This is a genomic window from Corynebacterium sp. MSK008 (assembly GCF_030232585.1).
In the GTDB taxonomy this organism is placed as follows: Bacteria; Actinomycetota; Actinomycetes; order Mycobacteriales; family Mycobacteriaceae; genus Corynebacterium.
Genome location: NZ_JASPJX010000005.1, coordinates 1 through 56,827 on the forward strand (window position 1 = coordinate 1; position 56,827 = coordinate 56,827).

Below are 56,827 nucleotides of genomic sequence, written 5' to 3' on the forward strand. Positions count from 1 at the left end.
TACGACACCGAGCGTTTCGCCAACCAGAAACAGCGCGACATGGCCTGCATGGTCTCACCCGTGTGCGCCTTCCCAGGTTGTAGGCACGGGGCGTACGGTGCGGAGATTCACCATGTGGAGGCGTGGAAACACGGCGGGCAGACCAACATGGACAACCTGGTGCCGCTATGCCGCTACCACAACCGGGTCAACGACGACGACCCCTGGCGAAAGTCCCGCGGCCGCATCGCCATGATCAGGGGCGCACCCTGGTGGATCTCACCGCGGGGATATCACCTGAGAAACACCGACCGCGGAGCACTCGACCAACTCTTCGGACCACGAAGAGCTGGCCCCTAACAACGCGAATTAACGCAGGCGCTCCTCGCGCAGCTTGGTCACTGCGTCGAGCTGAAGCGGCTCCAGATCCGCGAGCGGGATGTCCAGTGCGCGGGCGATGAGCAGGTCCGCGAGCTGCGGGTTGCGGGCCAGCGCTGGACCGTGCATGTAGGTGGCGATCACGCTGCCCTGCACAACGCCGTCGACCTTCTCGCCGTCGGCGCCGTTGCCCACGCCGCGGGTCACCCGCCCCAACGCCGAGGCGTCCGGGCCGAGCACGGTCGCGCCCATGTGGTTTTCGAAGCCGGTCAGCGGCTCGGAAAGTGAGGCGGTGATGCCGGCGCCAGTGGGTTCGGAGGCGAGTTCGCCGGTGGCGCGGCGGGGAAGCGGGGCGGTGGTGACGTCGAGAAGTCCGACGCCCTCGGCCTCCTCGCCGTGCGCGCGGAACGTGTGGCCGAGCACCTGCAGGCCCGCGCACACCGCGAAGATGGGACGGCCGTCGGCGGCTGCGGCCTGCAGCCCGGGCGACGCGCTCAGCCGCGCCGCGGCGAGCAGTTGGGCGGAGTCTTCGCCGCCGCCCAGGGTGTAGAGGTCGTAGGAGGGCGGGACGTCGTCGTGAAGCAAAATGCGCTCGATGGACGCCTCGATGCCGCGGCGGCGCGCACGCTCGCGCAGCACGAGCGCGTTGCCGTCGTCGCCGTACGTGCCCAGCACGTCGGGCAGGACGAGGCCGATGGTGAGTTTAGGCACGGTAGTCCTCCTCCTTGGTCAGCGCGCGGCGCAGGTTCAGCAGCGCGGTGTAGTTGGCCAGCACCTCGACGCGCCCGGGCGGGCAAGCGCGGATCGCGGCGATCGCGTCGTGGACGACGTCGTGGTCGATGCCGCCGTAGGTGAGGCGTACGGCGAGGTCGGTGGCGCGCTCGCCAGCGGCGACGACGTGAGTGTCACCGAAGTCCTCGAACTTGACGTCCCAGAGCCAGGAGACGTCCTCGCCGTCGCCTTGTTGGGCGTTGACGGCGATGACAACGCCGTCGGCGTCGCGGTCGACCATGGACAGCGCTTCTTGCCAGCCGGCGGGGTTTTTCGCCAGGAGGAGGTGGACGTCGTGGTCGCCGAGGTGGACGGTGGTGTAACGGCCGGCGACGTTGTCCACGTCGGCGGCGGCGCGCACGGCGGCGTCGAGGGGGATGTGGAACGCTTCGACGGCTGCGGCGATGGCTTGGGCGGCGTTGCCGCGGTTCGCGCGGCCGGGGAGTTTGAGCTCAAGCTTTGCGACGCCCTCCGGTCCCACCAACGTCTCCCCCTCCACCCTGTACTTGGGGGTGGGGCGGCGGAATTCGCGGCCGTCGGGGAGCGGTTCGACGGCGTACCAGTCGTTTTGCTCATTGTCCGCGACGGAGGAGCGCACGACGTGCCCGCCGGAGCGGGGGTTGGTCACGGAGTCGCCGGTCCAGCCGGCGCCGGCGGACACCCACACGACGTTCGGGTGGTCGTAGGCGATGGAGGTGATCAGCACGTCGTCGCAGTTGGCGACGACGGTGGCGTCCGGGTGTGCCATGACCGCGTCGCGCAGGGCGCGCTCGATGCTGTTGATTTCGCCGACGCGGTCGAGTTGGTCGCGGGTGAGGTTGAGCAGCACGAACGCTGTCGGCTGCAGGCGCTCGGCGACTTTGGGCACGTGCAGCTCGTCGACCTCTAAGACGATGGTGTCGGCGTCTTTGCCGGCGAGGAGGGCGGAGATGATGCCGGCGTCCATGTTGTCGCCGCCGTCGTTGGTGGCCACGGTGTGCTTGGCGCCGACGGCTCCGGCGAGCATGCGGGTGGTGGTGGATTTGCCGTTGGTGCCGGTGACCAGGACGGCGGGGCGGCCGCCGCCGAGGGAGGCCATGATGTTGGGGTCGATCGCCGCGGCGACGAGGCCGCCGATCATGCCGCCGGCGCCGCGGCCGGTGGCGCGCGAGGCGGCCGTGGCCAGGTTGGCGGCGGTGGCGGCTACCGCGGTGCGGATGCGGGAGATGGGTCCTTGCATGCGGACAAGGCTACTCCGCGGATGACATCTGGCCGACTAGCCGCGCGAATTCTTCGCCGGAGACGACGGGGATGTCTTTGCGGTGGGCGTGCATGGCTTTGCCGCGCAGTTCCGCGTCGCGCTGCATGGCGTCGGAGACAGCGACGGAGGTTTCGCGGGTGAGTTTTTCGCGGTAGGTCAGCCCGGCGCGCACGCCGGCGTCGATGAGCTCGTCGGGGTCGAGGGCGATGTCGTCGGAGACGACGAATTCCATGCCGCGCAGCAGCCCGCCTTTGCCGAGGTGGCCGGGGTTCGCGCTGACGGCGGGGGCTTTTTCCGCATCCACGCGTATCGACGAGCGCTGCAACCCGAACGCGTCCGGCGTCAAATCCTCGGGGTTGAGCTCGACCAATCCGCCGGGGGTGAGCTGGAGGTACATGGCCACCAGTTTCAGGGTTTGCCCGCGCGAGAACTCGGCCTCGGGCTCGCCGATGCGCTCGGTGGAGGCGGTCGGTGGGGTGGACGCGACGCCGACGAGGTTGGCCACGGCGTTGATGCGGGTGTCCACCGGGATGTGACCCTGCCTGCGGGCACTAGCCAAAAGGTCCACGATCGCAGTTGGCTTAGGGACGTGGCCGACACGCTGGCGGCGCCTATTGCCGCGGCCGCGGCGCGAACGGTTCGCCCGGGCCGCGGCGTTCATGGCCCGGCGCGCCTCGGAGACGACGAAACCCCAGGTGGTGGGGGAGTCGTGGGTGACGAGCACGCGGCCGTCGAGAAGCTTGTCCAGCGTGCGCAGAAAGCGGGAAAAGCGCGGGGCTTGGGCGAAGTCGTGCGGGGTCAGGCCGTGGGTGTGGGCGGGGCCGGGGTCGGTGCCGGGGTTGACCACGGCGTGGAACTCCTCGCCCACGCGCCCGGCGGCGTCGAACGTGACCGCGTCGATGGTGAGCAGGCGCCCCGTCGACGGGTGAATCCCCGTGGCCTGGGTAAACAGCGCCACGTAGGGGTAGTCGTTCTCAGTCATCGTTCCAACGTAGCTTACGGCTCGGCCACCTCGTACAGCGGCTGATCCAGCCTGGTGTTCGAGCGCACCTTCAGCCCGCCGATGTTGTACTCGTACGGCTGCTGCTGCGGCGCGGGTGCCGGGGCTGGTGCGGGAGCCGGTGCCGGCGCGGGAGCCGGTGCGGGGGCTGGGGCCGGCGCTGGGGCTGGGGCAGGTGCCGGTGCGGGGGCTGGGGCCTGTTGCTGCGGCGCGGGTGCCGGGGCCGGCGCTGGCGCTGGTGCGCGCTGCACCGGGGCCTGCTGCGGCTGCTGCGGCGCCGGGGCCTGCTCCGGAAGCTCGGTGCTGAACTGCGAAGGGGACTCGGAAGGCTCGGAGGGCTCGGTCGGCTCCGAGGATTGCGTGGAGCTGCTCGGCTGCGAGATCTCCGTGGTTTCCTGGTACGCCGAGGTGGAGTCGCGCTGCAGGCTGGTCGGCGAACTCATCACCACGGTGCCCACACCCGCGAGCACGAGCGCTGCGACCGCCGCCGCGGCGGCGATGAGCGGGCCGCGTGCTTTATTGGACTCGCGGGCGGCGACCGTCGGGCGCTCCTGCGTGTCCGCGGCAAGTGCTGCGGCCTCCGCATCCACCGTGGCGAAGAAGTTCGTGGCCGGGTGCGCAACCTCGACCTCGCGCACGATCGGCGGCAGCGGGGAGATCGCGATGTCGTCGCCCTCGATCGGGCCTGCGATCACGGCCAACGAGGCGCCGCCCTCCACCGCGGTGGTGTAGCCGCGTGCCACCGCGATGAGACCTCGGTCCTCCAAGCGCCGCAGCGTCGGGGTCAACGCCTCGCCGGCGGCCGGGTCCAGCTCGCCGATGACGTCGCCGTCGACGCACAGCACGATGTCGCCGGCGTCGTCGAAGCCCATCGACACCAGCACCTGCGCCGGCGACTCCATCGGCAACTTTTCGTGCAGATCCGCCACGTAGCGCTCGCCGGCGGGCAGCAGCGCCCACGGCTCGCGCGGCGGGGTGTTCACCGGCAGGACCTGGCCCGCCGGCGGCAGCACGACCGCGCCGCCGTCGGCGGCCAACACCGGGGTCACGCCGGCGGCGGCCAGCTGGGCCAGCTCCGCGTCCTCAACCGAGCCGACAACCTCGCCGTCCACCACGACGTCGAGTTCCGGGGTGAGGGTGGCCGAAGGAACGTCGATAGGCAAACGCTCCACGGGGAGGCGACGGGTGCCCGCAGGCACCTCGTACATAGCCATCACGCAACCTCCCGCTGAAATGTGTGGTTAAGTCACGCAAGTATAGCGCGCGGGCGCTAATTCGCGGCAGTCGAGCGGTTGACCGCCGAGACGATCGCCTCCAGCGACGCGCGCGTGGTGGACCCGGCGATACCCACACCCCACGCCGACGTGCCGTCGACGTCCGCGTGGATGTAGCAGACTGCGTCCGCGTCGTCGCCGGCCGTGCGGGCGCGCTGCGAGTAGTCCTGCACCTCAAAGTCGATGCCGACCTGCTCCAGCGCGTTCGCGAACGCCGCGATCGGGCCGTTGCCCGTGCCCGCGACGTCGCGGGACGCGCCCTCGTAGACCACCGTCGCCTCCACGCGGGTGTCCTGGCCCTCCTCCTCGGCGGCGTCAATGCGGTAGTGCGCCAGCTCCAGCGGCGAATCCAGGTCCAGGTAGGTGGTGGCGAAGACGTCCCACATGTTCTTGGAGTTGACCTCGCCGCCCTCCGAGTCGGTGATGTTTTGCACGATGGCGGAAAACTCCGGCTGCATGGCACGCGGCATGTTGATGCCGTGGTCCGTCTTCATGATGTAGGCAACCCCGCCCTTGCCGGACTGCGAGTTCACGCGGATCACAGCCTCATAGGTGCGGCCGACGTCCTTCGGGTCGATGGGCAGGTACGGCACCTCCCAGGTGGTCTCGCGCAGCTCCTCCCAGGTGACCTCGGAGCTCGTTGCTTCAGGACGGACAGTCTGCGCCAGCGCGTCCAGACCCTTATTAATCGCGTCTTGGTGCGAGCCGGAGAACGCGGTGAAGACCAGGTCGCCGCCGTAGGGGTGGCGCTCCGGCACGCGCAGCTGGTTGCAGTACTCGACGACTTCGCGGATGCGGTTGATGTCGGAGAAGTCGATTTGCGGGTCCACGCCCTGGGTGAGCATGTTCAGCCCGAGGGTGACCAGGTCGACGTTGCCGGTGCGCTCGCCGTTGCCGAAAAGGCAGCCCTCGATGCGGTCGCCGCCGGCCATGTAGCCCAGTTCGGCTGCGGCGACGCCGGTGCCGCGGTCGTTGTGCGGGTGCAGGGAGATGATGATGGACTCGCGGTTGTTTAAGTTGCGGTGCATCCACTCGATGGAGTCGGCGTACACGTTGGGGGTGATCATCTCGACTGTGGACGGCAGGTTGATGATCATCGGGTTCTCCGGCGTCGGCGCCATGACGTCCACGACCGCGTCGCAGACTTCCTTGGCAAAGTCCAGCTCGGTGCCGGTGAAGGACTCGGGCGAGTATTCCCAGCGCCAGTTGGTGTCCGGGTAGTCGGCGGCGATGGTTTTGATCAGCTCCGCGGCGTCGGTGGCCAGCTTTTTAATCGCGTCGCGGTCCTTGCGGAAGACCACGCGGCGCTGCAGCTTCGAGGTGGAGTTGTAGAAGTGCACGATGACGTTCTTCGCGCCCGCGCACGCCTCAAAGGTGCGGCGGATCAGGTGCTCACGCGCCTGCACGAGGACCTGGATGGTCACGTCGTCGGGGATCATGTCCTTTTCGATGATCTCGCGCACGAAGTCGAAGTCGGTCTGGGAGGCGGACGGGAAGCCGACCTCGATCTCCTTGAAGCCCATCTCTACCAGCAGGTTGAACATGCGGCGCTTGCGCTCGGGGCTCATCGGGTCGATCAGCGCCTGGTTGCCGTCGCGCAGGTCCACGGCGCACCACTGCGGCGCGCGGGTGATTTTCTTGTCGGGCCAGGTGCGGTCCGGCAGCTGGATGTCTTCGACCTCTTCGGCGAAGGTGAGGTAGCGGTCTACCGGCATCTGCGAGCCGCGCTGCTTGTTCCACGCCGGTTGGCCTTCGTTACGCGGGCCGGAAGGGGTCTGGATCTCGCGGGGTGTAAAAAAGTCGGTCATTGGAGTTCTCCTTTGTTGGGGGTGTGTTCCACGGCCGGCCAACAGAAACTCCGCGACGGGGTGCCGGCCGTGTTAGTTGGCCTGATTCCCGCCGCGGCGTAGAAGGAGAAGCGCCCTGTGCGACATGTGGCACACCTTACATCAGGTCGAGTCGGGTGTGCACAATTTCAGCGAACCCTGGGCAGTCCGCAGCGCGGAGCTGGGCGGCGAGGTCGAACGGTTCACCAATACGTTGCCGGAATTCAAGCTGCTGGGAGATCGTCCGATCAACAACGCGCGGTGCGGTGTAGGTTGCCCCAACTAGCCAGCGGTCGGCGGTGACGACGTCGTAGGGCAGGCGCTCGGCCACTTGGAAATCGGCCACATTTTGTGTCACTAGCACGTCGAGGTCACCGTGAACGGCCGCGGAGTGGACGTGCGCATCCAGCGGGTCCGGCAGTGCAGTGCTGTCGTCGAAAGGGAAGTCGCGGATTTGGTTGTCGCCCATCACTGTCATGAGTCGTTCCCGGAGTTGCTCCATCTGTGTGCTCGATGCGTGCGGGAATCGGCGCCGCCGCGCATGCACCGCTTCGGCGAGGATGTCCTCGGTCCAGTGAAATTTCCACACTCCGGGAGAAACCGCAGCGATCAGGCCGAACCATGAATGCAAGGTCGCGGAGGCCCAAATGTTTGCGTCGGGCAGCACGTTGCGAACCATGTCAGTGGCTGTTGCCCATCGTGTGTTCTAGCTGCATGACGTCGAAGACTGCGTCCAACCTTTTGCGCTTGATCTCGTCGCGTAGGACAAGCACTTCACGTGCAGGAATCCGGTGGTGGCTGCCCACCTTCGTGGCGTGAAGGCGTCCTTCGTCGACGTATTTCATCACCGTGGTGCGGGACAGGCCCAACATCGAGGCGGCGGTGTTGGGGGTGACTTCTTCCGGCAGTGAGGAGACGGAAAGTGGTTCGCCTTCCGCAATTGCTTGCAGGACTGCGTGGAGTACTTCGTTGATGTCGTCGGGCAGCGGGTGGCCTGTTTCGTCGTGCAGCACGCTTAGACGGTCTATCGAATGGGCGACGCGCCGCTGCGTGTCGCGGGTGAAGTGCAGGTTTCCGCTTGCGGGTATCAGCGTCATCGCAACCCCCTTAGGTTGACAGTTATATCTGACACTCTACCGGATGCTCACCCGCGTGAGCATTGCGGCGGAGACGAGCATTACGCCTATCGACGTCCCAACGGCCGCCCACCCCAGCACCGAATCCACGCGGAAGGATTCGCCGAGCAAAAACAGGCCCAGAGAAAACGCGACGAGCGGCTCGATGATCTTCGACGCCGGAAGCGAGGTGGCCAGGTTGCCCGCGGCGAAGGCGTACTGCTGCACGACCGTGCCGGCCGTGGCCGCCAGCAGCATGGCCCACAGCTGCCACGTGGCCAGCAGGCCGAGAACGCCGCCGTGGACGAAGCCGTCGACCGCAACCTTGGAGAACACGGCCTGGTAGCCGTACATGGCGCCGCAGGCGGTGCCGAAGATGAGGGCTTTGCCGGCGGGGGGACGTCGAGAAGCAATGGCGTACGAGGCCGCAATGATCGCCACCGCGGTGCCCACGACAACCCACCACTCCCAGGCGGCGGGGTCGCGCTGGCCGGGCAGCGGGCGGCCGAGCACGACCACCCCGCCCACAGACGCGGTGAGCAGCACCGCCCAAAACGCCTCCGTGGTGTGCATATGTCGCTTGTCCGCCCACGCCGAAAACAGCAGCGTCAGCATCAGCGACAGCGCCAGAATCGGCTGCACCACCAGCAGCGACCCGAACGCCAGCGCCGCCGCCTGGAAGCCGTACGCCACAAACGCGATGCCCATCGACGCCCACCACGCCGGCCGCTTCAACGACCGCAACGGCGAGTCGTTGTTCTCCCCCTCAGGCGCGCCCGCGCGCATGATGCGGTGGCGCCACACAGTCCCCGCCGCCATGGTCGCGGCCGAGATCAGCGCGAACGCAACGGCGAGAAAATTGTTGTGCACGGTGAATGATATTAACGCGGGTGGCTGAATCGGCAGTTTTGGGACGCTATTCTTGTCCGTTGGAATGCACCCAGATCCGCGGAGGTACGAATGGCACTGATCGTTCAGAAATACGGGGGCTCCTCCCTGGAAAGCGCGGAGCGGATCAAGGCCGTCGCCAAGCGGATCGTGGACACGCGCCGCGCCGGCAACGACGTCGTGGTGGTCTGCTCCGCCATGGGCGACACCACCGACGAACTGCTCGACCTCGCCAACGAGGTCAACCCCACCCCGCCCGCGCGCGAGATGGACATGCTGCTCACCGCCGGCGAGCGCATCTCCAACTCGCTGGTGGCCATGGCGGTGCACGCGCTGGGGGAGAAGGTGCAGTCGTTCACCGGCTCACAGGCCGGCGTGATCACCACCGAACGCCACGGCAACGCCCGCATCCTGGAAGTCACGCCGGGGCGCGTGCAGGAGGCCGTGGACGAAGGCAACATCGCCATCGTCGCCGGCTTCCAGGGCGTGAACCGTGAAACCAAGGACGTGACCACACTCGGCCGCGGCGGCTCCGACACCACCGCCGTGGCCCTGGCCGCCGCGATGGGCGCCGACGAATGCGAGATCTACTCCGACGTCGACGGCGTCTACACCGCCGACCCGCGCATCGTGCCCGACGCGCGCAAGCTGGACAAGCTCTGCTTCGAGGAAATGCTCGAGCTTGCCGCATCCGGGTCCAAAATCCTGGTGTTGCGCAGCGTGGAGTACGCCCGCGCATTCAACGTGCCCATGCGGGTGCGCTCGTCTTACAGCACAGATACCGGCACCCTGGTCGCCGGAGCATTGGAGGATATCCCCATGGAAGAAGCAGTACTTTCCGGCGTAGCCACCGACGACTCGGAGGCCAAGATCACCATCCTGGGCATCAAGGACGAGGTCGGCGAGGCCGCCAAGGTCTTCCGCGAGCTCGCCGACAGTGAAGTCAACATCGACATGGTGATCCAGAACATCTCCAACTCGCACGACAACAAGACCGACATCACCTTCACCTTGCCCAAGGCCGACGGTGCGCGAACCATGGAGAAGCTGCGCGCCCTGCAGTCCGCCGAGGGCTGGGACGACCTAAGCTACGACGACCAGATCGGCAAGGTCTCGCTCGTCGGCGCCGGCATGAAGTCCCACCCGGGTGTCACCGCCGACTTCTGCGACGCGCTGCGCGACGCCGGCATCAACATCGAGATGATCACCACCTCCGAAATCCGCATCACCGCCGTGGTGCGCCAGGCGGACGTGGCAGAGGCCGCGCGCGCGATCCACACCAAGTTCGACCTCGGCGGCGACGAGCCGGCCGTGGTCTACGCAGGCACCGGACGTTAGAAGGAGTTTTTTCAATGACCACGCTTGCAGTCGTCGGCGCCACCGGCCAGGTCGGCCGCGTGATGCGCGACATCCTCACCGAGCGCAACTTCCCAGCCGACACGGTGCGTTTCTTCGCCTCCCCGCGCTCCGCCGGCACGACCCTTGAGTTCCGCGGCGAGGACATCACCGTCGAGGACCTCACCCAGATCACCGAGGAATCTGTGGCAGACGTCGACATCGCGTTGTTCTCCGCCGGCGGGTCCGCCTCGCGCGAGTGGGCGCCGGTCTTCGCCGCCGCGGGCGCGACCGTGGTGGACAACTCCTCGGCGTGGCGCAAGGACGACGAGGTCCCGCTGATCGTCTCCGAGGTCAACCCGGAGGCCGCACGCGAGCTGCCCAAGGGCATCATCGCCAACCCGAACTGCACCACCATGGCGGCGATGCCGGTGCTCAAGCCGCTTCATAACGCCTTCGGTCTCACCACCCTCCGCGTCGCCTCCTACCAGGCCGTCTCCGGCTCTGGCCTGGCCGGTGTGGAGGCGCTGGCCACCCAGGTTGAGGCGTTGGGGGATCCGCGTGGGTTGGTCCGGGAGGACGTCGAGAAGCCTAGCGACCTCGGCCCCTACGTCGAGCCCATCGCGTTCAACGCGCTGCCGCTTGCGGGCTCGCTTGTCGACGATGGCTCCGCCGAAACCGACGAAGAGCAGAAACTACGCAACGAATCGCGCAAGATCCTGGGTATCCCGGAGCTGAAGGTGGCGGGCACATGCGTGCGCGTGCCGGTGTTCACCGGCCACACGATGGTCGTGCACGCCGAGTTCGACCAGGCAGTCACCCCGCAGCAGGCGGAGGAGATCCTGGCTGCCGCGCCGGGCGTGAAAGTGGTGGACGTGCCGACGCCGCGCGCCGCCACCGGCATCGACGAGTCCCTGGTGGGCCGCATCCGCCAGGACCAGTCCGTCGACGGCGGCCGTGGGCTCGTGCTCGTCGTCGCTGGCGACAACCTGCGCAAGGGCGCGGCGCTGAACACGATCCAGATCGCCGAGCTTTTGGTCTAGCGCGGCGGCGCTTCGCGTGGCGCTGACAAATCCCGCCGCCCGTTTGCGTCGACCAGGCACTATAAAGCCCCACTGACAGATTCCGCCGGGAAACGTCAGTGGGGCTTTAAGCGTTGGGGCGCTACAGCTTGGTCGAGCCTGCATCCTTCGCGGAAACAGCGGTGGAGCCGCCGGTTTCCTCCGCGGCGTCCTCTTCGTCCGCGTTGGTGTCGCCGCCCAGGCTGTTGTCCGGGCCGGCTGCCGCCTCCTCGGCTTCTTCGGCGGCGATCATGTCGTCGACGGTGTGGTCGTTCCACGGCTCGTCGGGGTTGGCCGCGTACTCGTCGGCGCTGACGGGGTCGGTGTAGGAGACGTAGACGACGTCGGAGGGGTTCTCGCGGTCTTCCTCCTCGAACTCGCTCTCCTCGTCGTCGAGCAGCTCCTGGGCGACCTCTTCCTCGAGGGCCTCGGACAGCTCCTCGGCGTCCACGTTGGATTTAGCCGTGATGTACTCGAGCTCGCGCTCGTCGTTTTTGGTGAAGCGCTCGGCCGGGTCCATCTTCTTGCGGGTCAGCTCAAGCGCGCGGCGGCGACGGTCGCCTTCCTTGCGCAGCTTCGGAATGCCGCGGATCCACGCGATCGTCATCACCACGATGAGCAGCAGGCCCAGGTAGCCCAGGATCGGGTAGACGGTAGAGACGAGCTGCTGGAAGCCCACGAACGACAGCACGAAGCCGATCAGACAGGCGGAGATGAAGATGATGCGGAACTTGTCTTCGCGCCCGCGGGCGAGGCGCTTGCCCAGAGCGAAGAACATGCCCAGGCAGGTGGCGAAGATCATGCCGAAAATCACCAGGGACATGACCAAGCCCATGGTCGGGTTGATGTCGGTGATCAGGGTCAGAAGCGGCATGTCCTGGCCCTCGACGGTCTCAATCTTGACCAGCAGTGCGAGCGCCAGCAGCATGAGCATGACTAGGTAGCCGATGCCGCCGAACAGGCCGCCGAGGCCGGCTGCGCGGGTGTCCAGCTGGTTGCCGCCGATGACCAGCGCCATGGACACGACGCACATGACGTTCAGGCCGGTGTAGTTCAGCGCGGCGATCCACCAGTTGGGCAGGGAGGAGTCCACCTGCGCGGCTGCGGCGTTGAGCGCACTCCAGTCCGGGTGGGCGTTGATCAGGGTCCAGCCGCAGCCGACGATGACGAAGATCAGCAAAAACGGGGTGAGTGCGCCGATGGCGCCGGTGACTTTGTCCACGTCGAGCATGCCGAAGCCGATGGTGGCGGCGAGCATGAGCACCGCGCCGACCCACACGGGCAGGCCGAACTGCTGGTTGAGGTTGGCGCCGGCGCCGGCGAACATGACGAACCCGATGGAGAACAGGGTGACGATGGTGGCGATGTCCAGGATCCAGCCCATCACCTTGGAGGAGATGGAGCCGAGGACTTCCATGTGCTCCTTGGCTTGGAAGAAGGAGCCGAGCTGGAGGATGGTCACGCCGGCGATGAGCATCAGCGCGGAGCCTAGGACTGCGCCCCAGAGGCCCTGGGTGCCGAAGGCGGAGAAGTACAGCATCGCTTCCTGGCCGGAGGCGAAGCCGGCGCCGACGACGGTGCCGATGAAGGCGAATGAAATTAAGAGTGCGTTTTTCAACATAGTGTGATCAGTCTATTCGAAGGTTCTACGTGGGCTGGATTTCGCTTTCGACGACCCACTTGTGCCGCTTCATGGTCATTTCCGGCGAATCGATGTCCACCATGTAGACCGTCTCGTCGGTGGCGGAGTCGATGGTCGCCTCCGCGCCCTGCATGCCGGACATGTGCTCGGCGGTGATCGTGGCCGTGTCGCCCGCGCCAAGCTTCTCGCTGCCAACACCGTCGAGCTCTTCCTGCACGACCCACTTGTGGTTGGTCACCGGGTCGCCGCCGTCCGTGGGGGTGTAGGACACGGCGTAGGCGGTGGTGTCGAAGGCACCGGAGATGGTTGCGGTGGCGCCGTCCATGCCGGGCATGTGGTCGGCGTTGAGCGTGACTTCGGTGCCCACGGGGTAGGTCGGGTCAGCCGCCTCGGCGATGCCGGCCGGGGCAGGCCCGCCGTCCGCCGGGTGGTCGTGCCCACCGTGCCCACCGTGGTCAGCTTGTTCAGCGTGGTCAGCGTGCTCTGCGGGGGCGTCGTCGCTTTCCGACGCACACCCAGCCACCGACAGAGCCGTCACCGCCGCAAGGGAGGTCAGTGCAATTGATCGAGAGATACGCATGTCTTCAACTCTAGCTCTACCCGCCTAGTTACTCCCGGCAACCAGATCCCGTCGGGCGCGCGCCACTCGGGAGCGGATGGTGCCGACGCGCACGCCGGCGATGCGGGCGGCTTCCTCGTAGGTGTAGCCCATCACTTGCGTCAGGACGAGGGCTTCGCGGCGTTCGGGCGGTAGCTCGTCGAGAAGCGAGCGTGCGTCGATGACGTCGCCCCAGGTGTTGGGGTTGTCGGGGCTAGGGTTGGCGGCGGCGACGTCTTCGTATTCGGCCGCCGATTTGCGGGGTCTGGCCATGTCGTGGCGCACGGAGTCCACCCAGGCGCGGCGTGCGAGCGAGAGCAGCCAGGTGCGCGCGGTGGAGCGGGCTTGAAAGCGCGGAAGCGACCCGAGGACGCGCAGGTAGGTCTCTTGCGTCAGGTCGTCGGCGTGCTGGGGGCCGGCGAGGTGGGCCAGAAGGCGCCACACGTCGTTTTGGGTGAGCCGGATGAATTCGGTGAGCGCGTGTTTGTCGCCACGGCCGGCGCGCAGTGCCAGGTCCGTGACGTACGCGTCGTCGCTAGTGCTCACAAGCTCATTACGTTAGTTCTTTTTGTCGGAGACCGTGACGCCGTAGAGGGAGCGGCCCATGATGAACGACGCCACGGAGCCGACGATCCACACCGCGGCGATGGCCAGCACGGCGCGGATGAAGTCGTTGAGGTCGAAGCCGGTGGTGGTCCAGGAGTGGATGAGTTTGGCCACGATGAGGATGGGGAAGGTCACGACCACAAGGGGGCCGAGCAGGTTTACGCGCGTCAGGGCGTCGGGGGCGCGCAGCTGCAGGATGGTGGTGGCGACCACGCAGATGGTGGCCAGGACAACCAGCACGGCGACGATGATTTCGGCGATGGTCATTAGCGGCGTCCTCTCGAGATGATGCGGGCCATGGAGATCGTCGGGATCACGCCGCACACCAGGCCGGCGAGCAGCGGGATTTCGTAGGCGATGGCGGAGGAGTTGAACAGGGTCCACACCAGGAAGATGGCGATCATGGAGTAGAAGATCACATCGGCCATCACGGCGCGGGAGAGCTCGTCTTTGGTCAGGATCACGGCGCCGAGTGCGATGAGCAGACTGACGGCCATGACGATCAGGCAGATCTGCATGATTGTGGTGAACATGGCTTAATCCATCCTTTCGGCCGGCGGCACGTGGTCGCCGTGGTGGTCTGGGCCGTGGTCGACGTAGGGTTCCCAGGCCACGGTTTTCGGGTCGATGGGGCTCTTGCTTAGCGACGGCCGAAGGTGCTCCTCCATATCCACCAAGCCAGCGATGACCTCTTCCGGGTCCGAGCCGAACGCTGCCTGCACCAGCAGGGTGATCGGCCCGTCGGGGGTAACGGGGTGGCGCAGCCCCATGGACAGCGTGCCTGGCGTTGCGGTGATGGAGGTGGAGAACCAGAACACGTCCCAGTCCGTGTTCAGGCGCAGCGGGTAGTAGATGACGATGGGGTCGAACGTCGTCGCCGGGTTGAACGCCTTGGCGACGGCGTCGAAGCCGGCCACGAAGATCTCTTTAGCAATCCAGATGGCGTATCCCACGCCGTGGAAGAAGCCTCGCATTAGTTCTCGCCTCCATTGGTTTCGGCGCCGAAGGTGTCGCCGGGTGCGGGGACGCCGATGGGGTCCTCGCCGAGCACGGCGGTGGTGTAGGCGTCAACGTCGAGCAGGTCGTCGACGGCGTTGGTGGTGATGTCCCACATGTGGCCGGCGAAGATGAACATGCACAGCGATATGACCATCAGCACTGCGGACGGCAGCATGAAGCTGGCGCGGACGTTGAGCGCCTCGGGGTAGTTCTGCATCGGCCGGCCCCAGAACACGCGCTGCCACATGCGCATCATGGACAAAAGCGCGCCGAAGGAGGCGACGATGATGGCGGTGATGGCCACCCAGGAGCGCCAGTCCCCGGCGGAGGCTGCCGCAAGCACGACGGTGACCTTGCCGAAGATGCCGGAAAACGGCGGGAAGCCCACGATGGAAAACGCGCCGGCGACGAACACGGCGGACGTCCACGGGTCGCGCCGGGCGATGCCGGAGAGTTTCGCCATGGTGCCGGTGCCGTAGGTCTCCTCGATCGCGCCGGAGTTCAGCACAAGTGCCGCGATGGTGATCATGTGGTGCAGGGTGTAGAGCAGGCCGGCGGCGAGGGCGTAGCGTGCGTCGTCGTTAGTAAAGGCCAGCATGATCAGGATGAACGGCATGCCGTTGACCATTTGGTAGGCCAGCACGCGGCGCATGGTGGCCTCGGCCAGGCCGGCGAAGCCGCCGATGATCATGGAAATGACCATGACCACGATGAGCAGCGTGTTCCAACGCGGGTCCATGTCGAACATGACCACCCAGATGCGGAAGAGCATGTACACGGCCACCTTGGTGTGCAGGCCGGAGAACAGGCCCATCACGGCCGCGGAGGTGGACGGGTAGGTGCGCGGCAGCCAGGTGTAGACGGGGAACACGCCGGCCTTCGCGGCGATGGCGATGACGACGATGCCGGTGGCCACCGTCGCCGGGCCGCCGCCCGCGGCCACGCCCTGCAGCGACGCCAGGTTCACGGCGCCGGTGACGGCGTAGAGGTAGCCCACGCCGAGCACCAGCATTGTCGACGCCGCCAGGTTCACCAGCACGAACATGCGCGCAGACAACAGGCGGTGGCGGGTGCCCGTCATGGCGATCAGGCCGTAGGACGGCAGCAGGCACACCTCGATCATGACGAAGAAGTTGAACAGGTCGGCTGTGAGTAGCGCGCCGGAGACGCCGGTGACCAGCACGAGCGAGAGCGGCACGTAGAACCGGGACTGGGTTTCGCCGACGACGATGGCGAACCAGTTGGACATCAGCGCCACGATCATGGTGGTCACGATCATCACGGCAGAGAATGTGTCGGCGGCGAAGGAGATGCCCACGCCGCCCTGGTACAGGCCGATGACGTGGCTGATCGTGCCGTGGTCGCGGGTGTAGCCGTAGAGCCACACGCCGAGGCCTAAGTTGATGGCGGGGATGAGGATCGCCAGCGCGTCGTTGAGCCACTTCCAGGGGCTGAGCGCCGTGACCGCGGAGACGATCAGCGGCAGCGCGACAAATACGGGCAGGATTGCGTCTACGGCCATTAGTCGGTCACCCTCAGGCTTTCGTTGTCAACGTGGCTGATCTCGCGTGCGCGGATCTCCTCCAGCTTCTTCTGGTTCAGCCGGGCGTTGCGGCCGGCGGTGGACAGGGCCGACGGGCTCAGCCGCATCTTGGAGTAGCCGGCGTCGGTGCCGGTGGGCTGCTCCGCGGTGTCGTCGTTACGCCCCAGTGCGGAGAGCATGAGCAGGATCGTGGTGGTGGCCATGGCGATCACGATGGCGGTGAGCACGAACGCCTGGGGCAGGGGGTCGCCCATGTCCTCGAATGCCACACGCGAAGGGAAGGCTTCCCCGCGCCACGCGCCGACGCCTGCTGCGAGCAGGGTGAGGTTGGTGGCGTGGCCGAACAGGGACATGCCGAAGATCACCCGCACGAGGCCGCGCTGGAGAACCAGGTACACGGATCCCGCGACCAGGACTGCGATGGTAAGTGCCATGACCATGGGTTAGTGCTCCTTCGTGGTAACCGGTCGCGGGTCGTGCGCCGGGTTGATCGGCTCCGGGTGCGCGTCCACGGGGTTTTCGGGCTCCAGCGGGGCCGGGATGCTCGGCAGCGGGTTGTCCTCCTCGTCGCGCGAGTAGTCCAGGTCCGACAGGTCCATGCCGGGGCGCAGGTAGCCGCCGAGCGCGTTGATCGCGGCGGTGACCATGCCCAGCACGGCGAGGTAGATGCCGAAGTCGAAGATCAGCGAGGTGGTCATGTGTTCGCCGGCGATCTCGCCGTGGATGGCGTACATGAACCCGCCCTCGATGAAGCCGAGGAAGCCTGAGCCGATGGCGATGATGATGCCCCAGCCGGTCAGGCGGATCGGGGTGAAGTTTTGCACCACGTCCGCGTCCGCGCCGCGCGAAAGGTAGTTGATGGCGAACGCCGTGGCCATCACAAGCGCTGCGACGAAGCCGCCGCCGGGGGCGGTGTGGCCGCGGAAGAAGATCAGCACGGACAGCACCACCAGCACCGGCGCCACCAGGGCTGCGGCTTTGCGCAGCGGGATGGAGTTGAGCTGGGACTGGCCGAACGGGCGCGGGCGGGTGCCGGCCTCGAACAGGTGGCGCGGCATGGAGCTGACCACCGCGGCGATGACCACGGCGGCCATGCCCAGGACGGACAGCTCGCCCAACGTATCGAAGCCACGGAACTCGACGATGATCACGGCGACGATGTTGTCGGCGCCGGTGACGTCGCCGCCTTCGGTGAGGTACCACTCGGCGAGCTCGGAACGGCCGCGGCGGCCGGTCAGGCCGTAGACGCCGAAGAAGGTGACCACGCCCGCGATCAGGGCGAAGATGGAAGCGAGTGCCTTGCGACGAGCCTTCGTCTCCGGGAACATGCGCGGCTGGTAGCGAAGCACCACCAGGATGACCACCACGGTCAGCGACTCGACCAGGAACTGCGTCATGGCCACGTCCGGGGCGCCCAGCAGGAACATCTGCAGGGTCATGCCCACGCCGACGGTGCCCAGCAGCACGGCGGAGGCGAGACGGGAGCGGGTGAACACCATGCCCAGGACGGACATCGCGATGATGGCGAATGGGATGAGGTCCCACCACACGTCCAGGCCCTCAGCGCGCGGGGCCGGGGTGACGCCGTCGATGCCGTCGGTCAGGCCGATCACGCACAGGCCCATCGCGGTGACGGACGCCAGCAGCGGGAAGAGGTGGCGCGACGGGTTGAAGCCGTCGGCCAGCGAGCCGAGCTGCTTGCCCAGGTTGGACAGGCTGCGGGTGAGCCAGGCCAGCACCTCGGTGCCGTCCGCGGGCAGAAGGTCCTTGTTCTCCAGTGCGGCGAAGACGGGCTTGCGGAAGAACACCACGAACACCACGCCGGCGACCAGCACTGCCATAGACACCAGGAATGGCGGGGTCACGCCGTGCCAGAGTGCGAGGTGGGTGGCGAAGCTGTCGTCGCCCGTCACGGCGCGCACGCCTGCGGAGACGGGGTTGTCCACCCAGAACAGCAGGAAGGGCAGCACCGCGGAGGTCAGACCCGGCAGCGCGGCGGGCAGCCAGAGGGCGGCGGGGGCTTCGTGGACGTCGGGGAGGTCCTTTGGTCCGTCGATAAATGCGCCGAAGACGATCTTCGCCGAGTACACGAAGGTGAGGAACGCGGCGATGCCGGCCACCGTGAGCAAAAGCGCCCCGTAGGAGGATTCGTGGAAGGCATCCAGGATGGATTCCTTGGACACGAAGCCGAACAGCGGCGGGATCGCGGCCATGGATGCGGCGGCGACGACGGTGGAGGCGAATGTGAACGGCATCTTGTTGTAGAGCGGGCCCAAACGGCGCATGTCGCGCGAGCCGGCTTCGTGGTCCACCACGCCGATGAGCATGAACAGCGAGGACTTAAACAGCGCGTGCGCCAGCGTGTGCGTCAGCGCCGCGGCCAGGGCGATCGGGGTGCCGATGCCGATCGCGGCGACGATCCAACCCAGGTGGGACACGGTGGAGTACGCAGTGAGGTGCTTCAGGTCCGTCTTGGTAATGGCGAACAGCGCGGACATCAGCGCGGTGAACAGGCCTGCGGTGACCAGCAGGTAGTTCCACGCGGCGACGTCCGAGAAGATGGTGGAAAAGCGCAGCAGCACGTAGATGCCGGCCTTGACCACGGCCGCGGCGTGCAGGAACGCGGACACCGGGGTGGCGGCGGCCATGGCCTCGGGCAGCCAGAAGTGGAAGGGGAACTGCGCGGCCTTGGTGAACGCGGAAAACGCGATGAGCAGCGCGACTACGACGGTGACGCGGTTGTCGCCCCAGATGTCGGCAGCGAGGATGTCCTGCAGGCGCGTCGTGCCGGTCTGCGCGGAGGCCACGGCCAGGCCAGCCAGCAGCGTCAGGCCGCCGAAGAAGGTGAGGATCAGGGTGCGGTAGGACCCGGCCTCACCGGAGGAGCCGGAGCGTGCGATGAGCAGGAACGACGCGATGGAGACGAGCTCCCAGGCGATGAACAGCAGCACGGCATCGTCCGCAAGCACAAGCAGCAGCACCGACAGGGTAAACGCCGTCATGATGGTGTAGAAGCTGGTGTTGCCGTCGCGCTCGGGCAGGTACGCGGCGGAGTACAAAAAGACCACGCCGCCGATGACCAGCGCCAGCAGCGCGAAGAAGATGCCCAGCCCGTCTGCGCGCAGCGCGAAGTCCACGGAGGTGCCCGTGCCCATCACGTCGTGCGCCCACTCCTTGGACCATTCGAGGTCCGTTCCGCGGGAGACTTCTGTGAACTTGGAGCCGAGCACGGCCGCGGCGGCGAAGAGTATCGCCGCGAGCGGGTACCCGGCCTTCTTGTCCATGACTCGCACGAGGATCGGTGAGAGCACCACCGTCGCTGCGACGAGCCCGATGACAAGGGGAAGTGTCATGGTGAACCCATTTCATTCCATGGTTTTGGCAAGAACCCTTACGACAGTATCAAGGCTGCCGACACGGTTCTAACGGTGCGCAGTTCGGGCGATGGGCTGGCGGTGCGCCTCCCGCAGCAAGTTGGGCGCGAGTGCTAAGAACAATGCCATGAAATCGGGCAACGCGTGGCGGTTGGTGTGTGCGCTTCTGGCGCTGGTTGTCGGGGTGTTTTTGCCCATGAATCCGGCCGACACATGGGCGAACGCGGGGCGCGATGCTGAGGTTTCGGGCGCCCCGCAGGTCGGCCCCGACAACTTGGGGGATGCGCGCCGCGCGGCCGGTGAGGCCGGGCAGCAGGCGAAGGTGCTCAAGGAGGGCGCCGGCCAGCTTGCTGCGGGCATCGGGGAGGCGCAGGGGCAAACTCAGCAGCTTATCGACGCCCTCGCCGCCGCCCAGTCCGGCTCCCAGCAACTCGCCGACGGCATGGTCGAGCTCCAGGCCGGCACCGGCCAGTTGGGTGCGGGCGCGACGCAGCTGGCGGATTCCATCGGCGAGGTGGTCGGCCAGGTGTCCGGGTTTGAGGCGGTGCGCGGCCAGGTGGTCAGCGCGATCGACCGTTCCCTGGAGGAACTTAAGGACGCGAAAGACCCGGAGGCGGTCAAGGCCCGCGAGTCGCTGAAGGACCTGCGGGCCCAGGCGGAGACCGCCCAGCTGCCGCCGGACGTGGTGGCGAAGATGAACCAGCTTCGCGACGGCTCCCGCGACCTTGCCAATCAACTCGCCGTGCCGGGCTACGGCTACCACGACGGTATATATACAGCCACCAACGGATCCGCCGAGCTGGCCGCGGGCTTGCGTGAGCTGCAGGCGCAGACCGGGCAGGCCACCGGCGGCATCGACGAGTTAGTCGCCGGTGTGGAAAAGATCAACCAGATGGCGGGCATGAACGCCGACAAGGTAGGCGCGGTGCGCGCAGCCCTGCCGGTGCCGGCGGCCACGCCGGGTGCTGCCGAGGCTGAGCCGGCCGGCTCCACGCTCGCCCCGGTGGCAGCGATGCTGCTCGCCGCGATGGCCGTGCTGGGCGGCACCGCGCTCGCGGCGGCGGCGTGGTTCGCATCCCGCGGGCGCTGGTGGATCCTGGGCGCCGGTTCCGTGGTTTTGGCCGCCGCGGGCACCATCTTGGCCGGGGTGATCGGATCCGGGTTTGGCGCGCAGGAATACGGGATTGCGTTTGCGGGTCTGCTGCTGGGCACACTCGCCAGCGCGGGCCTGGCTTCCGTGTTAAGTCGAGCGTTCGGCGCTGGGGCTGGTCTTGGCGTGTCAGGCGTGCTCGCCTTGGTACAAACCGGACTTGTCGGCTGGGTGTGGCGCACCGCGACCACCGCGCAAGTCGACTCGGTGTGGGTTGCGTTGTCGCAAGCAGCGCCGATGCACTGGGCGTCGACAGCGGTGTCCGCTGCGGGTAACAGCGGCGACTACCGCGGTATCGTCTCGGCGGTGCTGCTGTCCGCCCTGCTTGCGGTGGCGGGCCTGGTTGGGGCACGGGGTCGTCGTTAAGCAAAAGCTTAGGTAGACAGCCGTTTCTATGATCCCTAAAATGTGATGTTATCTGTCACCTCTCCGTTGGGACGTGGTGACCCTTCACTTCAAAGAGGAGCATAAATGGCTGAATCAACCCGCCGTTTCCGTAATTCAACCTCGCGCAGCATCGCGGCAACATCTGCGATTGCGCTCGCGCTCGGTGGCGTGAGCGTCATCGCCCCGGGCCCGCTGGCACCGTACGCCGCGGCCGCCACATTGTCCGGCGGAGTCCGCGACAAGTCCGGCGCGGTAGAGCAGGACGCCCAGAAGGCCTCCGACCTGCCGGCGGGGTCGTGTGTTGTTTCAGAGGCCAACACCGCTGATCACAGCCAGGCTGGTTTCAGCTGGAACACCCGGGAGCCGGGTACAGACAGCACCGACAAGACCCTGTGGGGCTTAAGCGTCTCTTTTGATAACTCGAAGGACCGCACATTTGCCGATTGGTCCTTCACCAATGGGGGGAACCTTGGCAAGGTCTTAGGTACCGACAATGTGCCTTCCATGGAGGCCGGCCAGACCTTCCTTGACGAGAGCGTCACGCACAAGGCTGACGAAAGCATCGAAATTACTGGTTCTCGCGACCAACGAAACCTAAATCTCTACGCAGATCTCACTGCTGAGGAGGTCAAGCAGTTCGCTTCGGCCACTGCCGAGAATCCCGTGCGCTACGCCTGGCAGGGCAATTACACGAAGGATCACACTTCGGGCTTGAGAGCCACGCAAGGTCCCAGCTCGACATTCCGCGCTGTTGTAAACCCGTGGCCGAGCGAGAACATTGAATGTAACCCGATCACGGTGTCGTGGGAGTCTTTCGAGAAGCACGTCATCGTCCCCGATGACGAGACCAAGGTCGGCACGATCAACGTTCCTCCCGTGGAGGGCGACGGTGGCGGCAAGGACGATTCCATGGCCCGCATGGTCGTAGAGGCCTACGACGGCAACGGCAAGTTCATCGGCACCACCGACCCGGAAGCCTCCGGTGGTACGCAGAACCTGCGTATCGACGAAGATGGCAATATCTTCTTCACCTGGCCGGAGTACCGCGGTACTGACCTGGCGACCGACAAGAACGTGAACTTCTCCGTTCTGGCGAAGCCGCGTACCGTTAACCAGCTCCAGGCTGCTGTTGAGCACAACAACGGCGGCGAAGGCAAGGCCTTCGACAGCTCCAACTCGCTGGATCGCTACAGCAAGGCGAACGTCATCGACTCCAAGGCGTTCTCGCTGGATGACACCGAGTACCACGACCCGAAGTACGACAAGACGGACGCTTCGATCATCTCCGGCGTGGATAGCGAGACTGGGAAGGCTTTCCCCAAGATAGAAGGTGAGAATCCTCCGCAGCAGACGGTCACCTTCACCCAAATCCCTGACCTGATCAAGGACTTGGCGAAGAAGAAGGATCAGCAGGGGTTCGAAGCCAAGGTCGCCCTGGATGAGAAGTACGTCTACGAGGGCTGGACCGTGGAGATGGACGAGGACTACAACGTCACCGTCACAGCTCCGGAGGAGCCACGCCCGGGCACCTTCGCGCGCCCTGTCGTAACAGTGGAGTACTCCAACGGTTCCACGGACAAGCTGGAACTCCTCGTGGTTGTCGATCCGAACAACACTCAGGTCACCGACCTGGTGCGTCCGGGCCTGACGAAGGGCACCATCGGTGACGATCTCACTGCCCAGGTGGGCACCAAGTCCATCATGAAGGGCCACAAGCCGGTCCACCCGGCTAAGTTCGAGATCGATGAGTCCACCGTGCCTGAAGGTTGGACCGTGACGGTCGATGAGACCGGCAAGGTCACCGCGAAGGCGGACGACACCGTGGCGCCGGGCACCATCATCACCCCGACGGTGAAGGCGACCTACCCGGATGACACCACCGATGAGATCGAGACCCAGTTCCAGGCGATCGTCGACATCAAGATCCCCGACTACGACACGGTGACCAATAAGCCGAACGCGAAGGTCACTCTCAAGCCCGAGGTTCCGGAGCGCGGCCTGAGCGGCAACACGACCGACGAAGCGCCGAAGCGCTACACCTTCGCGGACGGCAAGACGGAGTACACCCACACTGACGACAGCGGTACGTGGACGGTCAAGATCGACGAGAACACGGGTGCGATCACCACGACCATCCCGAAGACCGCACCTGAGGGCTACGTCTTGGATGTGCCAGTGCTCGCCTACTACGAGAATGCTGACGAGCCGCAGGAAGTAAAGGGCACCGTCGTCGTGCTGAAGGGCGACGTCGCTCCGGTGTACGACGTGCAGGTCACCGGCCCGAACAAGGCTGTGAACCACCCGGTGACGGGCGCGCCGGAAGGATCGACTTACTCCCTCAACTTGGAACCCAACGAAGAGGGCAAGTTTATTACCGAGGATGGTTGGGAGTACACCATCGATCCGGACACCGGTGTTGTCTCGGCAACCCCGCCGAAAACTGCTAAGCCGGGTGACAAGAAGACCATCACCGTGACGGTCCAGACCCCGGACGGCTCCCGCCCAGAGGTCCCCGTCACCACCGTGGTCAAGCTGACCAACAGCTGGGAGTCTGAGCCGGTGATCCCGTCGCAGACGGTGTACCCGGGTGGTACGGCGACGTCGCCGATTGGCGTCGAGAAGCCGGAGGGTATCAACCTTGCTGCCGACAAGCCGTTCGCTATCGACCCGGAGGGGCTCGAGGCCACCGGCGAGAACAACGAGTTCGGCAACCCGACTTACAAGGTGAGCACGGCGAATGGCGACTGGATCGTTGGACTGGATGACAAGGGCAACGTCATCTCCACCGCACCGGAGACCGCCAAGCCGGGCGACAAGATCGACGTTCCGGTCATCGTGACCTACGAGGACGGCTCGAAGGACAACACCACCGCAACCGTGAACGTCATCGACGTTCCGGAGCGCGAGATTCCGTTCAAGGTCGAGTATAAGTACGATGACACCATCCCTGCCGGCACCTACGAGGTTAAAACCAAGGGTGTGCCAGGCAAAGAGCAGATGAAGAAGGACGGTACTTGGGAACAGACCGAGGCGCCGAAGAACGAGGTCGTTGGCATCGGCACCAAGCCTGCCGAGAGTGCCAAGGACGTCACCTGGAAGTTCCCGATTCCGTACCCGACTGAGGTTCGCGAGAACCCGGAGCTCAAGCCTGGCGAGATGAAGACCGTCCAGGAAGGTGAAAACGGCGAGAAGACCTACACCGCTAAGTTCACCTCCAAGGGCGCTGAGGCACAGGTTGCTGAGGAAGAGACCACCAAGGACGCCAAGCCGCGCATCATCGAGGTTGGCCCGGGCATCCCGGATCAGGAACTGACCAGCAAGAAGACTCAAGAGGTCCCGTTCGAGATCGAGTACGTTTACGACAACACCCTCGAGTCCGGCAAGCAAGTTGTCGACGAAGAGGGCGTCCCGGGTGAGCAGACGATTACCTCGAGCCAGAAGATCAAGGACGGCAAGCCGGACGGTGAGCCGGCAATCAACATCGAGCAGACGAGGGCCCCGAAGAAGGCCAAGATCCGCATCGGTACCAAGACCACCGGTGAGACCACAAAGACCGTCGAGTCTGAGGTTCCGTTCGGTGTGAAGGTCGAGTTTGACCCGAACCTGCCTGCTGGCGAGTCCAAGGTGACGACGCCGGGCAAGCCGGGTAAGAAGACCACCACGGTGACCCAGAAGGTGACCAACTCCCAACCGGATGGCGAGGCCACCGTTGAAGAGAAAATCACCGAAGATCCGGTGGATCAGGTGATCAAGGTCGGCACCAAACCGTCCGAGACCTCCGAGAAGGTCGAGTGGAAGGCGCCGGTTCCGTTTGAGGTTGAGACCCGTCCGAACCCTGAGTTGAAGCCGGGCGAGGTGAAGGTTGTCCAGAAGGGCGAACCGGGTGAGAAGACCTACACGGCCAACTTCGCCTCCAAGGGCGACGACTCTTCGGTGACCCCCGAAGAGAAGCAGACCAAGGACCCAGTCAAGGAGATCATCGAATACGGCCCGATCATCGCCGACCAGACGCTGACCTCCACCAAGACCCGCGAGCTCGCCTTCGAGACCGAGATCGTCTTCGACGACACGCTGCCGGCAGGCGAGCAGGTTGTCGACCAGCAGGGCGAAAAGGGCGAAGAGCTGATCACCTCGACGCAGGAGATTAAGGACGGCAAGCCTTCCGGCGAGCCGACCATCTCCACCGAGGAGACCAAGGCTCCGAAGAAGGCCATCATCCGCGTTGGCACGAAGCAGGTGGAGCCGGAAGAGCCAGCCCCGGCGCCGTCGCCAAGCGTTGAGCCCCTGACCGTCGAGCTGCCGTACCCGGTGGAGTACACCTTCGACCCGAACCTGCCCGCAGGCGAAGAGGTCGTTGACCAGGAGGGCACTCCGGGCGCTAAGACGCTTCGCCCGAAGCTGGAAATGGTGGACGGCAAGCCGGTGTGGACGATCGAAGAGGTTGAAACCCAAAAGCCGGTCCAGCGCGTTGTTCGCGTAGGCACCAAGCAGGCGGAAACCAACCCGTTCACCTGGACTTCCGAGGTTCCGTTCAACACCATCGTTCGCCCCAGCAACGACCCCAATCTCGCACCTGGTGAGACGAAGGTCATCCAGCTTGGCGAGAACGGCTCCACGAAGTACTCCGCCAACCCGGAAACTGGCGAGGTGACCAAGCTCGAGGACAAGAAGCCGGTCGAGCGCATCGTTGAGTACCGCCCGGATGTCAACGACGATGCGCTGGTGACCCGACTGACCCGCCCGGTTCCGTTCGAGACCGAGGTGGTCTACGACCCGAACTTGCCGGAGGGCGCGCAGCGGATCGAGCAGGGCGAGTTCGGCGAAGAGGTCGAGACTACGACCCAGCAGATCAAGGACGGCAAGCCGTTCGGCGATCCGGCCAAGAACACCGAGCGGACCCGTGAGCCGAAGAACGCCGTGATCCGCATCGGCACCAAGAAGACGCCGGAGAACGCCTCCGTGACCGAGCTGGAGGTCCCGCCGACAACGCAGCTGATCTTCGACCCGTCGCTCGAGCCGGGCGAGCAGGTTGTTGTCCGCGAGGGCACGCCGGGCACCGTCCGCGTGACCACCGTCGATGGTGAGACCACCGTGGAAAACACCCTGGACGCCATCCCGCGCCTCGTCCGCGTCGGCGCGAAGCAGCCGGACCAGCTGAACTGGCTCGAGCCGCTGCCATTCAAGGTGATTGCGACGGAGAACCCGGACCTGCCAGCTGGCGAGCACAAGGTGATCCAGGAAGGTAAGCCGGGTCTGGTGCAGCACGTGGGCGACACCGCCACCACTGTCACCGAGCCGCAGGACTACATCCTGGAGATTGGCACCGCGAAGGATCTCCAGGAAAAGCGCGAGGTCATCACCGAGCCGATCCCGTTCGAGACCATCTTCGTCGAGGATGACACCCTGGCCGCTGGCGTGGTCAAGGTGGACACCCACGGCGAGAATGGTGCGAAGCGCACCACCAAGGTCTGGGAGATGAAGGACGGCCAGGAACTCGGCGACCCGACGGTGACCGACGAGACGCTGCGCGAGCCGCAGAACCTGATCATCCGAGTGGGCACTGGCAAGCCGGCCGAGGAAAAACCGGAGGATCCGAAGCCGGAGCAGCCGAAGCCGGAGACCCCACCGGAGGACCAGCAGGGCTCCTCCGCGGAGCGCTGCGTCGCCAACGCGTTCGCCGCGAACAGCCCGCTGCTGTGGCTGCTGCCGATCGGCCTGCTCGGCGCAATCGGCTACGGCGTCAACGAGATGTACGGCCCGCAGATCAACCAGGCATCCGGCGCGCTGAACGCCCGCTGGGAGGCATTCGTCCGCGAGAACACCCCGGACTTCGGCCGCGGCCGCCGCGGCACTGAGAAGCCGGAGTGGGTCCGCCAGGCGGAGGCTCAGGCAAACGCGCTGAACCAGCAGTTCAACCAGCGCTTCGCCGGCTACGGCGAGCAGCTGCGCCCGGTGGGCATCGCCCTCGGCGCCCTTGCTGCCGTCGCACTGACGGGCACGCTGATCGCCCAGGCTTGTAGCGAGGAGGGCTTCGACAACGGCATGACCGTGCTCGGCTCCACCGAGCGCAAGCTGGACTTCGGTGCGTCGTCAGAGAAGGCGGACGGCGCGCAGGCTGGTTCATCCTCGGAGACCGGTTCTTCCCGTAAGGACGGTTCCTCTGCGAAGTAGCAACCCGCGCCACTTCTAAGGCGGCCCCCGGAGCGATCCGGGGGCCGTTTTTCGCGTTTGAAGTCTCATCGCGGGGGAGTAGCCAGACCTTGAGACGCGCATAAAACACGGCTAATTGAACACCGATTTCACTTACCTGCAACACATATAGGGCCCGAGAGCTGCGCCGATGCGGGCGTAACCTGAAATTCACCTGAATGTAGCCTCCTGTACGCAACCTGGGAGTAGCTTGCGCCGTGGTTACAAAACCGTCCCTCTTACCTCAAGGAAGTCTTATGCGTTTCTCCTCCAAGGCAGTGGCAGCTGTCGTCAGCGTCTCCGCGCTGGCGATGGCGAACCTGCCGGTTTCCCTCGCTCAGTCCGCGGAGCAGGCGTTCAACGGCAAGGACACCTGCATCACCATTGATTCCGAAGGCAACGCCGTCGCGCCTCAGCCGGGCGACTGCACCCAGTTTGGCAAGGGCGGCCAGGGCAATTCCGACGCCCAGGCCCGCAACGTCATTTTCATCCTGGGCGACGGCATGGGCCACCAGGAGATCACCGCGGCGCGCAACTACCTCAAGGGCGCGAACGGCCGCTTCGAGGGCCTCGACGAGCTCACCGCGTCCGGCGCGTACACCACCTTCGCCGTGGGCAAGGACGGCAAACGCCAGTACGTGACCGACTCCGCCGCGTCCGCGACCGGCTGGTCCACGGGCGGAAAGACCTACAACGGCGCGCTGTCCGTGGACATCACCGGCAAGCCGCACGAGAACCTGCTGGAGATGGCGAAGAACGCCGGTATGCGCACCGGTAACGTCTCCACCGCGGAGATCCAGGATGCGACCCCGGGCGCGATGCACTCGCACATTTCCAAGCGCGGCTACTACGCACCGTCCGGCGACGCGAAGCCGGTCAAGGGAGCTGAAGCTCGTGAAAACGGCGGTCTTGGCTCCATCTCCGAACAGATCATCGATACCCGCGCCGACGTCACCCTGGGCGGCGGCCGCAAGTACTTCGACGCGGAGGTTCAGCAGGGTGGCGAGAACCGCAACCCGTTCCTGACCGACAAGAACGATGGCGGCGCCGACTGGGAGGCCGGCAAGTCCGTCCGCGAGAACGCGATTGCCAAGGGCTACCAGATTGTCGACGACAAGCAGGGCCTCGAGGGCATCACCGTCGCGAACCAGGACCAGCCGGTGCTCGGCCTGTTCCACGACAAAAACATGACCCGCAAGTTCGAGCAGACCGTGCCGGTGAAGTCCGATGGCACCACCGAGCCCGAGGTCTGCAAGGAAGCTGATCGCGGCAACGAGCCGTCCGCAGCTGAAATGACCAAGAAAGCCATCGAGCTTCTCGACGACCCGTCGGCGGACAAGGGCTTCTTCCTGCAGGTGGAATCCGCGTCCATCGACAAGGCGGACCACGCGGCCGACGCCTGCGGAATGATCGGCGAGACCGACCAGATCGACGAAGTGATCAAGGAGGCCCTGGACTTTGCCAAGAAGGACAAGGACACCCTGATCGTGGTCACCTCCGACCACGCACACACCGCCGAGATCATTCCGGACGGCCGCCCGTCCGTCTCCGCTGTGACCCGCCTGCAGTCCCCGAAGGACGGCGGCGCGGTCATGTCCGTCGGCTTCGGCACCATCCCGTGGCTGGATGAAGAAGGCAACCCGGTCTTTGACAAGAAGGCCAACGGCGAGCCGTTCGACACCCCGAACTTCTCCATGATGCACACCGGCTCCCAGGTACGCATCGCAGGCTACGGCCCGGGCTCCGAGAACGTCAACGGCCAGATCGACCAGACCGACGCGTTCTACGTCATGGCCAACGCGCTCGGCCTCAACGGCGGCACCGACGGCGGCCAGAAGCCGTGGAAGATCAATAAGGACAACAAGGTCGTTTCCCTGGCCAACCGTTCGAAGGCCAAGCCGGGCGACCAGCTGTGCTACCTCGTCGCCGCCGGCGAGGCTCCGAAGGTGGGCGACTGCGCCCAGTTTGGCACCGAGGGCCAGGGCATCGACAACGCCAAGGCGAAGAACGTCGTGGTCCTGATCGGCGACGGCACCGGCGACTCCGAGATCACCGCAGCCCGCAACTACCTGAAGGGTTCCGCCGGCCGCTTCGAGGGCCTGGACAACCTGGACTACACCGGGTACCTGACCACTTTCTCCCTGGATAAGGAGTCCGGTCTGCCCAACTACGTGGCAGACTCCGCCGCCACCGGCACCGCGTGGAACTCCGGCGTGAAGACGTACAACGGCGCCATCGGTGTGGACAACGCCGGTAAGCCGGTCGCCACCATGGGTGAGCTGGCCAAGGCTCGCGGGATGAAGATCGGCAACGTCTCCACCGCCGAGATCCAGGACGCGACCCCGGCTGCCTTCGCCGCGCACGCGCTCGACCGCTCCTACTACGCACCGTCCGGCGACAAGAAGGTGGCCAAGGGCGAGCAGCTGCGTGAAAACGGCGGCTTGGGCTCCATCTCGGAGCAGATCGTGGACCTGCGCGCGGACGTCACCCTCGGCGGCGGCCGCAAGTACTTCGACACCGAGGTCGTGCAGGGCGGCAAGTGGAACGCCAGCGGCAACACCTGGACCGCCGGCAAGTCGGTGTTGGACAACGCGAAGGACAACGGCTACCAGGTGGTGACCAACGCGTCCGAGCTCGAGGCCATCGCCGAGGCGAACTCTGACAAGCCGGTGCTGGGCCTGTTCTCCGAGGGCAACATGCCGCGCGTGCTCAACCAGTCCATCCCGACGACTGACGGCGGCGACCTGCAGCCGGCGACCTGTGTGGCCAACCCGGAGTTCACCGAGGAGACCCCGCGCCTGGGCGCGATGACCTCCAAGGCGCTCGAGCTGCTGCGCAACGACAATGGCTTCCTGCTCCAGGTCGAGTCCGCGTCCCCGGACAAGGCCGACCACCAGGCGGACGCCTGCGGCCTGATCGGTGAGGTCGGCCAGCTGGACGAGGCCGTCCAGGCCGTGCAGAAGTGGGTCGAGGAGACCGGCGAGGAGACCCTCATCGTCGCCACCGCCGACCACGCCCACACCGCGCAGATCACCTACGACAACGCCAACACCGCCGGCCGCGTGACCCAGCTGACCACGGTGGATGGCTCCACCATGGCGGTCAACTTCGCCACCTCCAAGACAAACGAGGACGAGGACGCCCTTGGCGGCCAGCAGCACACCGGCGCGCAGCTGCGCGTCGCGGCATCCGGCCCGGGTGCGGCGAACGTGACCGGCCAGATCGACCAGACTGACCTGTTCTTCCTGGTCAACAATGCCCTCGGCATCGAGAGCATCAACCACGGTCTCACCTTCGACACCACGATGACGCCGGTTGAGGCCCAGCCGGAGGGCGACTCCGAGAGCTCTGCGCAGGGTTCCTCGATCACCAGCCCGTTGCTGATCGCGGTGCTGTCCATCTCGGGCATCATCGGCCTGCTATCGCTCATCGCGCTGCTCTTCCCGTTCCCGGTCGATGAGGTGCTCGGCCCGATCGCGAAGCGCTAGACGCCTCCCGCCTATCGACGCCACGTCCCGCCCACCCCGCAATGCTCAGGGGTGGGCGGGACGTGTCGTTGACGCGGCTGTAGCGACTACATGCGCGGCATGTTCATACCGGGCACGTTGATGCCCAGCATCGGCAACGCCGCAACGATGCCAGCCAGCGCCAGCAGAGCAGCGATCACGCCGCCGACGATGGCGGCGACATTCGGGGTGTCCTTCATATCGCCCCTATCGGACGAGCCCTTGTCGCCCGGCTTCATGCCGTCTTTGTCACCCGGCTTGGTCTTATCCAGCGCGATGGGGGCGGTGGGGAAGTCCAGCTCCTTCGCGTCGCCGCTGGCGCAGGAGGCGGCGGCTGCGGCGTGAGCTACGTCGATAAGCTGCTGGTTCATAAAGAGCATGCCGCTGGGGGTTGCGGACCATGCCTCGTAGAGCTCGGAGCCCTCGGTGAACGGGGCTTCAGCCATCGGCATGGTGGAGGGGCCGACCATCCACGCGTCCAAGTCGACGTCCTCGAGGGTGGTGGCAGTGGTCGGCTCGGTCTCGTCGAGGATCCGCAGTGCATCGGTGTACGGCTTGACCAGCTCTGCCGGCAGGATCTTGGAGTGGTCCGGCGCCTCGCCCTTGAGGTCGGACTCGTTGGCGGCCATGACACCCGGGTAGACCGTTTCCACAGCGGCGATGAAGTCGCGGGCGCGCTCGTGCTCGCCGATCTGCTTGGCTTGGTCGAAGGTGTCCATGATGAACTCCTTCTCCATGTCCGCGAGGGTGACGGCGCAGTTGCCGCCCGCGTCCTTCTCTCCGACGGTGGCGGCGTGTGCCGGGGCGGCGACGACGCCGAGCGCGATCGCGCACGCGGCAGCGCTGGTGATGATGCGTTTCATGTGGGCCTCCTTGAGGCGTAGATGTGTACTCGAAGCGGTACACGCACCAGTGTGATGGAGGCTTTGTTGCGAGAGCGTTAACGCGGAGGAGACCCTGACACTTCGCGGCTGAATCTGTCAGGCAGTCCGCATATCCCCAGGTCGGCGCAGATGGCTGGCGTAATCTGTCAGAGATCCCGAGTCGCGGGCGCGACAAATGCGAAAACCCGCCTTGAAAGGCGGGTTTGTACTGGTCGGGATAACAGGATTTGAACCTGCGACCTCTTCGTCCCGAACGAAGCGCGCTACCAAGCTGCGCCATATCCCGGTTGTATCTTTGGGCTTGCGCCCGCGGTACTGGCAACACATTACCCCCGGGCGGCGATTCGGCCAAAACGGCAGGTAGTCGCCTGAACTACCTGCGCTCCACCACGCGGATCAGGCTCGCGGACGGCGGACAGAACAGCCGCACCGGCGCGTACTTGGACTGGCCCAGTCCGTTGGAGACCTCCATCCACATCTCGCCGTACTTGTGCAGGCCGGACGCGCGCTCGCGGTCGATGTCCGCGTTGGTCACAATCGCACGCTGACCGGGGAGACAGATCTGCCCGCCATGGGTGTGGCCGGCCAGGGCAAGCTGGTAGCCGTCGGCCTCAAACGAATCCAGCACCCTCCGGTACGGCGCGTGGAGCAGGCCAATGGACAGATCGGCGTCCTCATGAGGCGCGCCTGCCACCTCGGAGTAGCGGTCCAGCTCGTGGTGCGGGTCGTCCACGCCCGCCAGCGCCAGGCGCACCCCGGACGCCTTGAATTCGAGGCGGGCGTGGGTGGCATCTTGCCAGCCGCGCTCCACAAACGCGGCGCGCATCCCCTCCCAGGGCAGGTCCTCGTACGACGGCTCGCGCTTCGCCCCGGTCAGGTACTTCAGCGGGTTGACCGGCCGCGGCGCCCAGTAGTCGTTGGTGCCGAACACGAACGCACCCGGGCGGTTCAGCAGCGGGCCCAGGGCGTCGAGCACCCACGGCACACCGCCGACATCCGATAGATTGTCGCCGGTGTTGATCACCAGGTCCGGCTCGAGCGCGTCCAGGCTGGAGACGAACTCCACCTTCCGCCTCTGCCCCGGGATCATGTGCAGGTCGGAGATGTGCAACACCTTGAACGCATCACGGCCGTCCAACACCCCCGGCTCAAGCAGGGGCAAGGTGTACTCGCGCAGCTGGAAATTGTTGCGTTGGGTGTAGCCCCACGTCAGCGCGGCGGCGCCCGTCGATAGGCAAAGTGCTCCGATTCGCGTCAACTTCTTCACCCGCACCACTGTAATCTCGCATGCATGAGTGCACTGAAAGACCAGATCCGCGCAGACCTCAAGGAAGCCATGAAGGCGAAGGAAAAGGAGCGCACCGGCACCATCCGCATGCTGCTGGCCGCGATCCAGACCGCTGAGACCGAGGGCTCCAAGCACGAGGTGGACGACGCGGAGATTCAAAAGATCATCGCCCGCGAGATCAAGAAGCGCCGCGAGTCCGCGGACATTTATAAAACCAACGGCCGCGAGGACCTTGCCGAGGCCGAGCTCACCGAGGCGGGCATCCTCGAGGCGTACCAGCCGAAGCAGCTGGATGACGAGGAGCTTGCCAAGCTTATCGACGAAGCTATCGCCGAAACCGGCGCCGAGTCCATGGCCCAGATGGGGCAGGTCATGAAGGCCGCCACGGCGAAGGCCGAGGGCCGCGCCGACGGCAAGCGCCTCTCCGAGGCCGTCAAGGCGCGCCTGAGCTAGTTCGGGTTGCCGCCGCCGAAGACGTCGGCGATGGCATCGCGGGCGTCGTTCAGCGATTGCTCAAGCCCTTCGATCCCCGGCGGGGGAGCGGGGCTCGGCGGCGGCGGCGCGGTTGGCGACGAAGGAGCCGCGGCCGAGCTCGGCGGCGCGGAGGGGCTGGCGCTGGCGGCACCGGCGCCGTCGGAAACGTTCAGCGTCACCGTGGCGTTCGGTCCGTCCTGGACCGCGGAGACCACGGTGCCTGCCGGCGCGCCGGCGCCGTGGACCGTGTTCAGCGTGACCACGTAGCCCTGCGCCTCAAGCTGGGACTTCGCGGCGGAGGAGTACTGGCCGACCACCGCGTCCAGCGCCCCGCGCTTCGTGCCACGCACGTGCACCGGGCTCGCCGGAGGCAGACCGCCCGTAGCGGCACCCGGCACCCCGGCCGCCGCCTGGAACCAGGTGTCCGCGGCCTCGTTGCCGCCGAACAGCGTGCCGTACTGGCACTGGCGCACCGGCTGGGTACACAGCGGGGTGGACTGGGTGCCGTCGTTGTAGATGTACGGCGCGGCCGACATGCTGCGGGTAAATCCCAAAAACGCGGTGGAGTGGTGGGACTCCGTCGTGCCCGTCTTCGCGGCCGCTGGGGCGGACCAGCCGTTGTTGCGGGCTGAGACAGCAGCTGTGCCGTCGATAATGTCCTTCGCCATGCCGTGCGACAACGCGCCGGCGACCTCCGGATCCACAGCCTGCTCGCAGGCGGGGCGGTCGATGAAGACCTGCTTGCCGTGCTCGTCCAGCACTTCCTTGATCGGGTTCGGCTCGCACCAGCGCCCGCCCGAGGCCAAAGTGGCGCCTACGTTGGACAGCTCCAGCGCGTTCACGGCCAGCGGGCCCAAGGTGAACGCGCCCATGTTCTCTTCCTTCGCCGCCTGGGCGATGGAGCGGCCGTCGCCGAACGAGTTCTCGTCCGCGTAGGAGCGCAAGCCCAGGCGCACCGCCAAATCCACCACAGGTGCCACGCCGGTTTTCTGGATCAGCTCTACGAACGTGGTGTTCGGCGACTGTGCCAGCGCGTCCTGCAGCGTCATGCGCGGCGCGTAGGTGCCAGCGTTTTCCACACAGTACGCGCCCGGCGGGCAGTTGGCCGCGCCGCCGTCGCCCATGCCGTAGAGCACCGAGCGCACCGGTGTTTCCAGCATCGTGTTCAGGCCGTAGCCCTGCTCCAGTGCCGCGGCGGCGGTGAAGATCTTGAACACCGAACCCGCGCCGGCGCCCACCAGGGATGTCGGCTGCGGCAGGATGGTCTGGCTCTGGTCCAGGTCCAGGCCATAGAAACGCGAGGACGCCATGGCCAAAATGTCGCGGGAATCCGCGCCGGGGCGGATGACGTCCATCACCTCGGCCACGCCTGGGGCGTAGGGGCTGACGTTGTTGCGGACCGCGTTGTTGGCCGCTTCCTGCACCGCCGGGTCCAGGGTGGTGGTGATGGTGTACGAGCCGTTGAGGATCTGTTCCATGTCCAGGCCCTTGTCCGCCAGGTAGCGCAGGGCGTAGTCGCACATGAATCCCTTGTCGCCGGCGGTGATGCAGCCCTGGGGCAGCGTCTTCGGCCGCTCGAGAATGCCCAGCGGAGCGCCGGCCAAGCGGTCCGCTTCCGCCTGGTCCAGGTAGCCCTGGGCCGCCATGTTGTTCAAAACGATGTTGCGGCGCTGGGTGGCGCCTTCCGGGTTGGTGTACGGGTTGAGCGCTTCCACGGACTGCAGGATGCCCACCAGCAACGCAGCCTGTTCCGGCTTGAGCTCCCGGGCGGGGACGTCGAAGTAGGTCAGCGCCGCCGCCTCGATGCCGAAGGCGTGGTTGCCAAAGGAGACGAGGTTGAGATACCTGGTCAGCACCTCGTCCTTCTCCAGCGTCTTGTCCAGGTCGGAGGCCATGCGCATCTCGCGCAGCTTGCGGGGGATGGACTGCTCTGTGGCGGCGTTTGCCTCCTCCTCGTTCTCTGCGTCGATGAGCCAGAGGTAGTTCTTCACGTACTGCTGGTTGATCGTGGATGCGCCTTGTTCCACCCCGCCGGCGAGCACGTTGGTCACCATCGCGCGGGCGAAGCCCTGCATGTCCACGCCCTCGTGCTGGTAGAAGCGGCGGTCCTCCGTGGCCACCAGAGCGTCCTTGACGTGCTGGGAGATCCCGTCGCTGGCCACCTCGTAGCGGCGTTGCTTGAAAATCCAGGCCATGGGGGTGCCGGTGGCGTCGTTAATCGTGGTGACACCGGGGACGTCGCCGTGAGTGAGGTCGGAGAGGTTGGACTGCATCGTCTCGTCGGTGCGGGCGACGGCGGCGCCGCCCAGCCCTGCGATCGGGGCGAGGCACAGGGCAATCGCCAGCGCCGCCGCGACGAGCGCGGCCAGCAGGCTTCCTAGGGATTTCAGTGCGGACACGCCATTACCTTAAATGACTCGGCCCGCGCGCGGGAATATAAAAGACCCCCCAAAAATGTGACCCATTCGACAGAATACTTTCTCATGTGATTACATTTACATGGGATCGTAGATATACGGTCGGATGTATAAAACTGCGCCGGAGAGACGGCGCAGGTGAACGAGTAGAGGAGCACGGCTATGAGCACGGCTTTGGGTAACACCGCGCAGCGAAACGCACAACGGACCACGTCCCGCAAGTGCGACGCATCCGGACATCTCGTTTTTGACCGGGGGGATTGGGTAACGCACGCACACTGCCGCGGCAAGGACCCGGACGCGTTGTTCGTCCGCGGTGCGGAGCAGCGCAAGGCCGCCGCGATCTGTCGCGCGTGCCCCGTGCTCACCGAGTGCCGCGCCGACGCTCTGGACAACAGGGTTGAGTTCGGCGTCTGGGGCGGACTGACGGAGCGTCAGCGCCGCGCGGTGCTGCGCAAGAACCCGCACGTGACCGACTGGGCGGAGCACCTCTCGGCCGGCGGCGAAGTTGTCGGCCTGTAGGTAGTCTTGGGCGCCATGACGAAATGGGAGTACGCAACGGTTCCGTTGCTCACACACGCCACCAAGCAAATTCTGGACACCTGGGGCGAGGACGGCTGGGAGCTCGTCACCGTTACGCCGGGCCCGACTCAGGACAACGTTGTCGCTTACATGAAGCGGGAGGTCGAATAGATGTGGACTGATCGTCTGAAGGAGCTCGGCATCGAGCTTCCCGCCGTCGCTGCGCCAGTGGCGGCGTACGTGCCCGCCATCCAGGCCGGCAACCAGGTGTGGACGTCCGGCCAGCTGCCGTTTACCGACGGCAAGCTGCCCGCCACCGGCAAGGTCGGCGCGGGGGTTACCGAGGAGGCCGCGTACGGCTACGCCCGCCAGGCAGCGCTCAACGCGATCGCGGCGGTGGATGACCTTGTCGGTCTCGACAACGTCGCCCGCGTGCTCAAGATCGTCGGTTTCGTCGCCTCTGATCCAGCGTTTACCGGCCAGCCTGCTGTGATCAACGGCGCCTCCGAGCTCATGCAGGAGGTCTTCGGTGAGGCCGGTGCGCACGCCCGCTCCGCAGTGGGCGTGGCATCGTTGCCGATGGACACGCCTGTCGAGGTCGAGCTCGTCGCCGAGCTGAAGAGCTAGAACTCCAATAAACGGCTGCTAAGCGGGTACGCTGGGGCACATGCAACATCCCGCTTACAGCCAACTGCGCCCTGTGACCGCCAACGCCGCGGTGGTCCTGGCGCCGAACCCCAGCTACGCGGCGCTCGAGGGGACCAACTCCTGGGTGATCAGGGGTGAGGAGGATCAGCGAAGCATTGTCGTTGATCCGGGTCCGGAGGACGAGGGCCACCTCAACGTCCTCCACTCCAAGGCGGGGGAGGTGGCGCTGATCCTGCTCACGCACCGCCACCACGACCACGCGGATGGCGCGGAGCGTTTCCGCCAGCTCACCGGTGCGCCGGTTCGTTCGCTGGATCCGCAGTACAGCTCGGGGGCGGATCCGCTTATCGACGGCGAAGTGGTCGCCGTCGACGGCATCACCCCACGCCTGAAGGTCGTGGCCACCCCGGGCCACACCAGCGATTCTGTGTGCTTCTTTGTCTACCCGGGCGACCCGGAGACCACCGAACTGGAGGGCATCATCACCGGCGACACCATCGCTGGCCGCCACACCACCATGATCTCCGAGACCGACGGCGACCTGGGTAAGTACCTGGATTCCCTGGAACTGCTGGAGGAGCAGGGCAAGGACATCCCGCTGCTGCCGGGCCACGGCCCAGAAGGCGCGGACCTGTCGGCTTACGCCCGCAAGTACATCGACCGCCGCAACCAGCGCCTGGATCAGATCCGCGAGGCGCTGAAGGCCCACGGCGAGAACGCCGACATCAACACCTTGGTCGACGCCATTTACGACGATGTCGACCCGGTGCTACGCGGCGCCGCCGAGCAGTCCACCCGCGTGGCCCTGCGCTACCTGAAGGCTGCACCCTAGTCATCGGCAAAAATGGCCCAGCCACTGTGGCTGGGCCATTTTTCGTGCGCTCGTTGTTTGGGTTTTGTAAAGGTCGGCGCTTTTTTCGTTTCCGGCCTGCAAACCTCCAGCTCGGATTTTTGTGTTGCCGAGTTTTACAAAACGTCGGCCCAAAAACAGCACCCGACCCCGCGGCGCGCTACCGGGCGCGGCGGGCGAGGTGCTCGGTGTCGACGATGAGCACGCTCTTGCCCTCCAGACGGATCCAGCCGCGGTGGGCGAACGTGGCCAGCGCCTTGTTCACCGTCTCGCGGGAGGCGCCGACGAGCTGGGCGATCTCTTCCTGCGTTAGGTCGTGGTTGACGCGCAGGGCACCGCCTTCGTGGGTGCCGAAGCGGTTGGCCAGCTGCAGCAACGTTTTGGCTACGCGGCCGGGCACGTCGGTGAAGATGAGGTCCGCAAGCGACGCGTTGGTGCGGCGCAGGCGCCGGGCCAGGACGCGCAGGAGCTGCTGGGAGATCTCCGGGTGGGTGTCAATCCAGGTGCGCAGCATGGTGGAGTCCATGGTGGCGCAGGTGACTTCGGTGACGCACACGGCGGAGGAGGTGCGCGGGCCCGGGTCGAAGATGGACAGCTCGCCGAACATGTCGGACGGGCCCATCACGGACAGCAGGTTTTCGCGGCCGTCCGGCGCGTGGCGGGCGAGCTTAATCTTGCCGTCCACGATGATGTAGAGGCGATCGCCAGGTTCACCTTCGTCGAAGATGGTGGTGCCTTTGGGGAAGGTCTCCGTGTCCATCTCGTTGATTAGCGCGGCTACTGCTTCCGGGTCCACGCCCTGGAATATGCCGGCGCGGGCGAGGGTGTCCTGTACGCCTTCCATGAATCCTCCTCGGTTGGGACGGCCAGGGGCAGTGGTTACAGTCACTTTCTCGTAACTTTTTAGCAGCCGTCACAGTGCGACTCGCACTTTACCACCCATGTGCCGCGTCGGTCAGGCAGTTGACCAAGTTTGTGTCAACCCACCACGCGGGCCTCGAGCCGCTCCATCGCCAGTGGGAACGCACCGAGCACAAGCGGGACCAGCAGCACGAGAATCAGATTCATAGGTGTCATTTTACGCGACGGGTAACTAGCATGTCCGTCATGTCCTCTACCACTCCGTCAAGGCACCGCCGTCCTGGCTCGCATCCGGCGGCGAAGGGTGCTGAGACGGACCTCGGACGGACCAGGCGCGCCCGCCGCATTAATCGCACGCTGGCGGAGACCTTCCCGGACGCGCACGCTGAGCTGGACTTTTCCAACCCGCTGGAGCTGTTGGTGGCCACGGTGCTTTCGGCGCAGACCACGGACGTGCGCGTCAACATGGTCACCCCGGCGCTGTTTGCCAGGTACCCCACCGCTCACGCGTACGCGGAGGCGGACCAAGCCGAGGTGGAGGAGATCATCCGCTCCACCGGTTTTTACCGCTCGAAAGCCAAAAATCTCATTGGCCTGGGCCAGAAGCTTGTCACCGATTTTGGCGGCGAGGTGCCCACCAAGCTGGAGGATCTGGTCTCGCTTCCGGGCGTGGGCAGGAAGACGGCGCATGTGGTGCGAGGCAATGCGTTCGACATGCCGGGGTTGACGGTGGACACGCACTTCCAGCGGCTCGTCGCAAGGCTGATGCTCACTGAAGAGACGGATCCGGTGAAGATCGAACACGCCATCGCGAAGCTTATTGAGCGCCGCGAGTGGACCATGTTCTCCCACCGCATCATTTTCCACGGCCGTCGCATCTGCCACGCCCGCACACCGGCCTGCGGGGTGTGCCCGATCGCGTTCGACTGCCCGAGCTTCGGCGCCGGCCCGGTCGGGCCCGAGGCGGCCGCGGACCTGGTCACGGGCCCGGAGCGCGACCACATTCTGGGGCTCGCATGAAGCGCGCGATCTGGGTGAGTGTTGCGGTCATCGTGGCGGCCACGGTGTTGCTTTTGTTCGGTGTGCGCAGTTTGCTTATCGACGATCAACCAACGGGGGAACCTGTGGCCGTCGAGAAGCAGGTGCCCCAGCGGCCTGATTGCCCGGCCGGGCTGGACCTGCCGTGCCTGGGCGGGGACGTGGCCGGCGAGGCCAAGGAGGTCACCGTGGTCAACGTGTGGGCCTGGTGGTGCCAGCCGTGCCGCGCGGAGCTGCCAGTGGTGGAAGAGTTCGCGCGGGCGCACCCGGAGTACACCGTGGTGGGCGTGCACGCGGACCGAAACGCGGGCAACGGCGCGGCGCTGCTGGAGGGTATCGGGGTGGGCCTGCCCAGCTATCAAGACGACTCGGGCGCCTTCGCCGCGGAGCAGGGCCTGCCGCCGGTGGTGCCGGTGACGGTGGTGCTGCGAGGTGGCGAGCAGGTGGCGGTGTTTGCCAAGGAGTTCACCTCGGCCGAAGAGCTCGCCGCGGCGGTCGAAGGGGCGCTGTAAATGGACGCGCCGTTGCGCCCGGACCGCGCGCCGCTGTGGCTGAAACCCCTGGTGGAGGCCATTGCGGACGGCGGGGCGGGAATCCCCCGCAGGCTGCTGTCGCCGCGCGTGCTGCAGAAAGACGGCGCGGACCAGGCCGCGGTGCTGATCCTGTTCGCCGGCGACCCGCGCGCCACCGAGCTGCCGGAAGACGCGCGGGTGTTGATCACACACCGCACCCCGCGCATGCGCAGCCACTCCGGGCAGATGGCGTTCCCCGGCGGCCACATCGACCCCGGCGACGGCGGGCCGGTAAACGCCGCGCTGCGCGAGGCGTGGGAGGAAACCGGCCTGGACCCGGACCGGGTGATCCCGCTGGCCATGCTGGACGCGGCGACCACTGGCGGAAGCAACCGGCGCGTGCGCCCCGTGGTGGCGTTTACCCCGGAGCCGGGCGAGGTGTATCCGGCCAGCGAGGAAGAGACGGACGCGGTGTTTTTCGTGCCGGTGCGCGATCTGGTGGACCCGCGAAATCGGGCGATGCTGGGGATCAAGGAATGGTCGGGGCCCGCGTTTTGGGCGGGTGAGTTTTTGGTGTGGGGCTTTACCGGCGTGCTGCTCGCCGTGGTGCTGAAGCTCGGCGGCTGGGTGCGGCCCTGGGACGAAAAGCCCGGCGACTTGCGGGCTGCGCTGGCGCGTTCTGCCAACCGTGAGCGGTAACATCACCGGAATGCACCTGGTTATCGACGTCCTGCTCACGCTCGCCGTCATCGCCGCCTTCATCAGCGGTTGGCGCCAGGGGGCGCTGTCGGCGGTGCTGTCCGCGGTCGGCGTCGTGGCGGGCCTGGTCATCGGGCTTGCGCTGGCGCCGTTCGCGCTGGAGCTGTCGGATTCCCAGACGGTGCGCATCGTGCTGCTCATCGCCCTGGTCGTGCTGTTTGTGGGCCTGGGTAACCTGGTCGGTGTCACCGTCGGCGGGAACCTGCGCGGGCGTGTGCGCTCCCGGGGCCGCCGCGTGCTGGATTCCGTGCTCGGCGCGACGTTCCAATCGGTGGCGGTGGCCGCGGTGCTGTGGTTCATCTCCATCCCGCTGGCCGCCTCGGTGCCGGGCGAGATCGGCGACGGCATCCGCTCGTCCCGCGTCTTCGGCGCCATCGACGCCGCCGCCCCCGAGTCCGCCTCCAAGCTTCCGGCGAGGTTCGCAGCGCTTCTCGACGAATCCGGGTTGCCGCCGCTGGTTTCTCCCTTCAATGCGCCGGGTGGGGCGCAGGTGGCGGCGCCGGATGGGTCCGTGGTGGAACCGGAGGTCGTCGAGAAGCTGCGCCCCAGCGTGGTGCACGTGATGGGTGATGCGGAAAGCTGCCGGCGCCGCCTGATGGGCACAGGTTTTGTTATCGAGGACGGCTACGTGCTCACCAATGCGCACGTGGTGGCCGGCACCGAGCGGGTGGCCCTGGATACCGTGGTGGGGGTCAAGCCCGCCCAGGTGGTGCTGTTCGACCCGGACACCGACATCGCGGTGCTGCGCGCCGAGGAGCTGGGGCTGCCGGAGCTGCGTTGGGCCGACTACGAGCTGGGGATTAGCGACAGTGCGGTGGTGATGGGCTATCCCAAATCCGGCCCGTTCGAGGCGGCACCGGTGCGCATCCGCGGCAAGCTGGAAATCGCCGGCCCGGACATTTACACCACAGGACGCGTGGAGCGCGAGGCGTACACCATCCGCGGCAACATCCGCCAGGGCAACTCCGGCGGGCCGCTGCTCACCCCGGAAGGCGAGGTCGCGGGCATGATCTTCGGTGCGTCCTTGGACACCTCAGAAACGGGCTACGCGCTGACTGCACACCAGGTGCAGCAGCGCGTAGGGGATGTGCGGAGCTTGACCCGCCCCGCGAATACGCAAGCGTGCGTTAGCGGTTAACGGCGGTGGAGCCGGTACGCGGCAGAGAAGAGCCGGTGCCGGTGGAGGTGTAGAGGCCTGCCTCGTCCTTCGCCAGGTTCTTCTGCGCCTGGCCCGGTTTGAGGTTCTTCAGCTCGTTGACCGACTCGATGGTCTTCTCCGGTGCCTTGATCTTCTTGATCTTCTTGAAGCCGATGAACGCCAGCAGGCCGGCAAGCGCCAGCATGATCAGGAAGACGATCAGGAATGCCCAGCCGCGGTGCATCCAGGACGCGAGCATCTCCGCGATGGCGAAGAAGAGGAAGAAGGAAGAGTACAGGGCGATCACGCCGGCCGCGGCGAACAGGCCGCCGCCCATCGCGCCCTTCTTCACCTCGCCGACGACCTCGGCCTTGGCCAGCTCGATCTCGCCGCGGACCAGGGTGGAGACCTGCTGGGACGCGTTGGAGATCAGGGTGCCGATGGAGTCGTTGCCCGGCTGGGTGGCGTAGGTGTCGCGCAGCGGGATGGAGTCCACCTTGGCGTTCACGGCGGTGGAGCCGCTGGTGTAGAGGCCTTCGTTGCTCACTTGTAGTTCACCTTCCTGGGTGGCTTTTATGAGGCACCCGGGAAGGTGCCTGGATTTCTTCACTGGAAATTCTTCACACGATGTTAGCGATGTATGGAGGCATTTGCCCGAATCGGGGTAGAAAAGTAAAGCATGAGGCGCTGAAGCGTATTGGAAAGACGATGGTGTGGCTCGTCGCTGTGGTTGCGGTGCTGGCGCTGGTGGTGGCCGGCCTGCGCGCGTACAACGCGAACAAGTACCCAATTGCGCAGATGGAAGCCTCGGGCGGTGCCAGCGCGGTGGAGCACCCGCAGAGCGATCGCGTGCGCAAGATCTCCGGCGACTACCTCAACGGCTTCCACTTCCTGCCCGCCGAGGGCGCGCCCGAGCGCCGCGGCGTGGTGGTGGTCTACGGCGGGTCCGAAGGTTCGCCGGACTATGCCCGGGCCGAGACGCTGGCACAGGACGGCTACGAGGTGCTCAGCCTGTACTTCTTCGGCCAGGACAACCAGCGCCCGACGCTGGCCGAGGTGCCCCTGGAGCAGTTCGAGGAGGTTACCGGCTACATCGAAGAGCATGTAGCGGACCCGTCCCCGGTGACGGTGATAGGCACCTCCAAGGGTGCCGAGTTCGCCGCGCTGCTGGCCGCCAACGGGTTCGCCGTGGACAACGTGGTCGCGTTCGTGCCGGCGCACTACTCGTATAGCGGCCTGGATTTCTCTACGGGCAAGGACCTGCCGTCGTTTACCTTGCGGGAAGAGGCGGTGCCGTTCGCGTCGTTTAGGCAGTCCGGCGTGCTCACGGGGTTGAAAATGTTCGGCCGCATGATCGCGGCGTACCCGGTGTCCTACCGGCCCACCTACGAGGGGGCGGCCGCATCCGCCGACGATGCCGCCCGGATCGACCTCGGCGGCTTCGGCGGCAACGCCGTGTTCTTCGGCGCCGGCGACGACCAGATGTGGCAGTCCGACGTCGCGGCGCGTGCGCTGGCGGAGCAGTCCCCGCACGCCGAGGCGCACGTCTACGAGGACGCCGGCCACATCTTCTTCGAGGACTCGGATGCACAGCAGAACGGCTGGCAGATCATGTTCGGCGGCACGCAGGAGGCCAACCGGCGCGCCCACGACGAGTCCTGGCAGGTGCTGAGCCAGCGCCTGGCCGAGTGGCACGGGAAGTAAGCGCTTACGCCGAGCGCTTGTCGTCTTTGCCGCCCATGGCGCGGGCGATGAAGACGCCGGCGACCGCAAGCGCCGTCACGCCCGCGATCACACCAGCGCCGATGCCCACCTCGCGCGCGTTCGGCATCTGGAACAGCGGCTCCGGGTTTTTAAAGGTCCGGGCCTGCCAGCCGTTAGCCAGCGCGTGCTTCTTCAGCGCCCGGTCCGGGTTCACAGCCACCGGGTTGCCCACTAGCTCCAGCATGGGGATGTCGGTGGCGGAGTCGGAGTAGGCGTAGCTGCTGTCCAGGTCGAAGTCGTGCTCGGCGGCGAACTGGCGCACCGCCTCGGCCTTCGCGTCGCCTTTGAGGTAGCGGGTGATTTCGCCGGTGAGCTTGCCGTTGTCCACGGCCATTTCGGTGGCGACCACCGTGTCCACGCCGAGTTCTTCGGCGATCGGCTCCACCAGGATCGCAGCCGAGGCGGAGATGATGATGACGTGGTGGCCGGCTTGCCTGTGGTCGTCGATAAGCTCGCGCGCCTCGGCGTAAATGGCGGGGGCGACCACTTCGCGCAGGGTGTCGCGGGTGATGCGCTGGATGTCCTCCACATCCCACCCGGCGACCATCTGCGCCAGCGCGTCGCGGGTGGAATCCATCTTCTCGCTGGACTGCCCTACCAGCATGTACTGGGCTTTGGTGAGGTAGAGTTCCCAGGCTTCCTGGCGGGTGATCATCCCGTTGTTCAGGAATTCTTTGCCGAAGGCGAACGCGGACGACGTCGCAATGATCGTCTTGTCCAGGTCGAAGAAGGCCGCCACCGGCTTGTTAGCAGACATACTCCCGCAGTGTAGACCCCGAACCCTACGGCTGCGTAGCTAAGGCCTGTGAAACCAGTGTGACGTGTGGGGTGACTTATCCACAGGGAAATTGTTGAAGCGTCCGCAAGTAGGTCGGGTTATCCACAGAAAAAATTTTGCCCATTGTTTCCGGGTTGTTGCGGTTGCACGCTACCGCCATGACACACACTTACACAGGCCCCATCGTCGTCGCGGTCGCGGACCCGGCGCTGCACTCCGAAGCCATCCACATCGCCGCCGCCACAGGCCGCAAGGTCGTCGACGCCGCCGACGACACCCAGCTCGCCCGCCACGCACCCAAGGCGCATGCCTTGCTTATCGACGACCTCCGGGCCCCCTCATTAAGCCCCCAACCACGAGGACCGAACGTGTTCACCGTGGTCGCGGACACCGCCCCGGCCGCGACGCGAGAGGACGTCTTTGCCCTGCCCGCCCAGGCCGCGGACGTGCTGCGCAGCATCGGCGCGCTGGCGCTGGCGCCGGACGTCTCGGCGGCGCGCGGCAAGGTGGTCGCTGTGCTCGGCGCGTGCGGCGGGGCGGGCGCGTCGGTGCTTTCCGCGGCGCTGTGCCGGGTGGCGGGGAATGCCACGCTGGTGGACGCCCACCAACTCTCCGGTGGCCTGGACCTGCTGCTGGGCCTGGAGAGCACGCCCGGCGCGCGCTGGGGCGAGATCGACTTCGTCGCCGGCGGGGCGGTTTCGCGCGCGGAGTTGCGCGGGGCGTTACCTGCCACCGAAGACGGCACCGCGCTGCTGACGTTCCCGCGCACATCCGTGGCGGACCCGTTTCGGCTCTCGCTGGAGGAGCTCAACGCGGTGGTTCACGCCGCCGGCACGGAGGGGCTGACGGTGGTGGATGGCCCGCTTGCGCTGCTGCCGGACCGCTGCGACCTCGCCGTGGTGGTGCTGCGGCCGGAGCTGCGCGCCGCCGCTGCCGCCGCCCGGGTCGTCGCCGAGTGCAACGCCGCCGGGGTGGCCAACGCGCTGGTGCTGCGGCAAAACGAGTGGGCCTCGCTGGAGCCCGCGCAGGTGGAGGACACCGCGAAAGCGCCCGTGGTCGCGCAGGTGCAGCAGGTCCGGGGGTTGACCAAGCAGCTGGACCGGTCCGGCCTGCCGGTAAAGCTGCCGCACACGCTCAACCGCGCCGCCGAGGCTGTGCTGGGGGAGATGGCCTAAATGGACGACGTGCTCGCACGCGTGAAGCGGCGCCTGGCCGACGAGCCGGCCCAGCCCGACCCGGCGCGCATCGCCGCGATCATCCGCGAGGAAGCGGTGGTGATCAGCGACATCGGGGTGCTAGACATCATGCGCAAGCTCCGCGACGACACCACGGGCGCCGGCCCCCTAGAAGCCATCCTGGCGGACCCAGCCGTGACCGACATTTGCGTCAACGCCCCGGACGAGGTGTACGTGGACACCGGCCAGGGGCTGGAGCGCTCGGAGCTGGCGTTCGACTCAGAAGCCTCCGTGCGGCGGCTCGCCACCCGCCTGGCCGTGAGCTGCGGGCGCAGGTTGGATGACGCGCAGCCGTTCTGCGACGGGCACGTCACCCGCGACGACGGCACCCTGCTGCGCTTCCACGCCGTGCTCGCCCCGACCGCCCAGGCGGGCACGTGCATCTCCCTGCGTGTGCTGCGCACTGCCTCGGCCACGCTCGACGATTTGGTGGTGCGCGGCGCGCTCGACGAAGAGAGGGCGGCGCTGGTGCGGGGGATCGTCGCAAAGCGAAAGGCGTTCGTGGTGGTCGGCGGCACCGGCTCCGGCAAGACCACGCTGCTGTCCGCGCTGCTCGCGGAGGTGGACCCGGCCGAGCGCATCGTCGCCATCGAGGACACGCTCGAACTGACCCCGGACCACCCGCACGTGGTGAACCTGACCAGTCGCGGTGCCAACGCCGAAGGCGCCGGCGCGATCACGATTGCGGACCTGGTGCGCCAATCCCTGCGCATGCGCCCGGACCGCATCGTCGTAGGCGAGATCCGCGGCGGGGAAGTAGTCGACCTGCTCGCGGCGCTCAACACCGGCCACGACGGCGGCGCCGGCACCCTGCACGCCAACTCCATCGAGGAGGTGCCCGCCCGCTTCGAGGCGCTCGCAGCACTTGGCGGGATGGACCGCGCCGGGCTGCATGCCCAGCTCGCCGCCGCCATCGACGTGGTGCTGGTGGTCAAACGCCGCACCGACGGCACCCGCTACCTGCAGCAGATCGGCGTGCTCGAGGGCGAGCCGGTGCGCGCGAAAGTGGTGTGGGATGCCGAGCGCGGCGAACTGGACGGCTACGGGGAGCTGGCCCGATGATCACCGTGGTTCTTCTCGCCTGCGCCGTTGCCGTCGCCGCGCCATCGCCCGCGTACCGGGTAGTCGAGCGCACGCTTGGGCCCGCGCCCCGGCTCATCCCGGCCACCGTAGCGGTTGCGGGTGTCGGCGCGGTGGTGTTCGGCCGGGTCAGCCTGGTGGTCGCCGCGGCCCTGGCCGGTGCGACGCTGGTGCACGTCCTGCGCGCTCGCCGCGACGACAGGGCCGCCCGGCGGCGCAGCGCGGCGGCCGCGACGTACCTCGGGGCAGTGTCCACCAACCTGCAGGCAGGTGCGGCCATGCCGGACGCACTCGTGCGCGCCGCGGAGCAGGTGCCTGCGGCGTTGCACACCGAAGCGGCCCGCCTGGCGCAGCTCGCCCGCTCCGGCGCGCCGCTGGAGACCCACGTGCCGGAGCTTGAACGCCTCGGCACGCTGTGGGCCCTGTCGGCCTCGCGCGGGGTGCCGCTGGCGAAGCTGGTCGCCGCACTTCGCGACGACATCGACCACACCAACCGCCACCGCGACGCCACCCGCGCCGCCCTGGCCGGCCCGCAAACCACCGCAGTGGTCCTCGCGCTGCTGCCTGTTGCCGGGGTGCTCATGGGTACAGCGATGGGGGCGAACCCGCTGGCGTTTCTCACCGGAGGCGGGCTCGGCGGGGTGCTGCTGGTGGTAGGCACCGCGCTGGTGTGCGCAGGCGTGGTGGTTTCGCGCCGCATCATCGAGGGGGCCAGCGCATGATCGGCCTCGTTCCCGCACTGCTTGTCGCCGCGGCGCTGTGCGTGGCGCCTGCCGGGCCCGGCGGACGCGTCACCGCAACCACCCCGAAGGCGCCCCGCGACGGCCCGTTTGCGGCCGACCCGGAGCGCTGCGCCAGCGACATCGAACTGTTCGCAGCATGCGTCTCAGCAGGCCTGCCCGCCGCCACCGCGGCAGCTGCAGTCGCCGACACCCACGGGACACATAGCCCGTGGCGCACCGTGGCCTCGCTGACGGCGCTGGGGGTCGAACCTCAGCGCGCCTGGGCCGAGATCCGCCACCTGCCAGGTGGCGAGGATCTCGCCGGGCTTGTTGCCCTATCCGCCACCTCCGGGACCTCGCTGGCCGCAGGCTGCGGGCGCATCGCCGCCCAACTGCGTGCGGGCGCGGGGGACCGGGCCAAAGCCAAAGCGGAACGCGCGGGCGTGCTCATCGCCATCCCGCTCACCGCGTTTTTCCTGCCGGCGTTTTTCGTCCTCGGGCTCGCGCCCGCGGTGATCAGCCTCGGCACCTCACTGATCAACTAGAAGGAGTTTTCCCATGCGTTACCTCAATTCCGCACTCACTGCTACCTACCTGTACGCCGCCTCTAGGGCCCAAAAAATGCGTTCTGAACAGGGCATGTCGACCATTGAGTACGCCTTTGGCAGCCTCGCGGCCGCGGCCCTCGCTGGCGTGCTCTACCTCGTGGTCAACGGCGACGCCGTCACAGGCGCCATCGAAAGTGTCATCACCGACGCACTGAGCAACACGCCGAGTTAGTGGGCGCTGATGAGCACCATCGAAACCGCGCTGTCCCTGTCGGCTCTCGTGGTGGTCACCGCCGCGATTGTGGGCGGCATCGCCACCGTCGCCGCCTACATCACGGCCGTGGACATCGCCGGCGCCGCGGCCCGCGCCCACGCCCTGGGTGTGGACTACGCCGCACCCCGCGGCGAGGTCGCCGTCACCGAGAACGGGGGCCTGGCCACCGCGGCCGCCTCCGTTCCCGCGCCGATCGGCACCATGCGCGCCACCGCCGTGTTCCCGGTGGAGTTCTGATGCGTCTGCTTTCTAGCGACGGCTCCGCCACCATCACCGCCACCGGCATTATCACGTCCGTGGTCTCGCTGGCACTGGCGGTGATGGCGCTCGGGGTGCACGCCGCCGACACGCACCGGGCCCGGGTTGCTGCGGACCTGGCCGCCGTGGCCGGCGCGACCGCGATGTACCAGGGTGTCGACGCCTGCTCCACGGCGAGGCGCACCGCGGAGCTCAACGGCGCGCGCGTTATCTCCTGCGAGATCACGGGAGGCGACGTCGTGGTGGCAGCCACCCGCCGCCGGGCGGAGGCCGCCGCCCGCGCCGGGCCTTAGCGTGGCTTTTCACCCGCCGTCATGGTCACCAGCGCGCCGAGCAGCTTCAGCGCGGCGCGCTTGTCCAGCGGCTGGTTGCCGTTGCCGCACTTCGGCGACTGCACGCACGACGGACAACCGTCCTCGCAGCCGCAGGAGCGCACGGTCTCCCAGGTCGCCTCGATCCACTCGTGGAAACGGGCGAAGCCCTCGTCGGCAAAGCCCGCGCCGCCCGGGTGGCCGTCGTAGACGAACACTGTGGGCAGCATCGTGTCCGGGTGCAGCGCGGTGGACACGCCGCCGATGTCCCAGCGGTCGCACGTGGCCAAAAGCGGCAAAAGCCCGATCGCGGCGTGCTCGGCGGCGTGCAGCGCGCCCGGGATCTCGCCGGCGGTAATGCCCAGCTCGTCCAGCACCATCGGGTCGATCGTGTACGCCACCGCGCGGGTGACAAGGCGCTGCTCCGGCAGGTCGAGGGGGATGTGCTCGCTGACGGTGCCGTCGGCAAGGCGCACCACGTAACCGGTGACGCGGTCGATGACCTCCACGTCCACGCTGGCCACCCACAGCCCCGGCGAGGGGTTGACCAGCGCGGAGGCCTCGCCCAGGATCGTGATGTCCGTGGTCGAGCGCGCCTGCGTGGAGTAATCCGGCCGCTCCGGCGCCACAAGTGCCACGTAATCATCCAGATCCAGCGCCTGGACCACGAAGTACTCGCCCTGGTGGATATACACCGCCCCGTCGTGCACCTGGTTCATCGCGCGCGCCGCGTCCACGGTGCCGAGCAGGCGCCCGTCGGTGACGTCCACGATCATCACCTGTTCACCGACCCCGCCACGCAACGACACCGACGCGTGCGCCGACTCCGGCGTGATCTCGCCGCCTAACTGCGGCACCGCGAACCAGCCCGCCGCCCGGCGGCGCAGCAGGCCCGCGGCGGTCAGGTCGTCCACCACGTCGCGCGCGCCGAAGGCCTCCACGTCCGCCTCGGTGAGCGGCCGTTCCACCGCGGCGCAGTACACGTGCCCGCGCAGAATGAACGGGTTGGTCGGGTCGAACACGGAATTTTCCACCGGCTTCCCTAGAAGCGCTGAAGGGTGGTGGACCAGGTAGGTGTCCATCGGCTCGTCGCGTGCCACCAGCACCGCCACCGAGCTCTGCCCGCGCCGGCCTGCGCGCCCCGCCTGCTGGCGAAACGACGCCACCGTGCCCGGAAACCCCGCCATCACCACCGCGTCCAGCCCGCCGACGTCGATGCCCAGCTCCAGCGCGTTGGTGGACGCAACCCCCAGCAACGCACCGTTGTCCAGGCGGCGCTCCAGCTCGCGGCGGTCCTCCGCCAAATACCCCGCCCGATACGGCGCGACGCGCTCGGCCATATCCGCGCGGCCCGCCGCCGACAGGTGCTCCTGGGTGCGCATCGCCACCGTCTCCGCGGCGCGCCGGGACCGCACGAACGTCAACGTCCGCGCACCCTGCAGCAACAGCTCCGCCGACACCGAAGCGGCCTCAGCGGTGGCGGGGTAGCGCACCGGCGCGCCGCCCTCGCCCTCGGCGCCCTCGATGAAGCCCGGCTCCCACAGCACGATGGTGCGCTCGCCGGCCGGGGCGGCGTCGTCGGCCACGGCCACCGCCTCGCGCCCGCTCAACCGGCGAGCCTGCCCCGCCGGGTCCGCCGCGGTGGCGGACGCGTAAATCAGCGTCGGGGAAGACCCGTAAGCTGCGGCGATGCGCAGCAGCCGCCGCAGCACCAACGCCACATTCGCCCCGAACACACCCCGGTAGGTGTGGCACTCGTCCACCACCACGTACTTCAAATGCCGCAGCAGACGCGCCCACCGCGCATGCGAACCCAACACCGAGGCGTGCAGCATGTCCGGGTTGGTGAACACGTAGCGCGTGTGCTCCCTAATGCCCGCGCGCGACTCCGCGGGCGTGTCCCCGTCGTAAGGCGCCGGGTGGATGCCCTCCAAGCCTGCGCCCTTCACCATCCGCAGCGTGGCCTGCAGCTGGTCAGAGCCCAGCGCCTTCGTCGGCGTCAAATAGATCGCGCACGCCGTCGGATCCTGCGCCAACGCAGTCAGCACCGGCAGCTGGTAGCCCAACGACTTGCCGGAAGAGGTCCCCGTCGCCACCACCACGTCCTCACCGCGCCACGCATGCTCTGCGCACAGGGCTTGGTGGAGGTAGGGGGAAGCGAAGCCTTCGTCGATAAGCAATTGCTTCAAACGCGGCTCCACCCACCCAGGCCACTCGCTGTAGCGGGCCTGACGTGCGGGGACGTGCTCAACATGCGTAATCGTCGCCGCCGGGTGGCGGCGCTTCAGAGCGCCCAGCAGCTCGGTACCGAACGGGGAAACCATAATCACAGGGAAGTATGCCAGTTCCCAGTGCTAAGGCTCGCACTTCATGGCACACTGGGGGGCGGTCACAGGTTTTGTGTGCGCCCGAAGCGGTGCTCGCGAGGATTGTGCACGCGGGCACCAGGACCCGTTAGGCCCTGGTGGACGACATCTCTACGCAAATTTTTGAAAGGTTTCACCATGGCAACCGGTACCGTGAAATGGTTCAACGCCGAAAAAGGCTTCGGCTTCATCGCCCCGGACGACGGCTCCTCCGACGTCTTCGTCCACTACTCCGAAATCCAGGGCTCCGGCTTCCGCACCCTGGAAGAAAACCAGCAGGTCGAATTCGAGGTCGGCGAGGGCGCCAAGGGCCCGCAGGCACAGCAGGTGCGCGCGCTCTAAGCACTCTTTGCTTATCGACGGGGCTTCCGCTCGGAGCCCCGTTTTTTATACGTTGCTCACGCCCTGGCGCACATCACGCCACTCGGCGAACTTGTTCTGCCCCTTTTGGATCAGATAGCCGACAGTCGAGCCGAGCACCACGCCCAGAAGCATCGCCAGCAGCGGGTAGTCCTGCAGGATGCGCCCGCCCAGGTAGCCCACGCCGACGCTCAAAAACGCCCACAGGATCACCCCGACGGTGTCGAAAAAGACGAACTTGAACCAGTTGTAGCGCACCGACCCCAGCACAATCGTGGCCACCCAGCGCGCCCACGGAATGAAACGGGCGACGATAATGGTCGCGCCCGCGCCGCGGTTCATGTTCCGGCGCACCCAGCGGATCGCCTGGCCCGCCTTCGACTCCGGGTCTAAGGCCTCCACCCGGTGAATGAGCTTCGCGCCGAGCGCGAAGCAGATGTTGTCGCCGATGATCCCGCCGATGATCGCAGCAATGATCACGCCCCACACGCTCGGCACCCCGCGGGAGGCGGAAAACGCGCCCGCCAAGTTCAGCACCGTCTCCGAGGGCACCACCGGCGCCAGCGCATCCGCGACAATAAGGACAGTCACCAGCGGGTAAAACACCGGCATCGCCATGAGCGTGTGCAGGAAATCGATGAGGGAATCGACCACGAAGACGCATCCTTTCCGCCCCCGAGGTACACAGCACCGGGGCACCCGAGCAGTGTAGTCCTATTACCCGGGTGCACAATCGTGTGCTAGTTGTCTGTTAGGCAATAACTCTGTGCAAAGCGAGGTGTCAGTCAACGTGGCTGAAGGCGGCAAGACCCTAGTCATCGTGGAGTCCGCGACGAAGGCGAAGAAGATCCAGAAGTACCTGGGCGACGACTTTATTGTGGAAGCCTCCGTCGGCCACATCCGCGACCTGCCCGGCCGCGCCGCCGACATCCCCGCCAAGTACAAGAAGGAACCGTGGGCCAAACTCGGCGTCAACCCCGAGGACGGCTTCACACCCATCTACGTCGTCGACGCCGACAAGAAAAAGAAGGTCACCGACCTCAAATCCAAGCTCAAGCAGGCCGACAAACTTCTGCTCGCAACAGACCCGGACCGCGAAGGCGAAGCCATCGCCTGGCACCTTTTGGAAACCCTGAAGCCGAAGGTGCCGGTGGAGCGCATGGTGTTCAACGAGATCACCGAATCTGCCATCCGCGAAGCCGCCGAAAACACCCGCGAGCTGGACATGGCTCTCGTCGACGCCCAGGAGACCCGCCGCATCCTCGACCGCCTCTACGGCTACGAAGTCTCGCCGGTGTTGTGGAAGAAGGTCATGCCGCGCCTGTCCGCCGGCCGCGTCCAGTCCGTGGCTACCCGCGTGATTGTCGAGCGCGAACGCGAACGCATGGCGTTCATCTCTGCCGAATATTGGGACCTGGTCGCGGAGTTGGAGAAGGGCGAGACGTTCGACGCGAAGCTCGTCGCGCTCGACGGCAAACGCATCGCCCAGGGCCGCGACTTCGATGACCGGGGGCGGCTGAAGGGCGAGGCGGTGGTCGTCGATAAGCAAAAGGCGCACTCGCTTGCCGACGCACTGGGCACCGCACCCATGCACGTCACCGCAGTAGAGGAAAAGCCGTATTCGCGTAAACCCTACGCGCCGTTTATGACCTCCACGCTGCAGCAGGAAGCCGGACGCAAGCTGCACTTCACCTCCGCGCGCACCATGCGCATCGCGCAACGGCTGTACGAAAACGGCCACATCACCTACATGCGTACAGACTCCACCTCACTGTCCAAGCAGGGCCTCGACGCCGCACGCTCCGCCGCACGCGAGCTGTACGGCGCAAACTACGTCACCGACGCGCCGCGCACCTACGACCGCAAGGTGAAAAACTCGCAGGAAGCCCACGAAGCCATCCGCCCCGCCGGCGAACGCTTCGCCACCCCCGGGCAGCTGGCGGGCTCGCTGGACGCCGAGGAGTTCAAACTCTACGAACTCATCTGGGCGCGCACCGTCGCCTCCCAGATGCAAGACGCCCGCGGCACCTCCATGAAGGTCACCGTGCAAGGCGACGCCGCCGGCGAAGCGTGCGAGTTCGCCGCCACCGGCCGCACCGTCACCTTCCCCGGCTGGCTGCGCGCCTACTCCGACCGCCAAGCCAACGAAACCCGCCTGCCGCAACTGGCCAAGGGCGACGAGCTGGCCACCAATAAGGTCACGGCGGACGGCCACTCCACCAACCCGCCGGCGCGCTACACCGAAGCCTCGCTGGTGAAGAAGATGGAAGAGCTCGGCATCGGCCGCCCGTCCACCTACGCGTCGATTATCAAGACCATCCAGGACCGCGGCTACGTCTTCGTCCGCGGCAACGCGCTGGTGCCGTCGTGGGTCGCGTTCTCCGTGGTGGGCCTGTTGGAAAACAACTTCGACGCGCTCGTGGACTACGACTTCACCTCGTCGATGGAAGACGAGCTCGACGAAATCGCCCACGGCAACCAGGACCGCACCAAATGGCTGTCCGGCTTCTACTTCGGCGACGCCGACGCGCGCGAATCCATGGCGCAGGCACTCGCGCGCCGCGGCGGGCTCAAGCACATGATCGAGAACAACCTCGAATCCATCGACGCGCGCGCCGCGAACTCGCTGACACTTTTCGACGATGCCGAAGGCCGCCCCGTCGTCGTCCGCGTCGGACGCTACGGGCCCTACATCGAGCGCGTCATCGGCGAGAAGGACGGCGAGCCCGAGTACCAGCGCGCCAACCTGCCCGAATCCGCCACCCCGGACGAAATCACCCTGGAAATGGCGGAAAAGCTCTTCGCCACCCCGCAGTCCGGCCGCGAACTCGGCGTCAACCCCGCCAACGGCCGCACAGTGGTGGCGAAGGAGGGCCGTTTCGGCCCGTACGTCACGGAGCTCGTGCGTGACGACGAGCGCGCCACCGCCGAAGCCCGCGCCGAAGAAATCATCGCCGCGGAGCGCGCCGAGGAGGATAAGCAACGCGCCGAGGAAGGCAAACGCGCCAAGAACTGGGAGACCAAGACCGCGGCGGCGCAGAAGGAAAAGCGCATGGCGCAGCTCGTCGACGAGCAGCTCAAGCCCGCCACCGCGTCACTGTTTTCCACGATGGAGCCGTCCAGCGTCACCTTCGACGAAGCGATGCAGCTGCTGTCGCTGCCACGTGAAGTCGGCGAGGACCCGGCGGACGGCGAGATGATCACCGCGCAAAACGGCCGCTACGGCCCGTACCTGAAGAAGGGCAACGACTCCCGCTCGCTGGCCTCGGAGGACCAGATCTTCTCCATCACCCTGGATGAGGCCCGCCGCATCTACGCCGAGCCGAAACGACGCGGCCGCGCCGCCGCGAAGCCGCCGCTGAAGATGCTCGGCGACAACGACGTCTCCGGCAAGCCCATGACTATCAAGGACGGCCGCTTCGGCCCGTACGTCACCGACGGCGAAACCAACGCGTCACTGCAGCGCGGCGACACCCCAGAAACCATGACGGACCAGCGCGCCAACGAGCTGCTCTCCGCCCGCCGCGCCCGCGAAGCCGAAGGCGGCGGCAAGAAGGCCACCAAGAAGAAAGCGACCAAGAAAAAGACAACTAAGAAGGCCACGAAGCCGAAGCAAACCACGAAGCGCGTAGTCAAGGCCCGCAAGCGCTAAAACTTCGCAACGTATACCGCGGTGGCGTGCTAGCGCCACCGCGTTTTGCGTTCCTGTGGACAACCGTGTTGCGGCGTCAACAACCGGCGGGGGTTATCCACAGATTTCTGACGGGGTCTGGTGTTGAGGGTTGCGCTGGCTTAGCTTCTGGGCCATGAACTTCACCGACTTCGTTTCCGCAGGCGTAGCCGTGCTCGCCGACTTCGACCGCGACGTGGCCATGGCCGCCGGCCTATCCACGGGGCGGGTGCGCGACCTGGCGCGGGTGCACCACGCGTATTACGGGCCGACCCAGTTCACCCGCAAACAACGCGACGCACTCGAAGCCGCGCATGGTCTGCCTGTCGACCAGCTCATCCACATCGAGAAAAAGTTGCTCGCCGTCGCAGGCGCCGCAGAACGCTGGCGCATTAGGTTGGATTTGGTGCGCCACCGCGGCTCCTACAGAGCGTTGACCAAGCGCATCAAACGCCTGATCAAACAACCCGTCAAACCCGCCCCACCCTCGTGTAAGTTCAGCCGCTCGAAGGCGGGCATGCGCACCATGATCCTGACCTACAACGAGCGCGACCTCGCCGATCTTGAGCACTTGCTGCGACAACTCATCGACGCCGACGACCCGGCGGCCGCCCAAATGGCCCACACGCTTATCGGGATCCTGCGCGACGGCAAAGGCATACCGAAGGCGAACTTCCGGCCGATCATCCTGGTGCCGATCGCCGACTGGGCCCGCATCCAATCCGGCCACGCCGACGAAGTCACCCTGATTTGCACCGACGGCACCACCATGACCGGTGCCGAATACATGGAGCACGAATTCGGCGACATACTCGAAGTCGCCGCGTTCCACCCCCAAGAAGGACCCGTCAACCTCTACTACGCCGAACGCTGCGCCAACCCCAAACAAAAGACCATGTCGAAACTGCTCTGCCCGGCCTGTGCGTTTCCCGACTGCAAACACTCCGCCGAAACCACCCAAACCCACCACATCAACGCCTGGCGCTACGGGGGAATGACCAACATGGACAACCTCGCCGAACTCTGCCCCTTCCACAACGGGGTCAACGCGGATAACCGCAACGGCCCGTTCGGCTACATCGACAACCCCAACGCCCGCATCCACTGGGTCGCCCCCAACGGCACACGCGTCCCCATGACCACCCCGGGCGCGATGGAGCTGCTGTTCGGCTAACCAGCCCACACCGACAACCCGCCCCACAGGGCGGG

General features: G+C 66.5%; 51 protein-coding genes and 1 tRNA gene. 26 read left to right on the forward strand and 26 right to left on the reverse strand.

Going from position 1 to position 56,827, the window contains the following annotated elements; genetic code table 11:
* A partial coding sequence (locus tag QP996_RS05020; RefSeq protein ID WP_284871547.1) for an HNH endonuclease signature motif containing protein occupies positions 1-339 on the forward strand: 339 nt, incomplete at its 5' end.
* A gap of 9 nt (positions 340-348) precedes the next feature.
* On the opposite strand, the gene QP996_RS05025 is transcribed toward QP996_RS05020, so the two are convergent.
* From QP996_RS05025 to QP996_RS05060, 8 genes are all read right to left on the reverse strand, one after another.
* Positions 349-1,068: a type 1 glutamine amidotransferase gene (locus QP996_RS05025; protein ID WP_284871548.1), complete on the reverse strand. Its 720-nt coding sequence runs from the start codon at positions 1,066-1,068 to the stop codon at positions 349-351.
* The gene (locus QP996_RS05030; protein WP_284871549.1) at positions 1,061-2,347 is read right to left on the reverse strand and encodes a MurT ligase domain-containing protein; all 1,287 of its coding nucleotides are present in this window, start codon (positions 2,345-2,347) and stop codon (positions 1,061-1,063) included. Before QP996_RS05030 ends, QP996_RS05025 begins: the two co-directional genes overlap by 8 nt.
* 10 nt (positions 2,348-2,357) lie before the next feature.
* Positions 2,358-3,350 (reverse strand): exonuclease domain-containing protein, encoded by a 993-nt coding sequence (locus QP996_RS05035; RefSeq protein WP_284871550.1) that lies wholly within the window; start codon positions 3,348-3,350, stop codon positions 2,358-2,360.
* Between the two features lie 14 nt (positions 3,351-3,364).
* Positions 3,365-4,582: a hypothetical protein gene (locus QP996_RS05040; RefSeq protein ID WP_284871551.1), complete on the reverse strand. Its 1,218-nt coding sequence runs from the start codon at positions 4,580-4,582 to the stop codon at positions 3,365-3,367.
* 56 nt (positions 4,583-4,638) lie between these two features.
* Positions 4,639-6,450 carry a 2-isopropylmalate synthase gene (gene leuA, locus QP996_RS05045; RefSeq protein WP_284871552.1) on the reverse strand — a complete coding sequence of 604 codons (1,812 nt, stop codon included), beginning with the start codon at positions 6,448-6,450 and terminating at the stop codon, positions 4,639-4,641.
* 136 nt (positions 6,451-6,586) lie between these two features.
* Positions 6,587-7,147, reverse strand: coding sequence for a PIN domain-containing protein (locus QP996_RS05050; RefSeq protein WP_284871553.1), 561 nt, complete (start codon positions 7,145-7,147; stop codon positions 6,587-6,589).
* A 1-nt stretch (position 7,148) separates the two neighbouring features.
* Complete coding sequence (locus tag QP996_RS05055; RefSeq protein ID WP_284871554.1) at positions 7,149-7,565, reverse strand: helix-turn-helix domain-containing protein; 417 nt, start codon at positions 7,563-7,565, stop codon at positions 7,149-7,151.
* 36 nt (positions 7,566-7,601) lie between these two features.
* Positions 7,602-8,453 (reverse strand): DMT family transporter, encoded by an 852-nt coding sequence (locus QP996_RS05060; protein WP_284871555.1) that lies wholly within the window; start codon positions 8,451-8,453, stop codon positions 7,602-7,604.
* Positions 8,454-8,543: 90 nt separating this feature from the next.
* Here QP996_RS05060 and QP996_RS05065 point away from each other — a divergent pair, with 90 nt between their 5' ends.
* Positions 8,544-9,809: an aspartate kinase gene (locus tag QP996_RS05065; RefSeq protein WP_284871556.1), complete on the forward strand. Its 1,266-nt coding sequence runs from the start codon at positions 8,544-8,546 to the stop codon at positions 9,807-9,809.
* Positions 9,810-9,823: 14 nt separating this feature from the next.
* Positions 9,824-10,849, forward strand: a complete 1,026-nt coding sequence (locus tag QP996_RS05070; protein WP_284871557.1) for an aspartate-semialdehyde dehydrogenase — start codon at positions 9,824-9,826, stop codon at positions 10,847-10,849.
* A 121-nt stretch (positions 10,850-10,970) separates the two neighbouring features.
* Here the strand turns inward: QP996_RS05070 and QP996_RS05075 are convergent, their stop codons facing one another.
* Genes QP996_RS05075 through QP996_RS05115 form a run of 9 tightly spaced genes read right to left on the reverse strand, consistent with a single transcriptional unit; the run spans position 10,971 to position 19,608 of the window.
* The gene (locus tag QP996_RS05075) at positions 10,971-12,488 is read right to left on the reverse strand and encodes a YkvI family membrane protein (protein ID WP_284871558.1); all 1,518 of its coding nucleotides are present in this window, start codon (positions 12,486-12,488) and stop codon (positions 10,971-10,973) included.
* Positions 12,489-12,513: 25 nt separating this feature from the next.
* Positions 12,514-13,089 (reverse strand): YdhK family protein, encoded by a 576-nt coding sequence (locus QP996_RS05080; RefSeq protein ID WP_284871559.1) that lies wholly within the window; start codon positions 13,087-13,089, stop codon positions 12,514-12,516.
* Between the two features lie 24 nt (positions 13,090-13,113).
* A complete protein-coding gene (locus tag QP996_RS05085) occupies positions 13,114-13,653 on the reverse strand; it encodes an RNA polymerase sigma factor (protein ID WP_269028413.1) in 540 nt (179 codons plus the stop codon).
* Between the two features lie 12 nt (positions 13,654-13,665).
* Positions 13,666-13,980 (reverse strand): Na+/H+ antiporter subunit G, encoded by a 315-nt coding sequence (locus tag QP996_RS05090; protein ID WP_284871560.1) that lies wholly within the window; start codon positions 13,978-13,980, stop codon positions 13,666-13,668.
* Entirely contained in the window at positions 13,980-14,246 is a 267-nt protein-coding gene (locus tag QP996_RS05095) for a cation:proton antiporter (protein ID WP_070473433.1), read from the reverse strand. The genes QP996_RS05090 and QP996_RS05095 overlap by 1 nt, the downstream gene beginning before the upstream one ends.
* A 3-nt stretch (positions 14,247-14,249) precedes the next feature.
* Complete coding sequence (locus QP996_RS05100) at positions 14,250-14,687, reverse strand: monovalent cation/H+ antiporter subunit E (protein ID WP_284871561.1); 438 nt, start codon at positions 14,685-14,687, stop codon at positions 14,250-14,252.
* Entirely contained in the window at positions 14,687-16,234 is a 1,548-nt protein-coding gene (locus tag QP996_RS05105; RefSeq protein ID WP_284871562.1) for a monovalent cation/H+ antiporter subunit D family protein, read from the reverse strand. Before QP996_RS05105 ends, QP996_RS05100 begins: the two co-directional genes overlap by 1 nt.
* Positions 16,234-16,695, reverse strand: coding sequence for a cation:proton antiporter subunit C (locus tag QP996_RS05110; protein ID WP_239217746.1), 462 nt, complete (start codon positions 16,693-16,695; stop codon positions 16,234-16,236). Before QP996_RS05110 ends, QP996_RS05105 begins: the two co-directional genes overlap by 1 nt.
* Before the next feature lie 3 nt (positions 16,696-16,698).
* The gene (locus QP996_RS05115) at positions 16,699-19,608 is read right to left on the reverse strand and encodes a DUF4040 family protein (protein WP_284871563.1); all 2,910 of its coding nucleotides are present in this window, start codon (positions 19,606-19,608) and stop codon (positions 16,699-16,701) included.
* A 148-nt stretch (positions 19,609-19,756) separates the two neighbouring features.
* Between QP996_RS05115 and QP996_RS05120 the strand changes: the two genes are divergently transcribed.
* From QP996_RS05120 to QP996_RS05130, 3 genes are all read left to right on the forward strand, one after another.
* Entirely contained in the window at positions 19,757-21,145 is a 1,389-nt protein-coding gene (locus tag QP996_RS05120) for an ABC-2 family transporter permease (RefSeq protein ID WP_284871564.1), read from the forward strand.
* Positions 21,146-21,250: 105 nt separating this feature from the next.
* Positions 21,251-27,337: a G5 domain-containing protein gene (locus QP996_RS05125; RefSeq protein WP_284871565.1), complete on the forward strand. Its 6,087-nt coding sequence runs from the start codon at positions 21,251-21,253 to the stop codon at positions 27,335-27,337.
* A 275-nt stretch (positions 27,338-27,612) separates the two neighbouring features.
* Positions 27,613-30,843 (forward strand): alkaline phosphatase, encoded by a 3,231-nt coding sequence (locus tag QP996_RS05130; RefSeq protein ID WP_284871566.1) that lies wholly within the window; start codon positions 27,613-27,615, stop codon positions 30,841-30,843.
* Between the two features lie 86 nt (positions 30,844-30,929).
* Here the strand turns inward: QP996_RS05130 and QP996_RS05135 are convergent, their stop codons facing one another.
* The 3 genes from QP996_RS05135 to QP996_RS05145 form a co-directional block, all read right to left on the reverse strand.
* Positions 30,930-31,724, reverse strand: coding sequence for a hypothetical protein (locus tag QP996_RS05135; protein WP_284871567.1), 795 nt, complete (start codon positions 31,722-31,724; stop codon positions 30,930-30,932).
* Between the two features lie 230 nt (positions 31,725-31,954).
* Positions 31,955-32,031: transfer RNA gene (locus tag QP996_RS05140), tRNA-Pro, on the reverse strand.
* An 87-nt stretch (positions 32,032-32,118) separates the two neighbouring features.
* Entirely contained in the window at positions 32,119-33,057 is a 939-nt protein-coding gene (locus QP996_RS05145) for a metallophosphoesterase (RefSeq protein ID WP_502870128.1), read from the reverse strand.
* On the opposite strand from QP996_RS05145, the gene QP996_RS05150 reads away from it, so the two are divergent.
* Entirely contained in the window at positions 33,037-33,486 is a 450-nt protein-coding gene (locus QP996_RS05150) for a GatB/YqeY domain-containing protein (protein WP_284871569.1), read from the forward strand. The two genes, QP996_RS05145 and QP996_RS05150, sit on opposite strands and share 21 nt — an antisense overlap.
* On the opposite strand, the gene QP996_RS05155 is transcribed toward QP996_RS05150, so the two are convergent.
* Positions 33,483-35,906, reverse strand: coding sequence for a penicillin-binding protein (locus QP996_RS05155; protein WP_284871570.1), 2,424 nt, complete (start codon positions 35,904-35,906; stop codon positions 33,483-33,485). The genes QP996_RS05150 and QP996_RS05155 overlap by 4 nt on opposite strands.
* 180 nt (positions 35,907-36,086) lie before the next feature.
* Between QP996_RS05155 and QP996_RS05160 the strand changes: the two genes are divergently transcribed.
* Genes QP996_RS05160 through QP996_RS05175 form a run of 4 tightly spaced genes read left to right on the forward strand, consistent with a single transcriptional unit; the run spans position 36,087 to position 37,926 of the window.
* A complete protein-coding gene (locus QP996_RS05160; protein WP_284871571.1) occupies positions 36,087-36,446 on the forward strand; it encodes a WhiB family transcriptional regulator in 360 nt (119 codons plus the stop codon).
* A gap of 15 nt (positions 36,447-36,461) precedes the next feature.
* Entirely contained in the window at positions 36,462-36,617 is a 156-nt protein-coding gene (sp36, locus tag QP996_RS05165; RefSeq protein ID WP_284871572.1) for a Sp36 family protein, read from the forward strand.
* A complete protein-coding gene (locus tag QP996_RS05170; RefSeq protein WP_284871573.1) occupies positions 36,618-37,073 on the forward strand; it encodes a RidA family protein in 456 nt (151 codons plus the stop codon).
* A 40-nt stretch (positions 37,074-37,113) separates the two neighbouring features.
* Entirely contained in the window at positions 37,114-37,926 is an 813-nt protein-coding gene (locus QP996_RS05175) for an MBL fold metallo-hydrolase (RefSeq protein WP_284871574.1), read from the forward strand.
* 178 nt (positions 37,927-38,104) lie between these two features.
* Here the strand turns inward: QP996_RS05175 and glxR are convergent, their stop codons facing one another.
* On the reverse strand, positions 38,105-38,788 hold the full coding sequence (gene glxR / locus QP996_RS05180) for a CRP-like cAMP-activated global transcriptional regulator GlxR (RefSeq protein ID WP_284871575.1): 684 nt from the start codon (positions 38,786-38,788) through the stop codon (positions 38,105-38,107).
* A 263-nt stretch (positions 38,789-39,051) separates the two neighbouring features.
* On the opposite strand from glxR, the gene nth reads away from it, so the two are divergent.
* From nth to QP996_RS05200, 4 genes are read left to right on the forward strand one after another with little or no spacing between them, the layout of a single operon-like run.
* On the forward strand, positions 39,052-39,825 hold the full coding sequence (gene nth / locus QP996_RS05185) for an endonuclease III (RefSeq protein WP_284871576.1): 774 nt from the start codon (positions 39,052-39,054) through the stop codon (positions 39,823-39,825).
* Entirely contained in the window at positions 39,822-40,355 is a 534-nt protein-coding gene (locus QP996_RS05190; protein WP_284871577.1) for a TlpA family protein disulfide reductase, read from the forward strand. The genes nth and QP996_RS05190 overlap by 4 nt, the downstream gene beginning before the upstream one ends.
* Positions 40,356-41,054 carry an NUDIX hydrolase gene (locus tag QP996_RS05195; protein ID WP_284871578.1) on the forward strand — a complete coding sequence of 233 codons (699 nt, stop codon included), beginning with the start codon at positions 40,356-40,358 and terminating at the stop codon, positions 41,052-41,054.
* A 10-nt stretch (positions 41,055-41,064) separates the two neighbouring features.
* Positions 41,065-42,252: a MarP family serine protease gene (locus QP996_RS05200; RefSeq protein WP_284871719.1), complete on the forward strand. Its 1,188-nt coding sequence runs from the start codon at positions 41,065-41,067 to the stop codon at positions 42,250-42,252.
* Here QP996_RS05200 and QP996_RS05205 read toward each other — a convergent pair.
* Positions 42,242-42,799 carry a phage holin family protein gene (locus QP996_RS05205; protein ID WP_284871579.1) on the reverse strand — a complete coding sequence of 186 codons (558 nt, stop codon included), beginning with the start codon at positions 42,797-42,799 and terminating at the stop codon, positions 42,242-42,244. The genes QP996_RS05200 and QP996_RS05205 overlap by 11 nt on opposite strands.
* 161 nt (positions 42,800-42,960) lie before the next feature.
* Here QP996_RS05205 and QP996_RS05210 point away from each other — a divergent pair, with 161 nt between their 5' ends.
* Entirely contained in the window at positions 42,961-43,956 is a 996-nt protein-coding gene (locus tag QP996_RS05210; protein WP_284871580.1) for an alpha/beta fold hydrolase, read from the forward strand.
* Positions 43,957-43,960: 4 nt separating this feature from the next.
* On the opposite strand, the gene QP996_RS05215 is transcribed toward QP996_RS05210, so the two are convergent.
* On the reverse strand, positions 43,961-44,773 hold the full coding sequence (locus QP996_RS05215) for an HAD family hydrolase (RefSeq protein WP_284871581.1): 813 nt from the start codon (positions 44,771-44,773) through the stop codon (positions 43,961-43,963).
* Between the two features lie 179 nt (positions 44,774-44,952).
* On the opposite strand from QP996_RS05215, the gene ssd reads away from it, so the two are divergent.
* The 7 genes from ssd (at position 44,953) to QP996_RS05250 (ending at position 49,204) form a co-directional block, all read left to right on the forward strand.
* Complete coding sequence (gene ssd, locus QP996_RS05220) at positions 44,953-45,969, forward strand: septum site-determining protein Ssd (RefSeq protein ID WP_284871582.1); 1,017 nt, start codon at positions 44,953-44,955, stop codon at positions 45,967-45,969.
* Entirely contained in the window at positions 45,970-47,091 is a 1,122-nt protein-coding gene (locus QP996_RS05225) for a TadA family conjugal transfer-associated ATPase (RefSeq protein ID WP_284871583.1), read from the forward strand.
* Positions 47,088-47,831, forward strand: coding sequence for a type II secretion system F family protein (locus QP996_RS05230; RefSeq protein WP_284871584.1), 744 nt, complete (start codon positions 47,088-47,090; stop codon positions 47,829-47,831). Before QP996_RS05225 ends, QP996_RS05230 begins: the two co-directional genes overlap by 4 nt.
* A complete protein-coding gene (locus tag QP996_RS05235) occupies positions 47,828-48,376 on the forward strand; it encodes a type II secretion system F family protein (protein ID WP_284871585.1) in 549 nt (182 codons plus the stop codon). Before QP996_RS05230 ends, QP996_RS05235 begins: the two co-directional genes overlap by 4 nt.
* A gap of 76 nt (positions 48,377-48,452) precedes the next feature.
* Entirely contained in the window at positions 48,453-48,611 is a 159-nt protein-coding gene (locus tag QP996_RS05240) for a DUF4244 domain-containing protein (RefSeq protein WP_284871720.1), read from the forward strand.
* Positions 48,612-48,620: 9 nt separating this feature from the next.
* Positions 48,621-48,890, forward strand: coding sequence for a hypothetical protein (locus tag QP996_RS05245; protein WP_284871586.1), 270 nt, complete (start codon positions 48,621-48,623; stop codon positions 48,888-48,890).
* Positions 48,890-49,204 (forward strand): Rv3654c family TadE-like protein, encoded by a 315-nt coding sequence (locus tag QP996_RS05250; protein ID WP_284871587.1) that lies wholly within the window; start codon positions 48,890-48,892, stop codon positions 49,202-49,204. Before QP996_RS05245 ends, QP996_RS05250 begins: the two co-directional genes overlap by 1 nt.
* Here QP996_RS05250 and QP996_RS05255 read toward each other — a convergent pair.
* Positions 49,201-51,546 (reverse strand): DEAD/DEAH box helicase, encoded by a 2,346-nt coding sequence (locus QP996_RS05255; RefSeq protein WP_284871588.1) that lies wholly within the window; start codon positions 51,544-51,546, stop codon positions 49,201-49,203. The genes QP996_RS05250 and QP996_RS05255 overlap by 4 nt on opposite strands.
* A gap of 180 nt (positions 51,547-51,726) precedes the next feature.
* Here QP996_RS05255 and QP996_RS05260 point away from each other — a divergent pair, with 180 nt between their 5' ends.
* Positions 51,727-51,930 (forward strand): cold-shock protein, encoded by a 204-nt coding sequence (locus QP996_RS05260; protein ID WP_034996968.1) that lies wholly within the window; start codon positions 51,727-51,729, stop codon positions 51,928-51,930.
* Between the two features lie 45 nt (positions 51,931-51,975).
* On the opposite strand, the gene QP996_RS05265 is transcribed toward QP996_RS05260, so the two are convergent.
* Positions 51,976-52,602 carry a DedA family protein gene (locus QP996_RS05265; protein ID WP_284871589.1) on the reverse strand — a complete coding sequence of 209 codons (627 nt, stop codon included), beginning with the start codon at positions 52,600-52,602 and terminating at the stop codon, positions 51,976-51,978.
* 136 nt (positions 52,603-52,738) lie between these two features.
* Between QP996_RS05265 and topA the strand changes: the two genes are divergently transcribed.
* Both topA and QP996_RS05275 read left to right on the forward strand, forming a co-directional pair.
* On the forward strand, positions 52,739-55,600 hold the full coding sequence (gene topA, locus QP996_RS05270; protein ID WP_284871721.1) for a type I DNA topoisomerase: 2,862 nt from the start codon (positions 52,739-52,741) through the stop codon (positions 55,598-55,600).
* A gap of 154 nt (positions 55,601-55,754) precedes the next feature.
* Entirely contained in the window at positions 55,755-56,792 is a 1,038-nt protein-coding gene (locus QP996_RS05275; protein WP_284871590.1) for an HNH endonuclease signature motif containing protein, read from the forward strand.
* Positions 56,793-56,827 lie beyond the last annotated feature (35 nt).

Excerpts from the sequence above, each read along its gene's own strand:
- QP996_RS05235 (WP_284871585.1), top strand. The coding sequence starts at position 47,828 with ATGATCGGCCTCGTTCCCGCACTGCTTGTCGCCGCGGCGCTGTGCGTG.
- QP996_RS05115 (WP_284871563.1), bottom strand. The coding sequence starts at position 19,608 with ATGACACTTCCCCTTGTCATCGGGCTCGTCGCAGCGACGGTGGTGCTC.
- QP996_RS05170 (WP_284871573.1), top strand. The coding sequence starts at position 36,618 with ATGTGGACTGATCGTCTGAAGGAGCTCGGCATCGAGCTTCCCGCCGTC.
- QP996_RS05150 (WP_284871569.1), top strand. The coding sequence starts at position 33,037 with ATGAGTGCACTGAAAGACCAGATCCGCGCAGACCTCAAGGAAGCCATG.
- QP996_RS05175 (WP_284871574.1), top strand. The coding sequence starts at position 37,114 with ATGCAACATCCCGCTTACAGCCAACTGCGCCCTGTGACCGCCAACGCC.
- QP996_RS05135 (WP_284871567.1), bottom strand. The coding sequence starts at position 31,724 with ATGAAACGCATCATCACCAGCGCTGCCGCGTGCGCGATCGCGCTCGGC.
- QP996_RS05240 (WP_284871720.1), top strand. The coding sequence starts at position 48,453 with ATGCGTTCTGAACAGGGCATGTCGACCATTGAGTACGCCTTTGGCAGC.
- nth (WP_284871576.1), top strand. The coding sequence starts at position 39,052 with ATGTCCTCTACCACTCCGTCAAGGCACCGCCGTCCTGGCTCGCATCCG.
- QP996_RS05100 (WP_284871561.1), bottom strand. The coding sequence starts at position 14,687 with ATGCGAGGCTTCTTCCACGGCGTGGGATACGCCATCTGGATTGCTAAA.
- leuA (WP_284871552.1), bottom strand. The coding sequence starts at position 6,450 with ATGACCGACTTTTTTACACCCCGCGAGATCCAGACCCCTTCCGGCCCG.
- QP996_RS05275 (WP_284871590.1), top strand. The coding sequence starts at position 55,755 with ATGAACTTCACCGACTTCGTTTCCGCAGGCGTAGCCGTGCTCGCCGAC.
- QP996_RS05040 (WP_284871551.1), bottom strand. The coding sequence starts at position 4,582 with ATGGCTATGTACGAGGTGCCTGCGGGCACCCGTCGCCTCCCCGTGGAG.
- QP996_RS05120 (WP_284871564.1), top strand. The coding sequence starts at position 19,757 with ATGAAATCGGGCAACGCGTGGCGGTTGGTGTGTGCGCTTCTGGCGCTG.
- QP996_RS05195 (WP_284871578.1), top strand. The coding sequence starts at position 40,356 with ATGGACGCGCCGTTGCGCCCGGACCGCGCGCCGCTGTGGCTGAAACCC.
- QP996_RS05245 (WP_284871586.1), top strand. The coding sequence starts at position 48,621 with ATGAGCACCATCGAAACCGCGCTGTCCCTGTCGGCTCTCGTGGTGGTC.
- QP996_RS05030 (WP_284871549.1), bottom strand. The coding sequence starts at position 2,347 with ATGCAAGGACCCATCTCCCGCATCCGCACCGCGGTAGCCGCCACCGCC.
- QP996_RS05160 (WP_284871571.1), top strand. The coding sequence starts at position 36,087 with ATGAGCACGGCTTTGGGTAACACCGCGCAGCGAAACGCACAACGGACC.
- sp36 (WP_284871572.1), top strand. The coding sequence starts at position 36,462 with ATGACGAAATGGGAGTACGCAACGGTTCCGTTGCTCACACACGCCACC.
- QP996_RS05250 (WP_284871587.1), top strand. The coding sequence starts at position 48,890 with ATGCGTCTGCTTTCTAGCGACGGCTCCGCCACCATCACCGCCACCGGC.
- QP996_RS05255 (WP_284871588.1), bottom strand. The coding sequence starts at position 51,546 with ATGGTTTCCCCGTTCGGTACCGAGCTGCTGGGCGCTCTGAAGCGCCGC.
- QP996_RS05050 (WP_284871553.1), bottom strand. The coding sequence starts at position 7,147 with ATGGTTCGCAACGTGCTGCCCGACGCAAACATTTGGGCCTCCGCGACC.
- glxR (WP_284871575.1), bottom strand. The coding sequence starts at position 38,788 with ATGGAAGGCGTACAGGACACCCTCGCCCGCGCCGGCATATTCCAGGGC.
- QP996_RS05110 (WP_239217746.1), bottom strand. The coding sequence starts at position 16,695 with ATGGTCATGGCACTTACCATCGCAGTCCTGGTCGCGGGATCCGTGTAC.
- QP996_RS05200 (WP_284871719.1), top strand. The coding sequence starts at position 41,065 with ATGCACCTGGTTATCGACGTCCTGCTCACGCTCGCCGTCATCGCCGCC.
- QP996_RS05225 (WP_284871583.1), top strand. The coding sequence starts at position 45,970 with ATGGACGACGTGCTCGCACGCGTGAAGCGGCGCCTGGCCGACGAGCCG.
- QP996_RS05260 (WP_034996968.1), top strand. The coding sequence starts at position 51,727 with ATGGCAACCGGTACCGTGAAATGGTTCAACGCCGAAAAAGGCTTCGGC.
- QP996_RS05075 (WP_284871558.1), bottom strand. The coding sequence starts at position 12,488 with ATGTTGAAAAACGCACTCTTAATTTCATTCGCCTTCATCGGCACCGTC.
- QP996_RS05125 (WP_284871565.1), top strand. The coding sequence starts at position 21,251 with ATGGCTGAATCAACCCGCCGTTTCCGTAATTCAACCTCGCGCAGCATC.
- QP996_RS05095 (WP_070473433.1), bottom strand. The coding sequence starts at position 14,246 with ATGTTCACCACAATCATGCAGATCTGCCTGATCGTCATGGCCGTCAGT.
- QP996_RS05090 (WP_284871560.1), bottom strand. The coding sequence starts at position 13,980 with ATGACCATCGCCGAAATCATCGTCGCCGTGCTGGTTGTCCTGGCCACC.
- QP996_RS05035 (WP_284871550.1), bottom strand. The coding sequence starts at position 3,350 with ATGACTGAGAACGACTACCCCTACGTGGCGCTGTTTACCCAGGCCACG.
- QP996_RS05210 (WP_284871580.1), top strand. The coding sequence starts at position 42,961 with ATGGTGTGGCTCGTCGCTGTGGTTGCGGTGCTGGCGCTGGTGGTGGCC.
- QP996_RS05080 (WP_284871559.1), bottom strand. The coding sequence starts at position 13,089 with ATGCGTATCTCTCGATCAATTGCACTGACCTCCCTTGCGGCGGTGACG.
- QP996_RS05230 (WP_284871584.1), top strand. The coding sequence starts at position 47,088 with ATGATCACCGTGGTTCTTCTCGCCTGCGCCGTTGCCGTCGCCGCGCCA.
- ssd (WP_284871582.1), top strand. The coding sequence starts at position 44,953 with ATGACACACACTTACACAGGCCCCATCGTCGTCGCGGTCGCGGACCCG.
- QP996_RS05070 (WP_284871557.1), top strand. The coding sequence starts at position 9,824 with ATGACCACGCTTGCAGTCGTCGGCGCCACCGGCCAGGTCGGCCGCGTG.
- QP996_RS05105 (WP_284871562.1), bottom strand. The coding sequence starts at position 16,234 with ATGGCCGTAGACGCAATCCTGCCCGTATTTGTCGCGCTGCCGCTGATC.
- QP996_RS05215 (WP_284871581.1), bottom strand. The coding sequence starts at position 44,773 with ATGTCTGCTAACAAGCCGGTGGCGGCCTTCTTCGACCTGGACAAGACG.
- QP996_RS05055 (WP_284871554.1), bottom strand. The coding sequence starts at position 7,565 with ATGACGCTGATACCCGCAAGCGGAAACCTGCACTTCACCCGCGACACG.
- QP996_RS05190 (WP_284871577.1), top strand. The coding sequence starts at position 39,822 with ATGAAGCGCGCGATCTGGGTGAGTGTTGCGGTCATCGTGGCGGCCACG.
- QP996_RS05130 (WP_284871566.1), top strand. The coding sequence starts at position 27,613 with ATGCGTTTCTCCTCCAAGGCAGTGGCAGCTGTCGTCAGCGTCTCCGCG.
- QP996_RS05065 (WP_284871556.1), top strand. The coding sequence starts at position 8,544 with ATGGCACTGATCGTTCAGAAATACGGGGGCTCCTCCCTGGAAAGCGCG.